Raw genomic sequence first — 56,049 nt, 5'->3', positions numbered from 1 at the left:
CCAAGGCCGCGCTGGCGAGCCAGCAGCTGCGCCTGAAATACACCAGGGTGGTGGCGCCAGACAGCGGCGTCATCTCCGCCCGCACCGCCACCGTCGGCGCGGTCTCCGGCGCCGGCACGGAACTGTTCCGCATGATCCGCCAGGGCCGCCTCGAATGGCGCGCCGAAGTGGTCGCGGCCGACCTGCGCAACCTCAAGCCCGGCGTCAGCGCCGTGGTCAAAGCCGCCAACGGCAGCGAAGTCCCCGGCAAGGTGCGCATGATCGCGCCCACCGTCGATCCGCAAACCCGCTCCGCGCTGGTCTACGTCGACCTGCCGCAAAGCGCCGCCAGCCAGGACGCGCCGTTCAAGGCCGGCATGTTCGCCAGCGGCCAGTTCCAGCTTGGCGCGTCGGACGCCATGACCGTGCCGCAGCAGGCCATCGTCGTGCGCGACGGCTTCAGCTTCGTGTTCAGCCTCAACGCCGACAAACACGTCAGCCAGATCAAGGTGCAGCCGGGCCGCCGCCTGGGTGACCGCATCGAAGTGCTGGGTGGCCTGAAGACCGACACCCAGATCGTCGTGCGCGGCGCCGGCTTCCTCAACGACGGCGACCTGGTCAATGTCGTCGCCAACTAAGGACAGTCCATGAACTTCTCCGCCCTCTCCATCAGGAATCCGATCCCGGCGATCATGCTGTTTGCACTGCTGTCGCTGGCCGGCTTCCTGGCCTACAAGGCCAATCCGGTGCAGGACTTCCCGGACATCGAACTGCCCATCGTGACCGTCACCGCCACACTGGACGGCAGCGCGCCGGCGCAGCTGGAAACCGAAGTCACGCGCAAGATCGAAGACTCAGTCGCGACGCTGCAAGGCATCAAGAACATCTACTCCACCGTGCTCGATGGCGTCTCCACCACCACCGTCGAATTCATCCTGGAGAAGAACATCTCCGACGCGGTGAACGACGTGCGCGACGCCGTCGCCCGCGTCAAGGCCGACATGCCGGCCGAACTGCGCGACCCGAGCGTGACCAAGGCCACCACCGCCGGCCGCGTGGTGCTGACCTTCACCGCCGCCGCCTCGCAGGCGCCCGGTGAAAAGCCGGACAGCCAGGAACTGAGCTGGTTCGTCGACAACAACGTCGCCAAGCGCCTGCTGGCGGTGCCCGGCGTCGGCGCGGTCAAGCGTGTCGGCGGCGTGTACCGCGAAATCCGCGTGGAGCTGGACGACGCCCGCATGGCCGCACTGCGCGTATCGGCGCTGGACGTCTCGCGCCAACTGCGCCTGGTGCAGAAGGAAGCGCCCGGCGGACGCGGCGACATCAGCGGCGCCGAACAATCGGTGCGCACCATCGCCACCGTGAAGACGGCCGCCGAACTGGCCGCCATCGACCTGCCGCTGACCGACGGCCGCCGCGTGCGCCTGGACCAGGTGGCCACCGTCACCGACACCGTCTCCGAACCGCGCGCCGTGGCGCTGCAGGACGGCGTGCCGGTGATCGGCTTTGAAATCTTCCGCACCAAGGGCGCCAGCGAAATGGCGGTCGCCAAAGGCGCGCGCACCGCCATCGAGGAACTGCAGAAGAACAACCCGAAAGTCGAACTGAAACAGGTCATCGACAACGCCCACCCGGTCGAGGAAAACTTCGACGGCTCGATGGAACTGCTGTACGAAGGCGCCATCCTTGCCGTGCTGGTGGTGTGGTGGTTCCTGCGCGACTGGCGCGCCACGCTGGTCGCCGCCGCCGCGCTGCCGCTATCGGTGATGCCGGCCTTCCTCGGCATCTACCTGTTTGGCTACACGCTCAACACCGTCACCCTGCTGTCGCTGGCCCTGGTGGTCGGCGTGCTGGTGGACGACGCCATCGTTGAAATCGAAAACATCGAACGCCACCTGCGCATGGGTAAAACGCCGATGGAAGCGGCGCTCGAAGCGGCCGACGAAATCGGCATGGCGGTCATCGCCACCACCTTCGCGCTGGTTGCCGTGTTCCTGCCGACCGCCTTCATGAGCGGCATTCCCGGCCTGTTCTTCAAGCAGTTCGGCTGGACCGCCGTCATCGCCGTGCTGGCGTCGCTGGTGGTCGCCCGCCTGCTGACGCCGATGATGGCCGCCTACATCCTCAAGCCCACCGTGCAGCGCGAGGAAAAAGACGGCTGGCTGATGTCGCGCTACATCCGCGTCATGCGCTGGTGCCTGAAGAACCGCCTGGTGACGGCGATTGCCGCCGCCGTGTTCTTCGTTTGTTCGATCATGCTGGTCGGCCTGCTGCCGACCGGCTTTGTGCCGGCCGCAGACCGCGCGCAGACGCAGATCAACCTGGAACTGCCGCCCGGCTCCACGCTGGCCGAAACCAGCGTGGTGGCCGAACGCGCGCGCCAGGCGGCGATGCAGGTCAAGGGCATCAAGTCCGTATTCAGCTCCATCGGCGGCGGTTCCAGCGGCGACGCCTTCGCGCCCGGCGCCGCCGCCGAAGCGCGCAGCGCCGTGCTGACGCTGACCACCGTGCACCGCACCGACCGCAAGGAGTCGATGGCCGATCTGGAAGCCCTCATCCGCCACAAGCTGGACGCCATTCCCGGCGCCCGCTTCAAGGTCGGCCCGCCGGACAACGGCGTCAAGATGCAGCTGGTGCTGCGCAGCGAAGACCCGGTCGCACTGAAAGAAGCGGCACAAAAAGCCGAACGCGAACTGCGCACGCTGAAAGGCGTGGGCAACGTGCGCTCGACCGCGTCGCTGGTGCGTCCGGAGATCATCGTCACGCCGGACTTCGCCAGGGCGGCGGACCTGGGCGTGACCGCCAACGCCATCGGCCAGACCGTGCGCGTGGCCACCGCCGGCGACTACGACACCGACCTGACCAAGATGAACCTGCCGGAGCGCCAGGTGCCGATCCGCGTCAAGCTGCCGGACGCCGTGCGCGCCGACCTGGACGCCATCGGCCGCCTCACCGTGCCGGGCAAGAACGGCCCGGTGCTGCTGGCCACCGTGGCCGACATCACGATGGAAAGCGGCCCGGCGCAGATCAATCGCCTGAACCGCAGCCGCAACGTCACGCTGGAAGTGGAGCTGGGCAAGCGCGCGCTGGGGGAAGTCAACGCCGAGGCCCGTGCACTGCCGTCGCTGAAAAACCTGCCGCCGTCGGTGAAGATCGCGGAATTGGGCGACACGCAGGAGATGGCGTCGCTGTTCGCCAGCTTCGGCCTGGCGATGCTGATCGGCGTGTTGTGCATCTACTGCGTGCTGGTGCTGCTGTTCAAGGACTTCATGCAGCCGGCGACGATTCTGGCAGCGCTGCCGCTGTCGATCGGCGGCGCCTTCGTGGCGCTGCTGGTGACGCGCAGCGCGCTGTCGATGCCGTCGATGATCGGCCTGATCATGCTGATGGGTATCGTAACCAAGAATTCAATCTTGTTGGTTGATTATGCTATTCTGGCGCGCCAGGAAGGCATGGGGCGTTTCGAAGCGCTGGTCGATGCCTGCCACAAACGTAGCCGTCCGATCCTGATGACCACCATTGCGATGGGCGCGGGCATGATGCCGCTGGCCCTGGGCTGGGGCGCCGACCCGAGCTTCCGTTCACCGATGGCGATCACCGTGATTGGCGGCCTGATGACATCAACGCTGTTAAGCCTGCTGGTGGTGCCGGCCGTATTCACCTATGTGGACGACTTTGAGCACTGGCTGCAACGCATGCTGCGCAAGCTGCGCCGCCAACCGGCGGCCGGGCAGGACGATCAAGGAGACATGCATGAAGTACGAAATCAAAGAATTGCCTGAAGTGCGAGTGGCCTACCTGCGCTACAAGGGACCGTTCGGTCCTGCGGTGGGCGAGTTCTGGAAAGAGGTGTTCACGCCGTGGCAGAAGGCTTTCGGGCTGGTGGGCAAGGTGACGTATGGCGTGGCGCAGGACGATCCGCGCACCACGCCGGCCGCCGAATGCCGCTACGACGCCTGTGTGGAAGTGTCGGCCGACTATCCGATCCAGCCGCCGGCCAAGGAGACGCACCTGCCGGCTGGCCGCTACGCGGTGGCGCCGTTCGAAGGCACCGGCGCCGATGTGCCGGCGGCCTGGGGCGAGTTCTTCGGCCAGTTGCAGGCCGAAGGCAAGGCCGCCGAAGGCGTCTGCTTCGAGCGCTATCCGGCCGATTATGCGATGGATCCTGCCACCGGCGTCTTCACCGCGGAACTCTGCATCCCGGTCAAGGCCTAGTCCATCCCCCGCCCAGCACGCGGTACAGGTCTACCGAGGCGACCAGGATGCGCGTTTTGAGTTGCAGACGGCCGACGTCGGCGCTGTAGAGCGTGCGCTGGGCGTCCAGCTCTTCGAGGTAGGACGCGTAGCCGTTGCGGTAGCGGTTGTGGGCGATGCGCAGCGTTTCGGCCGCGGTGGCGCGGCGGGCGTCGTTCTGGATCGCCTGCTCGCGCAGGCGCACGATGGCGCCCAGGCCGTTTTCGGTTTCCGAGAACGCTGCGCGCACCGCGCTCTCATACGCGTAGATGGTCTGGTCGCGCTGCGCGGCCACCGAGTCGGTCTGGCTTTGTACGCGTCCGCCGTCGAATACCGGCGCGGCCACCGCACCGGTCAGGTGCCACAGCGCTGTCGGCGCATTCAGAAAATCATGCCACTTCAGATTTTGCACACCCCCCACCGCCGTCAGTTTGAAGGACGGCAGCAGCTGGTCGCGCGTCGCCTGTAGATTGGCGTTGATGGCGATCAGGTTGTATTCGGCGCGGGCGATGTCGGGCCGGCGGCGCAGCAGTTCGGACGGCAGGCCTTCCGGCACCGGCGGCGGCTGCAAGTCCGCCAGTTCGGCGCCGCGCGCAACCGGGCCGGGATTGCCGCCCGTGAGTATCGACAGCGCATTTTCCTGCTCGAAGATCTGACGCTTCAGCTGCGGCACCTGCTCGGCGGTGGTCTGGTACTCGGCCTGCGCCTGCAGCCACTCCAGCCGCGAACTGTAGCCGACGTCGAACTGGCGCTTGGCCAGCTTGGCCGATTCCTCGCGCAGCTTCAGCGTGGCTTCGGTCAGCGCCAGTTGCGCATCCAGTCCGCGCAGATTCAGGTAGCCCGACGCCACGGTGGCGGCGATCGACAGCGCCACCGCGTCGGAGTTGGCTTGCTCCGCCTGATAGGTGGCGGTGGCGGCGTCGGTCAGCGCGGCCAGCCTGCCCCACGCGTCGATTTCATAGCTGGCCTGGAATTCGGCCTGGTAGACATTGGTCACATACGGCACGCCGTTCCACGCCAGCTGGCGCGTGCGGGTCGGCGCGCTGTCGACCGAGACGTTGGGCTTCTGGTTCGCCTCCGCCACGCCGGTCAGCGCACGGTACTGCGCCACGCGGGCGCGGGCGACGCGCAGGTCGCCATTGCTTTGCAGGGCCTTGTCGACCAGCGCCGTCAGGGCCGGATCGCCGAAACTTTGCCACCATTGCTGCGCCACCGGCGCGCTGGACTGGCCCTCGACGGCGGTACGCCATGCGGCTGGAATCTGCACCGTCGATGCCGGCGGCGGCGCGACCGTCGCGGCGCAACCGGCCAGCATCAGCGCGGCCGCCACCGCAGCGGGCCTGCGCTTGAACGCTGCGCGCCAGGTCATGGCTTGGCTCCGTTCGCGTCTGCGACAGGCGCCTCCTGCGTCCGCGTCTTCACTGACGTATCGATGCTGACGATCACCGACATGCCCGGCGCCAGCCGGCGCGCATTGGCCTGCCCCTGATCGATGCGAATCCGCACCGGGATGCGCTGCGCGATCTTGACGAAGTTGCCGGTCGCATTATCGGCCGGCAGCACGCTGAATTCCGAACCGGTGGCCGGCGAAATGCGCTCCACCACGCCGGTCAGCTGCTTGCCATCCAGCGCATCCACCTTGAACGTGGCCGGCTGTCCCACCTGCACGCCGTTCATCTGCGTCTCTTTCAGGTTGGCGATCACCCACAGCTGCTTGGGCACCAATCCCATCAACTGCGCGCCGGTGTTCACATAGGCGCCCTTGCGCACCGTGACCTGGCCCAGCTGGCCGTCTTCCGGCGCCGTGATGCGCGTGTTATCCAGATCCACCTTGGCCGCCTTCAGCGCCGCTTCCGCGTTCGCCACCGCTGCCTCCAGCGACTGCTTGCTCACGGCCACCGACAGCACCTGCTGCCTGGCGATTTCCAGCTGCGCGCGCGCCTGCGCCACGGCGGCGGAAGTCTGCGCATTGGCGGCCTTGGACGAATCCTGCTCGCGCAGGGACAGCGAGCCGTCCGCCGCCAGCGAATCGACGCGCTTCAGATCCGCCACCGACTTGGACAGCTGCGCCTGCGCATTGGCCAGGGTGGCCTCGTTCAGCAGCACGCTCGACTCGGCCGAGCGGCGCGACTGCGCCCAGTTCTCCAGCGCCGCCTTCTGCGCCGCCAGCTGCGCCTGCGCCTGTTCGTAACGCTGCTGGTAGATACGGTCGTCGATCAGCGCCAGCACCTCGCCCTGCTTCACGTACTGGAAGTCCTGCACCTTGACGTCGACCACGTAGCCCGGCAGCTGCGTGCCGATCAGCGTCACCTGTCCGCGCACCAGCGCGTTCTCGGTCGACACCACGGCGCTGCTGAACGGCGGCAGCCGCCACGCGTACAGCACCACCAGCACGCCGATCAGGGCCACCAGCGAGAACAGGATGGCCGAAATGATCTGCCCGCGCCGGTCGGGCGCCGGTGCGGCTGGCGCCGATGCGGCGACTGCCGCCGCTGCGGCAGCCGCGGCCATCGCCGCCATGCGGCTGTCGGAGTGGGATGCGTTGTCTGGAGTATCGTTATTAGCCATGTGATTCAGCGGGATCCGGAATTGTTGAGAGAGACGTTGGTGATGCCTGCTTGCGCATTGGGCACCGACTTGGGAGTGTGGGTCACGCACGCCGTCCACAGATAATGGGTCAGCAAACCGGCCATGGTGAACAGCGCCAGCACGGTGATGGCCAGGAACACGTCGTTATAGGCGAGCACATTGGCCTCGCGCGTGGCGGCCGCGCTGAGTGAAGCCAGGCCGCCCGACTGAATCCGCGCCGCCACCAGCGGATCGAGCTGGGTCAGATGTTCGACCAGAATGCTGGAATGGTACTTCTCGCGCCACACCTGGAAAGTGCCGGTGATCGCCGTGCCAAGCAGGCTGCCCAGGGTTTGCGTAATGCTGAACATGACCGAGAAACTGACCAGGTTATTCGGCGCCGCGATCACCGCGCCAAAACCGGAAATAAACGTCGGCCCGACAAACAGCGCGCCGCCAAAGCCCAGCAGGAACTGGCTGACATACAGATCCTGCGGCCGCGTAAGGTTGGTGGAATCCGAATCCAGGTAGGCGCCCAGCGCCATCACCGCCAGCGAAAACAGCAGCTGGCCGGGAATGCGCGACGGTGCGATATACAGCGCGCTGACCACCATGCCGGCCACCGCGCCGATCATCACGATCCACCACAAGGTCAGCATCTGGTCGTTGTTCAGTCCCAGCGCCTGCAGAAAGCCCACCGTGCCGCTGGCCTCCGACTGCACCACGCGGATCAGCAGCACCGAGGTGGCCAGGCGCGCGATGTTGGGATTGATCAGCCAGCGCGTGTTGAGCAGCGGCCGCGCGCGGTTATGCTCGATCGCCAGCGCGGCGACAATCAGCGCAATCGCGCCGGCCAGCGCATAGCCCACCCAGGGCGTGTCCAGCCACCACACGGTGCGGCCCAGCGCCAGCACCGCCGACAGCAGCGCCACGCCGGGCGCGAACAGGCCGAAGGTGACGAAGTCCATTTTCTCGAACACCTTGATGCGGTCGCCCGGCGGCAGCTTGAGCCACAGAACGCACGCCAGCGACACCAGCGCCAGTCCCAGTTCGAAGAAGTACAGGCCGCGCCATTCGCCGAACTCCATCAGCTCCGACGAAAACAGCCGCGCCATCGGAATGGCCAGTTGCGAAAAGCCGACGCCAAGCACCGCCCCCTTGAGCCGGTGCTTGGCGGGGAAGGCCTGCAAGGTGTAGTACAGGCCCAGGGTGGTCAGCGCCGCGCCGCTCATGCCGTGCGCGGCACGCACCGCGATGGCCGATCCCAGGCCGTGCACGAACAGGTGCGCCACCGTGACCACCGCATACAGCACCAGGAACAGTTCAGTGAACAGTCGCAGCCCGTACTGCTGGCGGAATTTGACCAGCAACAGGTTCATCGAAACGTTGGCCATCACATAGGCGGCCGGCAGCCACTGGATCTCGGTGGTGAACACGCCGAGCGATCCTTGCAGGTAGGGCAGATTGACCGACACCAGCGCATTCCCAAGGCCGCCGGTGATGGCGACGATGAAACCGACAATCAGGAAGGCGACGCGCGTCCAGAATGGATGGTCCGGATTGGACGGCGATCCGGGCAGGACGGGACGCTCGTGCGGTTGCCAGGTTTGGGGGGCGTAAACGTCCATGCGTCAGGTGTCCTGATTCTTTCTTTTGGGGGGAGGAGACGAAAAGCATTAATGGCGAGCATATCACTATGCCCGCCATTGTTAAATACTTCGATGGTGATAAGCGCTTTTACAGGGGCGCCGCGTCTGTTTCACGCTGGAAGGGGCGATGCCCGGCCAGCGCTTCCTTGAACGCCGCCAGCGCGCCGTCCAGCGCACTGGCCTCCACCTGCCATTGCGCCAGGTCCGGCGAACCGTCCTGCATGGCCGCCGGAATGCCGGCTGCCTTCAGCAAGGCTTTCCCCGCGCCGACCGCCAGGATAGGCTTGCAGTGGCGGTACTGCTGGCGCACGAAATCGCGCGCGTCGGAATCGTCGGCCAGCATGGCGGCGCTGGTGGCGCCGTCGGCGATGATCACCGCGTCGTACAGCACCGCCGGCGCGGCCTCGATCGAGATCTCGATATCCAGGCGGCTGCCGTCAACCGCCGTCAGCTGGCCCAGTTGCGGCGCCACCACACGCGGCGTGGCGCCGGCGGCCAGCAGGTCGGCGTAGATGGCTTTCACGCCGTCCGCCTCGACACCATGGCCGGCCAGGATCGCCACCTTGCGCGTCTTGACGCCAAGCGCGCCGGGACGCGCCAGCAGCGACAGCGGCGGCGATGGCTCGTACTGTGGCGGCGGCGCATCGGTCGCCAGCGGCATCGGCGGCGGCAGGTCCATGCCCAGGCCCTGCGCCACGCCTTCGGCCAGGATAGGATCGACATTGGCCAGCATCGACAGCAACCGCACGCGGATGGCCGGCACCGTCACCCGGCTCAATTCGAAGCGGTAGGCGTTGACGATGTGCGCCTGCTCGGCCGGCGTCTGGCTGATCCAGAACAGGCGCGCCTGCGAGTAGTGGTCGGCGAACAGTTCCGGCTTGCCGCGCACCTTGTCCTCCGGCGGCTGCGGCATCTGGCTGCGCGCCGTGGTGAAGCCGGCCATGCCGGCCTGGAACGGACAGCCGCCGCCCAGCGAATTCGGCTCGTACGCCACGCGGCCGCGATGCACGGCCTGGCGGTGCATGCCGTCGCGCTGGTTGTTGTGCACCGGCGCCAGCGGCGCGTTGATCGGAATTTCGTGGAAGTTGGCGCCGCCCAGGCGGCTGATCTGCGTATCCAGGTAGGAGTGGATGCGCCCCTGCAGCAGCGGGTCGTTGGAGAAGTCGATGCCCGGCACGATGTGCGCGGTGCAGAAGGCCACCTGCTCGGTCTCGGCGAAGAAGTTGTCCGGGTTGCGGTTCAGCGTCATCTTGCCGACCACCTGCACCGGCACCAGTTCTTCCGGCACCAGCTTGGTCGCGTCCAGCACGTCGAACGGGAAGGACTCGGCCTGTTGCTCGGTGAAGATCTGCAGGCCCAGTTCCCATTCCGGATAGGCGCCCGCCTCGATGGCTTCCCACAGGTCGCGGCGGTGGAAGTCCGGATCGGCGCCGATGATCTTGGCCGCTTCGTCCCACACCAGCGAGTGCGTGCCGCCCACCGGCTGCCAGTGGAATTTGCAGAACACCGACTCGCCCTGCGCGTTCACCAGGCGGAAGGTGTGGACGCCGAAGCCCTGCATGGTGCGGTAGCTGCGCGGAATGGCGCGGTCGGACAGATGCCACATCAGCATGTGCGTCGATTCCGGCATCAGCGTGACGAAGTCCCAGAAGGTGTCGTGCGCGCTGGCCGCCTGCGGAATCGCGTTGTGCGGTTCCGGCTTGACCGAGTGGATCAGGTCCGGGAACTTCATCGCGTCCTGGATGAAGAACACCGGGATGTTGTTACCGACCAGATCCCAGTTGCCTTCGTCGGTGTAGAACTTGACGGCGAAGCCGCGCACATCGCGCACGGTGTCGGCCGAACCGCGCTCGCCGGCCACGGTGGAGAAGCGCACGAACACCGGCGTGCGTTTGCCGGCCGCCGCGAACGGCGCGGCGCGCGTGATGTCGCTCAGGTCCTGGTAGCTTTCGAAGTAGCCGTGCGCCGCCGAACCGCGCGCGTGCACCACGCGTTCCGGGATGCGTTCGTGGTCGAAGTGGGTGATTTTTTCGCGCAGGATGAAGTCTTCCAGCGCGGTCGGGCCGCGCAGGCCGACCTTCAGCGAATTCTGGTTGTCGGCAATCGGCACGCCCTGGTTGGTGGTCAGGCGCTGTTCGCCGGCGTCGGCGCGCACGCGGTCCAGGTCACCGGCCGGGCACACGCCCACCGGCGGCACGCCGCTGCCGGTCTTGGCCGAGGCGGAGGTTTCGCCGACGGTGCTGCCGGTAGCGGCCGGATGCGGCACGGGACAGGTCTGGCCGGCTTGCGGCGTGCGCGCGGCTTCGCCGTGCTCACCGGCCTTGTTGGCGTTGAACGGCATGTCGGCCGCCAGTTGCTGGCCGCCGGCGACCTTGGCCAGCAAGACCTGTTCCTGTGGGCTGGCGCCGCCCAGGCTGTCGGGCGGCGCGGCGTTGGAGGGTCCCGCGACGGTGCTCAATACGGAACCGGCCCCCATCACGGAGGCCGGCGATTTCTTGTTGGTTGCCATGGATATCCTTTGAACGAGACGAACGGCGCCCGGCGCGGGGCGCTGGCGGTCGTCCCGACAGTGATACCGCCCGGGCAGTGGGGATTACTTGCTGTTGCGCGAGCCCAGCAGTTTCGAGATGCCGTAGCCGGCGGCGGCAGCCACCAGGACCGAGATCACCGGGCTGGCGCGCACGTGGTTGCGGCTCGATTCGGCGAAGTTTTTGTACGATTCCACCACTTGCTTGCCGCGTGCGGCCAGGGTGTCGGAGGTGCTTTCCACGGTGTCGGCTACCTTGTCGACGCCGGTATGGGCCTGAGTGGCCAGACGGTCGGTGGCTGGCGGCACCTTGTCGGCCACTTTGTCGATGGCGGCATGAGCGTCGGCGCGCAGGTCCTTGCCGATCTGGGTGACGCCGTCGCGGGTGCTGTTGATTTTGGTGTCGATGGTGTTATCCATGATGAGATCCTCTCGTTGTGTGTGCAGGTTGGGAACTTCAACGATAGGCCGATCAACCACGCTTGACCGTGCGGGAGCTAACAATGTGCAAAATGGTCCGCTATGTGAAGTCACACACTGACGGGGCCGCCCGTGCAGGCGCATGCTACAGGTGAGCCATACCTACTTTGGAGAGCGGCAATGTTCCCTATCTCATCCCTGACGCCGTCGTCGCTGACGGAGTTGCAGCCAGTCAATCGCGCGGCGGAAGCTGCGGCGGTGAATGGCGCCACCATCAATGCGGTAGGGTCGGCGCTGGATGCGCCGCCGGCGGCTTCCGTGACCATCGACTTGTCGCCGGTGGCGAGCTTCCTGTTATCGGTGACCAATTCCCAGCAGCAGCTGTCCCAGCTTCAGGGCAACACCACGCTGGACAATGCGGCGCGGGCCGATACCCTCAACACGGCGGTGCAGAATGTGGTGGATGCCTTCAATCTGCTGCCGACGGTGGATTTCGACCAGGGCCAGCCGCAGCAGGCGTCGCTGCTGAACAATCTGGTCAACAGTTTGACGCAGCAGACCAATGACAGCGTCAATACGCAGGCGCAGAACCTGGCGCAGCTGGGCGTGACCTTGCAGCCGCCGCTGTTGTCGGATCTGACCGGCGGCCTGTCGCTGGAGCCGGAGCAATTGCGGGCGGCCTTCAACGCCAATAACCAGCAGACCACGTCGACGCTGGAAAATACGCTGACCACGTTCCGCAATCTGGCGACGGACTTTGCCGAGCAGTTGAGCGCGGCGGGCAGTTCGCAGATTCCCGGCCTGGGCACCAATCCCTTCCAGAGCCTGACGCCGGCCGAAGCGGCCGCCAACGCGCGGCTGAACGTGGCGCGTACCGAGATTAATAACCTGTCGCAGAATCCGCTGTCTGAAACGGCGGCGGACCGGCTGGCGGCGCAACGCGCCCAGCTGGAGCAGGCTGCCACCACGCAGCAGCCGGAGACGCCGTCGCCTATCGTCAACCAGCTGGCGTCGCAGCAGGCGCAGGCGAACGTACAGCAAGCCAATCTGCAACAGGCGCTGGTCGATCAGCAGGCGCAGGCGACGCAGCAAGCCAATCAAACGCTGGCCCAACAGCAGCTGCAAACGAATCAGCAAGCCGCCACGCAACAGCTTCAGGCCAACCAGACGGCGGCGCAACTGGCGCAAGCTGACCAGGCGGCGGAGGCGCAGCGTTCGCAATTGCTGCAAGCCTCTACTCAGCAAGCCAATCTGACGCAGGCGCAGCAGACACAAGCCGCGCTGAACCAGCAAACACAGCTCGACCAGGCGCGCGCCGCCGAGCAGGCGCAAGTCCAACAAGCGGCAACGCAAGTGCAGAACGCTCAGCAGGCGCAGGCCGCAGAGGTCTCGGCGCTGCAACAGACCGTGGCCGCCAACCAGGCCGCCACCCAGCGCGCACAGGAAGAAGCAGCAGCCCGCGCACAGGCGAATCAGGCGCAACAAGTCGGCGCCACGCAAACGGCCGCTCAACAGGCCAATGCGACGCAGACCGCAGCCCAGCAGCTGCAACAGGCCGGCGCCGCGCAAAACGCTGCGCAGCAGACCAACGCAACGCAAACGGCAGCGCAACAAGCCAACGCCACGCAAAATGCTCAGCAAACGCAGCAGGCCGCCGATGCGCAGGCGGCGCAGCAGCCTACCGCTGCCGAACAGGCACAGGCCGCCGCGCAGGCGCAGACCGCGCGTCAGCAGGCCACGGCCACCGTGACCACCGCCACCGCCGCCGCGCAACAAGCGCAGCAACGGTCGGTCGCCGCACAGAACGCCGTGCAGAACATCCCGACGTTGCCGCCCAACGCCACCGCCGCCCAGCAGGCGCAAACCGCGCAGGCGGCCGCAGCCCAGGTGGCGATCGCCAACGCCGCCGCGCAATCGGCGGCAGCGCAAGCCCAGGCCGCACAGAACGCCGCCGACGCCATGGCGGCCCAGAACGCGGCAGCCGTCGCGGCCGCCGCACAAGCACGTCTGGCGCAGAACAATGCCAGCACCGCCGATGCGGCCACCACCGCAGCCGATGTCGCCGCCCAGCAGGCCGCCGCCGTGCAGGACACCGCCGCCAGCCTGGCCGCCGCCAACGCCGCTGCCGCCAGCGCCGCGCAACAGGCAGCCGCAGCCTCCACCGCCGCACAGCAAGCCGCGGCGGCACAGGCGGCGGCCGAGCAGACCAACGCCGTCCAGGTTGCAGCCGCCCAGAACGCCGTCAACACGCCGGCCGACCTGCGCTCGAATCCGGCCCTGGCCGCCGCCATCGCCGCCTACAACGTCAACGACATTGCCGGCACCACAGCCAACGCCGCCCGCGCCGCTACCGCCGCCATCCCGCGCGTGGGCGCCGTCAACGCCACCACCGCCACCCGCGCCATCGGCAACGCACCATAACCTCGCCCCGGCCGCGCACCGTAGCCACGCGCTGCGGCGCGCCGGACCGGCTGGCAGGCCCATTCTCCGCCCCGGCCAAATTTAATTTTGAACGCCCGCCGTTTACAGCCCCAACTCGCACGATAATATTCTCCGTTTTTGGCGATAATCATCGCAACACACCCATCAGGAGATCGCATGAAATTGAAGCACACCGCCGCCGCCCTGGCGCTGCTGACCGCCTTTAGCGTCCACGCCCAGGACACCGTCGTCAAAATCGGCCATAGCGGCCCGCTGTCCGGCTCGCAGGCCTTTTCCGGCAAGGACAATGAAAACGGCGCCCGCCTGGCGGTGGAAGAGCTCAACGCCAAACCGATCACCGTCGCCGGCAAAAAGCTGAAATTCGAACTGCTGTCCGAAGACGACCAGGGCGATCCGAAAGCCGGCATGGCCGCCGCCCAGAAACTGATCGACGCCGGCGTCCACTACATCGTCGGCCCGTACAACTCGGGCGTCGCCATTCCCGCCTCGCGCGCCTACAACGATGCCGGCGCCCTGATCGCCACCGTCGCCACCAATCCCAAGCTGACGCAGCAAGGCTACAAGGGCCTGTACCGCGTCAACGCCAGCGACACCCAGCTGGGTTCGAAAATGGCGCTATACGCCGCCAATGAAATGAAACTGAAAACCGTCGCCGTGATCGACGACCGTACCGCCTTCGGCCAGGGCGTGGCGGAAGAATTCAAGAAGCAGGCCAAAGCCGCCGGCATGACCGTGGCCGGCCACGAATTCACCAACGACAAGGCGTTCGACTTCACCGCCATCCTGACCAAGCTGAAAACCAAGAACGTGCAGGCGATCTTCTTCGGTGGCTACGCACCGCAGGCGGCGCCGATGGCGCGCCAGATGAAACAGCTGGGCATCAACGCCAGGCTGCTGGGCGGAGACACCATCTGCACCGCCGAAATGGGCAAGCTGGGCGGCGACGCCGTCGGCGACAATGTGCTGTGCTCGCAAGGCGGCGCCATCCTCGACAAGGCCTCGGCCGGTCCGGCCTTCAAGGCCAAGTTCAAGGCCCGCTTCAAGCAGGACGCCGACGTCTACGCCGCCGCCTACTACGACGCCGTCATGATGTACGCACAGGCCATGCAAAAGGCCAACACCGTCGACGTGCCGAAAGTGCAGGCCGTGATCAGCGCCGGCGCCTACCAGGGCGTGGCCGGCAGCTACGCCTTCGACGCCAAGGGCGACATGAAGCAGTCGCCGGTCACCATCTTCACCTTCAAGGGTGGTCAGCCGGTTGCGCTGACGAGCTATTAAGCAGCGTAATCAGACTGTCGAAGGCTTGCCGGGCGCCCTGGCAAGCCTGCTCGATCTGCGCCGGCGTCACCACCGCGCCGCGCAGGGCAGCGAGAAATTGCTGCCAGCGCGGGCCGGGCGATCCCTCCCCGCGCAGATACGCCAGGGGATGCGGCGCCAGCCGCTCCGCCAGGCGCTTGTACAGCACCGCGCCGCCCAGCTGCGATCCCTCGATGACATAGGCCACGCCCCAGCGCCAGGCGGCGTCCTGCCGCGCCGTCCAGGCCTCGGGCGCCAGCAGCGGCGAGGCCGGCAGACAGGCCAGGGAAGGATGCGCCAGGTCGCTGCGGATCAGCGCCAGATAGTCGCGCGGCGGCAAGGCCAGACCATCATCCAGCGCCGATTGGATCGGCGCCAGCCACGCCTCCAGCAGATGCAGATGATCGCGGTAGGCGCGCAGGTCCGGCGCCTCGGCGGCCAGCGGCGTGCGCGTGTCCAGTTCCGCGTGGCGTTCTGCGGTGGCGCTCCGCAAGGCGGTCAAAACATCCAAAACATTCCCCTGACTCAATACCGAATAACGATTTTACACAAACCCGACACGCGCACGGTACGCTGCAAGACATTCAATCCCACCATGGTCAGGTAAAATTTACCCAACTTTAATTGCCTCGCCCCATGAACCATAACCAATCGCAAAACTGCTCCGTGCTGCTGATCGACGACGAAGCGATGGCCGAAGACCTGATCGGCTACCACATGTCGCACCAGGCCGGCATACGCCTGCGCTACGACAACCGCGCGGAACTGGCGGTGCAGCTGTGCCGGGAAACCGAAGCCACCGTGGTGCTGGTCGATCTGCGCATGCCGGGCGCGGATGGTTTCGATGTGATCCGCATGCTGCGCGCCACGCCGGACACCGAACAGGTGCCGATCATCCTGCTGTCGTCCGAGGACGGCGCCGACATCAAGGCGCGCGCCTTTTCAATGGGCGCCAACGACTACCTGGTCAAGTGGCCGGAAGCGCGCGAACTGGAAGCGCGCATCCGCTATCACAGCGCGGCCTACCAGGCGCGCCTTGAGCGCGACGCCGCCTTCCTCGAACTGCGCCAGCGCGAGGAAGAACTGCGCGCCAGCCAGGCCGCCCTGCACCAGTCGCAGAAGATGGAAGCGATCGGCCAGCTGACCGGCGGCGTCGCCCACGATTTCAACAACGTCCTGCAAATCATCGGCGGCAACCTGCAACTGGTGAAGATGATCGGCGGCGTCAACCAGCAAGGGCTGGCGCGCATCGACAACGCCTTGAACGGCGTCGAGCGCGGCGCCCGGCTGGCGGCCCACCTGCTGGCGTTCGCGCGCCGCCAGCCGCTGCAGAACGCGGTGGTGGCGCTGGCGCCGCTGCTGGCCAATATGGACGACATGCTGCGCCGCCTGCTCGGCCCGCGCGCGGTGGTGGTCACCGACATCGCGCCGCAGCTGTGGAACACCGAGGTCGATGTCGGCCAATTGAACAACGTGATGCTCAACCTGGCCATCAACGCGCGCGACGCCATGCACGGCGAAGGCACGCTGACCATCCGCGCGCGCAACGAGCCGGCCGGCGCGCCGCTGCCGGACAACCACGGCGACAGCACCTGCGACTACGTGCTGATCGAAATCGCCGACACCGGCGCCGGCATGCCGCAGGAAGTGCTGCAACGCGCCTTCGAACCGTTCTTCACCACCAAGCCGACCGGTCAGGGCACGGGCCTGGGCCTGAGCATGGCCTACGGCTTCGTCAAGCAGTCCGGCGGCGAGATCGCGCTGCAAAGCACGGAGGGCGAAGGCACCTGCGTGCTGATCTACCTGCCGCGCAGCCTGGCCGCCGCCTCGACGGATGCGCCGGCGCCGCTGCAGCCGCTCAGCGGCGGCGTCGAAACCATCCTGGTGGTGGAAGACGAGGAAGACGTGCGCAGCTCCACCGTCGACCTGCTGGCGGCGCTGGGCTACGAAGTATTAAGCAGCGAGGATGCCGAACAGGCGGCGCGCCTGATCGAAGAAGGCGCCCGCATCGACCTGCTGTTCACGGACGTGATCATGCCGGGCCGCGTCAGCAGCATGGAGTTGAGCGAACTGGTACGACGCAAGCTGCCGCAGGCGCAGATCCTGTTCACCTCCGGCTATGCGGAAGGGGTGCTGTCGCACGACGGCAAGCTGCCGGCCGGCGTGCACCTGCTGCACAAGCCCTACACGGCGGAGACGCTGAGCGCGCGCATCCGCCACCTGCTGAGGCAGCGCAGCGTCAATGCGGTTTGACGTAGCGGTGTGACCCTGGCGGCGGCTCGTTGAGCACCGCCCAGAAGATGCCCAGGTCGGCGATGGCGCGCACGAATTCGCCGAAGTCGACCGGCTTGACCACGTAGGCGTTGACGCCCAGTTCATAGCTGCGGATCAGATCCTGCTCTTCGCGCGAGGAGGTCAGCATCACCACCGGCATGCTTTTCAGCGTGGCCGAGCCGCGTATTTCCGCCAGCACTTCCAGGCCGTCGACCTTCGGCAGTTTCAAGTCCAGCAGCACCACGGCGGGATTGCCCTGCTCGCGCGCCGCGAATGCGCCGCGCGCATGCAGGTAGTCCAGCGCTTCGGCGCCGTCGCGCACCACGATCACTTCGTTGGCCAGCTGGCTGCGCTCCAGCGCGATCAGGGTCAGTTCCAGGTCGTTGGGGTTGTCTTCCACCAGCAGGATGGGCTTTAACATAGGGCGTCTCAATCAGTATCAGGATCAGGTATGGCAAACGAAAATGTCGCGCCCTCCCCTGGCACGGATTGGGCCCAGACACGGCCGCCATGGCGCTCGATGATACGGCGCACATTGGCCAGGCCGATGCCGGTGCCCTGGAAATCTTCCATGCGGTGCAGGCGCTGGAATACGCCGAACAATTTGTGCGCGTACTCCATATTGAAGCCGACGCCATTGTCGGCCACATGAAACACGGTCTCGCCAGGCAGCTTTTCGGCGCTGATGCGGATCACCGCCGGCTCGCTGTTGGCGGTGAATTTGACCGCGTTCGACAGCAGATTATACAAGGCCAGCTGCAAAAAAGCGGGATCGGCGATGACCTGTGGCAGCGGCGCCAGCTGCCAGTCGATACGCTGCGCGCCCGCCTCCGGCGCCAGTTTCTCGATGCAGCCGCGCACCATCTCGTCCATGCGGATGCGCACCGGCCGCAGCGCGGCGCGGCCCATCTGCGAAAAACTCAGCAGGTCGTCGACCAGCTTGCCGGCCAGGCGCGCCGCGTCCTTGATGTTGGCCAGGAAGCGCAGGCGCCGCTCCGGATTGTCGTTGCCGGCGGTTTCCATCAGCAGGTCGGAAAAGCCGACGATGTGGCGCAGCGGCGCGCGCAGGTCGTGCGACACCGAATACGAAAACGCCTCCAGCTCCTTGTTGGCGCGGCCCAGCTCCTCGGCCAGGTCGGCCATCTGTTCGGCGCGTTCCAGCGCGATGCCCAGCAGCGCAGTACGGAACTCCAGCGTCAGTTCGATTTCGCCGTCGCGCCACGGCGCGCTGCGGCCGTGCACCGTCTCGCGCCACGCGGCAAAGCTGGTGCGCGGCGACAGCTGGCCGTTGGTGGACTGCTTGCCGTCCGGACGGCCGGCCCAGTCGATCTGCACCACGTGCTCGGGCCGGAACCACAGCAGGTAGTGCTGGTGGATGCGCGAGATCTGCATCGCCAGCAGGCCGCTGGCGCAGTCGGTGTAGTCCTCGGCCGGCGCATGCTGCGCCGACAGGTGGGCGCTGTGGAACACCTCCTCATGCACGCCGGCGCCCAGCCAGTCGGCCAGTTCGCGGATCTGGTCGTCGGACGGCGTGTCGCCGAAGGAAATCAGGCGGTCGTCGATGACGATGGCGACGCCGCCGGCGCGCGCGAAGTGCAGCAGCTCGGGCAGCACGCTGCGCAGGTTTTCGATGAAGTCCGCGCCCTGCGTCAGGCCGCCGAGGATGCGCACCATCGAGCGCCGCACCTCCAGCCGGAATTGCAGTTCGTCGGCGTCGCTGCGGTTCTTGATGTGCAGCGCCAGGATCTGCCCCACCTGCTCGCACACGGTGCGCTGGTGGAAGCTGAGGCGGCGCGCTTCGGCGTGGTGGCAGGAGATCAGTCCCCACAGCTTGCCGCGCACCACCAGCGACACCGACATCGACGCCATCGTGCCCATGTTGCGCATGTATTGCAGGTGCACCGGCGACACGCTGCGCAGCGCCGCGAACGACAGGTCGTTGGCCTGGCCGCTGCGCGGATTCCGCGGCGGCACCAGGCCGGCCGGGACGTAGTTGGCGTCCTGGATGATGCGCACCCGGTTGGCCACATACAGCTCGCGCGCCTGGCGCGGAATGTCGCTGGCCGGGAAGCGCTGGCCCAGGTAGCTGTCGTAGCCGTCGGCCAGGCATTCGGCCAGCACGTTGCCGTGGCCTTCGTCGTCGAACGAGTACACCAGCACCCGGCCAAAGCCGGTCAGCGCGCGGATCTCGGCGGCAGCCAGCCTGCTCAGCTCCTCGATGGAATCGGCGTCGCTGATCTTGTTGAGGAATTCGCCAAGCAGCGGATACAGCTGCTGCATATCGGCGCCATGGCTGCTGCTGGCCGGCTCGAATTCCAGGATCTGCAGGCCGTCCCACGCATGTCCCAGCACGTCGAACGGCTCGCCGCCCTGGCTGATGGTGGACAGGTAGGCCGGGCGTTCGCGCAGCCGGCCCGCTTCCAGCTGCGGCGCCAGCACCTCGGCGCCGCGCTCGCCGATCACGTCGGCCAGCGCCCGGCCGATCGCCAGCCGCGGTTCCATGCCGGTGAACTGCGCCAGGTTGTCGCTGACCTGCACCACCGTCAACTGGCCGTCCAGCGCCAGCAGAAAACCGTGCGGCTGCACCGCGCCCGGCGTGCGGATCGGTTCACGATCGCAGCTGGCGATATCGAGGTCGGTGCGGTCCTGGGGCATGGCTTGGGCAGAAAAATCCTAAGTTATCAGGCCTGCATCATATCAAGTTCCGCCGCCGGCTGCCGCACAGATCAGGACAGCGGCAATTCCCAGTAGCCGACATCGATCCAGCGGTCGAACTTGCGCCCGACTTCCCTGAAATGGGCGACCTTGACGAAGCCCAGGCTTTCGTGCAGCGCCACGCTGGCCGGATTGGGCTGGGCGATGCCGCCGATCGCCATGTGGATCTCGCGCCGGCGCAGTTCCGCCAGCAGTTCGCGGTACAAGGCGCTGCCGATGCCCCGGCCGCCCTGCCCCTGCTCGACGTAGACGCTGGTCTCGGCCGAGAAGCGGTAGGCGCTGCGCACGCGCCACTTGGTGGCGTAGGCGTAGCCGATGATGCGGCCCTGCGCCTCGTGCACCAGCCATGGCAGCGTGGCGGTGACGTCGCCGATGCGCTGCGCCATCTCCTGCGCCGTCACCGCGCGCTCCTCGAAGCTGATGGTGGTGGTGGCGATGTAATGGTTGTAGATGGCGGCGATGGCGCTGGCGTCATCCGGCGTGGCGGCGCGTATCATCAGTTGTCCTGCGCCGTCTTCAGCGTGGCGAACACCGGCGACGACACCGGGCCGAGGTCCGGCAGCGGCATGGTGGCGATGGCCCTGGCCTCGTCGTCCGGCAGGCCGATGCCGTGCAGGATGATGGCCAGCATGGCCTCGACGTGATGCAGGCCGCCGCCGTCGCCCTGCGCCAGCATGGTCTCGATGCCGTAGAACACCGAGCCGAGTATCATGTCGCGCACCACCGGCGCGCTGCCGGCGCGCAGGCGGCCGCTTGCCAGGCCCAGTTCCAGGTCGCGCAGCAGGTAGCGGTCCATGCGGCGGCCGCGCACCGCGTGCGCCGGGCCGATGCGCGTGAGGAAGGCGCCCCACACCGGATAGCGCAGCGCGAAATGCACGTACAGCCGGGTGCCGACGCAGAAGCGCGCGGCCGGATCGGCGTAGCGCAGCACCTGCGGATCGACCATGCCCAGCACCTCTTCGTTCAGCTCTTCGGTCACCGCCGCCAGCAGTTCGTGGGTGGTCTTGAAGTAGTTGTAGAAGGTGCCGCGCGCGACGCCCGCGGCGGCGATAAAGTCGTCGACCACCGGCGCGTCCGGACCGAGGCGCGCGAACACGCCGATGGCGCTGCGGATCAGCAGCGCCCTGGTACGCTCGCGCCGCTCGATGCCGACGCGCTTCTGGTGGGTTTTTTCGGGAGTAGCGGCGATTTCATTCATGCGTCAAGTATAAATCATCACCGCCGGCGGTCCCGGATATCATCCAGCAGCGGCACGATGGCCAGCAACAGCAGCGCCAACGCCAGCGGCACGGTGGTGACAAAGCCGAGGTATTTGAAGCCGAAGGCGCCGGCCACGCCGCCGGCCAGGAACATCGCCAGCAGCGAGCCGAGCAGCGCCAGCCGCTGGTGGTCGGCTGTCACGCGGCCGGCGCCGGCGTCGCGGTTCCAGTAAAACAGCTTGCCCAGTTCGATGCCGATGTCGGTCACCAGCCCGGTCACATGGGTGGTGCGGATTTCCGCGCGCGAGGCCTTGGTGACGATGGCGTTCTGCAGTCCCATCACAAAGCACAGCAGCGCCACGGTGGCGGCGATGTGGCCGTGCGCCGCCAGCCGCGCGCCCAGCAGCCCGAAAGCCAGCAGCAGCGCCGCCTCCAGCAGCAACGGCAGCGCATAGCGGCTGTGCGCCGAACGACGCCGGCCCCAGTTGATGAGGATCGCCGAGGTGGCGGCGCCGAGGAAGAAGGCCGACAGCGACGCCAGCCCCGCCAGCAGCAGCGCCGTGTCGCCCAGCGCCAGGTTGTCAGCCAGCGCCGACACCACGCCCGACATGTGCGAGGTGTATTCGCCCACCGCGAAAAAACCGCCGGCGTTGACGGCGCCGGCCACGAAGGCCAGCGAACGGCCAAGGCGGCGGTTGCTGATGTCGGTGCGCTGCGGACTGGCGTAGGTGCGCAGGTAGTGCATGGGCATGGCGGACCTCCTCAGAAATCCTGGTTGGCGGGGTAGTGGCTGTAGAAGTCGTTATCCCACTTGAAATGGGTGGTCGACACCGTGATGGTGACGTCCAGCGCCTCGACGAAATGCCACCAGCCGACCGGCAGGAACAGGATCTCGCCCGGCTCCAGCACGCAGTCGATGACGGCCACGCCGGCCATCAGCGGAAAGCGCTGCAGGTCGATGTGGCGGCCGTCGACCGGCGAGAAGCAGTGGCGCTGGTTGTACATGCGCGGCGTGTCGCACGGCGCCACCAGGCGCACCCGCTTGCGGCCGGCCACCTGGATCATGAAGTTGTTGGTCAGGTCGTGGTGGAACGGCGTCACCGTGCCGGCCGGGCCAAACCAGAAAAAGCCGCTGCTGCCGGCTTGCAGGTACGCGTCCAGCGGCGGCAGGTCGCGCATCAGCTCCTGCAGGGCGGCGCGATTGTGGCCGTCGTTATTCGCGGTCATGTAGAAGTCGTTGGTGACGCCGGCATCGCGCACCAGCGCCACGTACTCGCCGAACGGCATGCGTCGCTTGTGCGACTGGCTGTTCATCTCGTAGTCCGGATCGGCGTTGCGGCCGAACTGCACCTCGACCTCGCGCTCGCCCAGCTGCGCGGCCAGGTAGTCGAATGTCCACCTGGTGGGCGCCGGGCTGTCGTCCAGCATGCCGGTGATGATCACCGGCTGGTTGCGGCGATAGTACTGGTGCAGGAAATCGTCGCCCGCCAGGCGCGCGCGGCGCGGCACCTCGGCCGGCGCCAGCTGGTTCAGGCGCGACTGGATGCCCAGCACCCAGTCGCGCTTGGCCAGCCGGTTGTGCAGGCGCGCGACGCCGCGCAGATAGGGACTGCGCAGCGCCGCCTCCACTTCCGCCCGCGCCGCCGGTTCGGCGATGCCGGACTGGACCATGATGCCGGCCAGCTGCGCCGGATGGCCGCCGAGAATCAGGTTCTCGGCGATCCAGCCGCGCCACGAATCATTGACTTCTGTCTGCGACACCGCATCCCACCTGTAGCTTGATGATCAAGCCACCAGTGTACAAGAACAGTGCGGATTGGTAAGTGATCAATACGTGGCTTCAGGCAACACCGCGCGCGCCACGCCGTCGCGGACGTCGATCAGGCGCGGGAAAAGTTTGCCAAAAGTCATCTTGTAGCAGGCCTGGCCATCCTTCCAGGCGGTCGGCAGGACCAGCAGCATCTGGAACGCGGTCGGCTCTTCGTCCAGGACAGCGAAGATCGACGGCGTGCCGGCCAGCACGATGGCTTGCAGCGGTTCGCCGGTGTCGATTTCGAGGTGGTGGCCGCGCACCGAGATTTCGTGGATGTCGCCGAGGATGGTTTGCAGGATGGCGGTGCCGACCACGCTGTCATTCTCGCGATTGACCACCAGGTTCAGGCGCAGCGAGGGACGGCCGGTGGCGGCACTGTGGACTTCATAAACGGCGGCAAATAATTGACTCATGGCATTCCTAAAATGAAGACGTGAAACACGGTCTGCACTCTAGGCCTGCCGCGGCGAATTTACCTTCCGAATACCTTCAGGTTCGTAAGCCGCTGTTTTTCAACAACTTTTACCGCTTGGGCAAAACCCAGCCAGGACGGATGTAATGGCAGGTGTAGCCGTTCGGCAGGCGCTCCAGGTAGTCCTGGTGCTCCGGCTCGGCCTCCCAGAACGGCCCTGCCGGCGCCAGTTCGGTCACCACTTTGCCCGGCCACAGGCCGGAAGCGTCGACGTCGGCGATGGTGTCTTCCGCCGTTGCCTTTTGTGCATCACCAGCATAAAAGATGGCGGAACGATAACTCGTACCGATGTCGTTGCCCTGGCGGTTGCGGGTGCTCGGATCATGAATCTGGAAGAAGAATTCCAGGATCTTGCGGTAGCTCAACACCGACGGGTCGAAGGTGATTTCAATCGCCTCGGCGTGGCTGCCGTGGTTGCGGTAGGTGGCGTTCGGCACATCGCCGCCGCTGTAACCGACGCGCGTGCTGGTGACGCCCGGAATCTTGCGGATCAGGTCTTGCATGCCCCAGAAGCATCCTCCGGCCAGAATGGCCTTTTCCGTGCTGGTCGTCGTCATAATTCGATTCCTTTCGATTAACGTTCTACCTCAAAATGGAGACAGCCCCACATTTCTTCAAGCAAGAAATCAAATTCCAACTATAATTGACAGCAGGAAAGCCAGATTCTGTGCTGCGTGACCTATCCCTGTCGCGTCTTCCCTTCCCCCGGCCTGGACCCAGCCGAACGCAACGTTTCTTTTTCGTTCACTATCATGGACCAGACCACACCCCAACGTATCTTAGTCGTCGACGACAACAGCGAAGCAGCCGACATCTCGGCTGAACTATTGGAACTGCACGGCTACCGTACCGCCGTCGCCTACAGCGGCATGACCGGCCTTGAGGCGGTACGCACCTTCGAACCCCACGCCATCCTGCTCGATCTGGGCATGCCCGGCATGGACGGCTACCAGGTGGCGGCCGCGCTGCGCGCCGTCCCGGATTTCGACCACGTCGCGCTGATTGCGTTCACCGCCTGGGGCGACGTCGTCACCCGCCAGCGGGTGATCGCCACCGGCTTTGACGAGCACGTGATCAAGCCGGCCAACCTGGACCGCATCCTCTCCGCCCTGCGCACCGCGCTCACCAAGCGCGAACGGCAGTCGGCGGTCAACGCCGCCTGACTACTTGAGCAGCACGCGGCCGAAGCCGGTATCGGTGCGTTCGCCCGTGTGCTTGCTGTCGTAGGCGAAGCGGCAGCTTTGCAGATACGCCACCGCCTCGTCGGCCAGCGCCGGCGGCTGTCCATCCGGCTCGGCCACGATGCGCACCGGCGCGCCCTCGGCGTTCACCAGGAAGCGCAGCAGGATGCCGTCCGCCCCGCTCGGATGCGGATCGGCTTCGCGGAACGCGCCAAACCGCGCCGACGGCTGGCAGCTGCCCGTCACCAGCAGCGGCCGCTCGGCCGGCGCGCCGCTTAACTTCCACACATATTGCAACGGAAACACCTGGCCAGCGCGCGCCGCCTCCAGATTGGGGCGGAACACGCATTGGGCGATGCCGGCCAATGCCGCCTCGTCCAGGATGCGCCAGCCGCTGCCCCGGGTGACGGCGGGACGCAGCACCTTGCCGTCCTGGCCGATTTCAAACTGCAGCGTGGTCTTGCCTTCGATTTCATAGCGGCGCGCCTCGGCCGGCCACTGCGGCTGCGCGCAGCTGGCCGCGCTGACAAGGTCCTTGAAGGGGGCGCCACGCGGCGCGGATTGCCCGGAGCGGCCGACAAAATTGATCGCCGCTAACACCGCGATGACTGCGGCAATGCCAGAAATTTTCATATTCATGCCGCGATCATAGCGTGCTTATCCGCCAACAGCACAGTTCGCCCCACCTGCGGGGAGCACAGACCAAGGGTTGCGCAACCAGTATTGACGCCCCGGTCCGGCCTTCCTAGACTAGGTTAAATTACGATCGTAATTAATAACCAAGAAAGTGAACTCATGAACTACACGCACAACTCCGCCCCCACCCAATTCATCGAAGCCGACGGTGTCCGCTACGCCTACCGCCGCTTCGGCGCCACCAGCGGCACGCCGGTGCTGTTTCTTTCGCACTTCCGCGCCGGCATGGACAACTGGGACCCGCTCGTGGTCGACGGCATCGCGCAGCATCATCCCGTGATCCTGTTCAACAATGCCGGCGTGGCCAGCTCGGGCGGCAAGCCGGCCGACACCGTTGCCGGCATGGCCCGGCACGTCGTCACCTTCCTGCTGGCGCTGGGGCTGGACAAGGTCGACATCCTGGGCTTCTCGCTGGGCGGCTTCGTGGCGCAGCAGGTGGCCACCGATCGCCCCGGCATGGTGCGGCGCCTGATCCTGGCTGGCACCGGCCCGCAGGGCGGCGAAGGCATGGCGGAATACATGCCGGAAGTGACGCGCCACGCGATCCAGGAAGTGCCGACGGCAGACAATTTCCTCTATCTGTTCTTCGAGCCGACCGCCAGCAGCCAGGCCGCCGGCCGCGCCTTCTGGGAACGCCGCCATCAGCGCCAGGATGCCGACACGCCATCGTCGATGGAAGCGATGGCCGCGCAGGCCGCCGCCATCGGCGCCTGGGGCGCGGTGCCGGCGACCAACCGCTACGCGCAGCTGAAGGCGATCAGCCAGCCGGTCCTGATCGCCAACGGCCACAACGACGTGATGGTGCCGAGCATTAACTCCTTCATCATGCAGCAGACCATGCCCAACGCCACCCTGATCCTGTATCCGGATTCCGGCCACGGCGCCATCTTCCAGCACAACGCGGAATTCGTCGCCCACGCCCACCTGTTCCTCGCCAAATAAGCGGCCGCCATCATGTCCTCCATCCTGTTCGAAGAATTCCGCACGCCCAAGCTGACGCTTCCCAACCGCATCGTCATGGCGCCGATGACGCGCCGTGCCAGCCCCGGCGGCGTTCCCGACGCCAATGTGGCGCGCTACTACCAGCGCCGCGCCGAAGGCGGCGTCGGCCTGATCGTCACCGAAGGCACGACTATCAACCGTCCGGCGGCGTCGGATAACGAAGCCATCCCGAATTTCCACGCACCGGCCAGCCTGGCCGGCTGGAAGCAGGTGGTCGACGCGGTGCACGCCGCCGGCGGCAAGATCGCGCCGCAGCTGTGGCACCACGGCCTGGCGCGGCGCGCCGGCAGCGGCCCGCAGCCCGAGGCGCCGTCGGAAGGGCCGTCGGCCAGCGACGCCGACCAGCACGCCATGGGCGAGGCGGACATCGCTTTCACCGTTGCCGCCTTCGCCATGGCCGCCGCCAACGCGCAGCAGCTGGGCTTTGACGCGGTGGAGCTGCACGGCGCCCACGGCTACCTGATCGACCAGTTCCTGTGGGAGCGCACCAACCGCCGCAGCGACGCCTACGGCGGCGACCTGGCCGCGCGTACCCGCTTTGCAAGCGAAGTCGTGCGCGCCGTGCGCAAGGCGGTGGGGCCGGAGTTCCCGGTGATCTTCCGCTTTTCGCAATGGAAGTCGCAGGATTACGAGGCGCGCCTGGCCAACACGCCGGCCGAACTGGAACAGCTGCTGACGCCATTGGCCGATGCCGGCGTCGACATCTTCCATGCCTCGACGCGGCGCTACTGGGAACCGGAGTTTGCCGGTTCGACGCTGAATCTCGCCGGCTGGGCGCGCAAGCTGACCGGCCTGCCGGCGATCTCGGTCGGCTCGGTCGGCCTGAGCGGCGCCGACTTCATGGCGCAGCTGCGCGGCACCTCGCAAGGCGCCGGCACCGACAGCCTTGACAAGCTGCTGCACCGCATGGAGGAAGGCGAGTTCGACCTGATCGCCATCGGCCGCGCCCTGCTGTCCGATCCGCAGTGGGCAGCCAAGGTACGCGATGGCCGCCTGCAGGAACTGCATCCCTTCGACCGTGCGGCCATGCAAACGCTGGTTTAAGCGGGAATCAGCAGCAGCTTGCCGATGCTGGCGCGGCCGGCCATCGCGATGTGCGCCTGCGCCGCATCGGCCAGCGGGTATTCCGCGCCGATGCGCACTTTCAGCACGCCGTCCTTTACCCAGTCGAACAGCTGCGCCGCGCGTTCGCGCAGCAGTGCCGGCGTGGCGATGTGGTCGCGGTAGACGCCGTAGCCAAGCTTGATGCTCTTCGGCAGGCTCATGATGTTCAGATGCTCCGGGCCACCCAGCACCGGGCCATACCAGCAGAAGGTACCGCAGCGGCGGAGGGAATCGAGCGATCCCTGGAACGTCGCCGGGCCGGAGCCGTCGTACACCACATGCACGCCTTCGCCGCCGGTGAGGCGCAGCACTTCCTGCGCGAAGTCGCCGTCGGCATCGACAATCACCTCGTCGGCGCCGGCTTCCTTGGCCGCCGCCACCTTGCCGGCAGACGACACGCGCCCGATCACGCGGCCGCCGCGATGCTTGATGATCTGCGTCAGCAACAGCCCCACGCCACCGGCCGCCGCATGCACCAGCGCGACGTCGCCCGGCTGCACCGGATAGAAGTCGGTGGCGAAGTGGCTGGCGGTCAGGCCCTGCATCATGATCGCCGCGGCGGTGCGGTCGTCGGTGCTGTCCGGAATGGGGACCAGCGCGTCGGCCGGAACCACCGCCATCTCGGCGTAGCTGCCCGGCGCATATACCCAGGCCACGCGGTCGCCCGGCGCGAAACCGCTGACGCCCTCGCCCACCTCGACCACGCGACCGGCGCCTTCCACGCCCATGCCGCGCGGGAAAGGCAGGTCGTTCCACGCCAGGCCCTGGCGCACGCCGACATCCATGAAGTTCACCCCGGCCACGCTAACCCGCACCAGCACCTGGCCGGGCGCCACGGCCGGCGCCGGACGTTCGATATATTCCAGCACCTCCGGACCGCCCAGGCGGTTATACACAACTGCTTTCATCGTTCACCTTTCATATTTGGACTAATCAGTCCAGAAAAGTGAAAGTGTAGCACGACGAAATCGTCGTGCTACTTTTTTGCTTAGGACTTGAAGAAGGCCAGCAGGTCGGCGTTGATCACGTCGGCGTGGGTGGTCGGCATGCCGTGCGGGAAGCCTGGGTAGGAGATCAGTTTGCCGTGTTTCAGCAGCTTGACCGATTTCGCGCCGCTGTTGCCGAACGGTACGATCTGGTCGTCTTCACCGTGCAGCACCAGCACCGGGATGTCCAGCGCGCGCAGGTCGTCGCTGAAGTCCACCTGGGCGAACTGGAAGATGCAATCGTAAGCAGCCTTGACGCCGCCCATCATGCCCTGGCGCCACCAGTTCTGGCGGATCGCTTCCGACACTTTCGCGCCCGGACGGTTGAAGCCGTAGAACGGCACGGTCAGGTCCATGTAGAACTGCGGACGCTTGAAGGCGGTGCCCTGGCGGATGTCGTCGAACACTTTCAGCGGCACGCCGTCCGGATTGGCGGCCGACTGCACCATGATCGGTGGCACGGCGCTGACCAGCACCGCCTTGGTGACCAGGCCCTTGCCGTGCTGGCGCACGTAGCGGGCCACTTCACCGCCGCCGGTCGAGTGACCGACGTGGATGGCTTTCTTGATTTTCAGCGCGGCGACCACGGCGGCCACGTCGGCGCTGTAGGTGTCCATATCGTTGCCGGTGTCGGTCTGGGTCGAACGGCCGTGACCGCGACGGTCGTGGGCGATGACGCGGTAGCCGTGCTGCAGGAAGAACATCATCTGCGCGTCCCAGTCATCGGAAGTCAGCGGCCAACCGTGGTGGAACCAGACCACCGGACCGTCTTTCGGACCCCAGTCCTTGTAGAAAATCTGCGTACCGTCTTTGACTGTAACGAAACCGCTGTCCATATTGAAAGCTCCTTGGTGTTGTGAGGTGGAAGATGCGCCAGCTGCAAGCGCAGGCATGCCCGCGGCGGCGGCGGCTACTGCGCCCAGGCCGCCGACGATGGCCGAACGGCGGGAAGCGCTGACGTCGGATGTGGTCTTGTCGGAATTCACTTGATACTCCCTGTTGGTTTGTGATCGATGATGGCTCGCCCAACCCACATTGAAACCCAAATCAGCGCCCTTGGTAACCCGCCTAAAGGTAGGCAATCTTGTACCTCTAGCTACGCAATTGCGCGTATCGCGGCCACCAGCTTGTCCAGGTCGGCGGTGCGGGTGAACAGGCCGGGCGTGACGCGGATGCAGGCGCCGCCCACCGGCCCCTTGCGCGCCACCGTGAAGATCCGGTATTGCTCCACCAGCCGGTTCACCAGCGCCGTGTTCTGCTCGAACGTGGTGTGACCGCGCAGGCGGAACGAGGTGACGGCGCCGTAGCTGCCGGCGTCGTCCGGCGTCAGGATCTGCACGCCGTCGTGGCCGCGCAGCTGGCGCACCCAGTAGTCGCGCAGTGCGCGCAGGCGGCGGCCGCGGTTGGCGACGCCGATCTCGTCGTGCAGCTTGAGGGCGGCCGGCACCGTCATCAGGGCAGCGGCGTTGAAGGTGCCCGAATGCACCCGCGAGCGGGTGTCTGTGACGGCATAATCCTCGTCGCCGCGTTCGACGCCGATGTCCGCCAGCCGCTCCTTGCGGATGTACAGGAAGCCCGTACCTAAAGGGGCACCGACCCACTTGTGCAGATTGGCGCCGATGAAATCCGCGCCCAGATCCGGCAGCTTGTAGTCCAGCTGCCCCCACGACTGCGCCACGTCCAGGATCACATCGACGCCGCGCGACTTGGCGAGCTGGATGATCTCCTTCACCGGCAGCACAAAGCCAGTGCGGTGGTTGATGTGGGTGAGCAGCAGCAGGCGCGTGCGCGGATTCTGGCGCAGCGCCTTTTCGTAGACGTCGATGGCGGCCTGGCGGTTGACCGGTTCCGGTATCCGCACCAGCGCCACCTTGGCGCCGCTGCGCCCGGCCAGGTCGTTCATGGCGTACTGCATGGCGTCGTAATCGAGGTCGGCGTACATGAGGGTGTCGCCGCGCTTGAGCAGGCGGTAATTGCAGATCAGGTTTTGCAGCGATTCGGTGGCGCCGCGCGTGATGGCCAGTTCTTCCGCCGCCACGCCGGTGTGCGCCGCCAGCAGGGCGCGCAGCTGCTCCATGCCGGCGCGGTCGAACTCGCGCCGCAGGTGAAAGGAGTTGTAGCGGTTCAGGTAATCGATATTGCGCTTGAAGTCTTCCAGCACCGGCCGCGCCATGATGCCGTAGTAGGCGTTTTCCAGATTGGTGATGTCACTAGCGATATCGTAGCTCTGGGCGATGGCGTCCCAGTCCGCCTCCGACGATGGCGCCGCATATGTCACGCCCGACGCCGCCAGCGCCGTGGCGCCCAACAGCCTGCGCCGGCTCGCTTGAAATCGATCCATCCCCGCCTCCAGAAGTTGATATCGCGTTCCAGTATAGATTGAAGTGGTCGCCAAACGCCGTTTGCGTGATCGGTGCATAATGCGTGACGGAAACTCATTCAAGGAGCGTTGCATGACGGTAGTCACACGCCGCCGGGCGCTGGCCACGATCGGCGCCCTGCCCTTGCTATCCGTGGCCGCGGCGCCGCGCCAGCCGCTGCGCCTGACCACCGTGAACCTGATGCCGTGGGCCGGCATTGATGCGCACGGCCAGCCGTTCGGCGCACTGATCGACCTGACCGCCCAGATGGCGCAGTTGAGCGGCTTGCCGATCACGCCCATTCCGGTGCCGTACGGCCGCGCGCCTTACATGTTGCGCAGCGGCGGCTCGGACCTGATGCTGTCGATCGACATCAGCCCAACGGGCGGCACGGCGATCGAGCACGTGGGCACGGTCGAGATCATGATCGTGGGCCGCGACAAGTTCCGCTACGAACGCCTGAACGACCTGCATGGCAAAACCGTCGGCCACCTGCGCCACGCCACCTACAGTCCCGAGCTGGAAGCCGACCAATCGATCCGCAAGCACGCCTTCGACAGCTACGAGCAAGGCGTGCGCATGCTGCTGGCCGGGCGCTTCGACGCCATGATAGGCGTGGGCGACAGCATCGAATACGCGCTGTCCAGATCCGGTGGCGCCGTCAGCCAGCGCTACGTGCTGGCGCGCGGCAGGATCGGCCTGTACGCCGATGCCTCGGTCGGCGCGGGCGCGACGGCGGCGCTGCAAAACGCCTGCAAGCAGCTGCGCCAGAAGCACGTGATGGATACGCTGCTGAAACGGCCGTCTCAGCGCCGGTAAAACTGCCTGACCAATTCGGTGAAATTCTTCACCGTGACCGACTTGTCGCGCGGCCGCGTAATCAGCGCGATCGCCGTGCCCAGATCCTTGTTGCTGATGTCCTGGTAGGTGACGCCCTCCGAGCGGAACTGCCCGATCGATTCCGGAATGATGGCCACGCCGAAGCCGGCCGCCACCATGTTTACGCCGGACGAAATCTGCGGCGACTCCATTTCAATCTTCGGCGAAAAGCCCACCGCGCGGCAGGCGCTGATGATGGCGTCGTACAGCTCGGGATTGATGGCGCGCGGGTACAGGATGAAGGGGTCGGCGGCCAGCTGCTTCAGGTCGACGCTGCGGCGGCGGCCCATGGCATGGCCGCTCGGCAGCACCGCGATCATCTTTTCCTGCACCAGCGGCGTGACGGTCAGGTCGCCGCAATCGAGCGGCAGGCGGATCATGGCGCAATCGACCTCGGCGTCGGCCATCTTGCCCAGCAGCGCGGCGCTGTTGCTTTCCTCGGTGCGGATCTTCACGCCGGGATAGCGCTCGCGGAAGCTGCGCAGCAGGCGCGCCACGGTCGGATGGAACACGGTGGAACCGGCAAAGCCAATGGTCAGCTGGCCGCTCTCGCCGCGCGCCGCCATCTTCACGTGTTCCAGCGCGTCGTTGGCGTCTTCCAGCACGCGCTGCGCGCGCTCCTTGAAGATGGCGCCAGCCTCGGTCAGCTCCACCCGGCGCGGATGGCGGATGAACAGCTTGGTGCCGATCTCCCGTTCCAGCTTGATGATCTGCTGGCTCAGCGGCGGCTGCGCAATCCCCAGCCGCTCCGCCGCCACGGTGAAGTGCAGATGCTCGGCCACGGCCAGGAAGTAGCGTAGCTGGCGAAATTCCATGCTGGTCCTTTCATTTCAAAATACGCGATGGAAACGCGTATCGATATCTTTTTCGTCTTGAAGAGACTACCACGAAATATTGGATTCGCGGCCGGCAGTCTCTTAAGCTGTACAGCATGATGCTCAAATCGCTCCTCGCCCACGCCACCGACAAGGCCAACCTGCTGGAAGGGATGCGCGCGGCCTCGGCCTCCGCCATCATGCTGCTGTTGGGCTGCGCGCTGCACGCGCCGGATTTCGCCTGGGCCGCGATTGGCGCCTTCTGGACCTCGCTGGCCACCGCGTCGGACACGGCGCGCAACCGGCTGGCGTCGATGCTGTCCTTCGCCGGGCTGTCGACGCTGGCCGGCGGCCTGACGACGTACGCGGCCAGCTTCGGCATCGCCAGCGGCGCGCTGGCGATTTTGGTTGCGGTGACGGCGGCCGGCCTGACGCGCATCTGGGGCGCCAAGGCGTATCAGGTGGCGATCCTGGCCGCCACCGCCTGCGTGGTGATGGTGGACCGGCCATGGCACGGCGGCGCCGGCGGCATGGCCTATCTGGGCGTGTACCTGTTCGGCTGCCTGTTCGCCACGGCGCTGAGCATGTTGATCTGGCAGATCCGCCCGTTCGAACGCGAACAGCACAGCACCACCTGGCAGCAGGCGCTGGTGCGAACGCTGCACGAGGCGGCGAAGACGCTGCGCGATCACGCCTCGCTGTCGAGCGACGGCGCACATTTCGCGCTGCGCCTCGGCATCGCCACCACCGTGGCCTACCTGACCGTGCACCTGCTGCACCTGCCGTACGGCTACTGGGCCACCATGGCGGTGCTGCTGGTGTTGCAACCGTCCGCCGCCGGCACCTGGCCGCGCAGCGTGGAACGCGCGCTGGGCACCGTGGTGGGCACCATCATCGCCGTCGCCATCAGCGGACTGGCGCAGTCGCCGCTGGCGATTGCCGTGGCGGTATTCCCGCTGATCGGTTTGACGATGGCCTTGCGGCCGCTGGGCTACGGCGTCTTCGTCGCCTTCCTGACGCCATCCTTCGTGCTGGTGGCTGACTACGCGATGCCGGTCATCGACGAATACAACTACGTGCTGGCGCGGCTGGAAAACAACCTGCTGGGCAGCGCCATCGCCGTGGCGGCGACGCTGATCCTGTGGCCACTGACGGAGCGCCTGCGTAGAAAGCAGGTCAACTGATTACGCCGCTTTCGGTTGGGCCTCGTCCGGGCCAGGGATATTCAACTGATGCGTTGCAGCCCACGCCGAAGCCAGATTGCTATAGTCTATAAACGTCAACTCGTGCGGCTGGCACCGCACCTTCATGCACAACGCTGGCAGCTCCGCCTTGAATTGCTCATACCGGTCCGCGATGTAGGCGCCGCCCGGCAACGGCGAGGCTCCCTTCAATTCGCTATGCAGCCAGTCGCGCACGCATTTGATCACCATCCGCTCGGAATTATTGTGCGAGCGGATATCCTGGCCGGCAATGTCCGATATATATTTTTGATACCGATACTGTTCCTTGTCCAGGATCAGCAAGCTCTTGTCCTTCACGCGCCGTGGGCCATAGGACATCGCACCGATGAACAAACCAAGTTCAAGCGGCATATTAAAACGCGGCAGGTTGTTCACCATATCCAGTTCGGTGCGCGAGATGTCGTGTATGCCAAACCTGGCTTCCTCGATCAATTTCTTGATCTTCTCAAACCGGTAGTCATGGCCGTTGGCGGACTCAAGCGCGCAGCGTGGACGAAAGCCGCAATCGTAGATAGCAAAAACGATGGCGTTGCGCAGGCTGCTAAATTCGGCATCAAACGGGCAATTGATGAAGACGTCGTTGTGTGCCATTAAGGTCTCTTGTTGTCATTTTTGTTCATGATGGACATTACCGCCAGGCGTGCCTCTGCGCGGCTGAAGGAACCGGTGGCAGGTGCAGGCTTCACTACCCGCGTGGCGGTTGATGCTGATTGCATCCTCGCTTGTTGGCTGGCTGAAAATTGACCGATGCGGGCCGATCGTCCCGCGCCTTTTTCATTTACCTTGGTCATGTCACACCTCCAATCCTCTGCAAGAGTCCTATGCTGCGCCGCTGGCAAAGCGAGAGGTTTGAGGCAGATCAATCGGATCAGTCGACGTCACGACCACTCAACGCATAGTGTTGACGATGCGCTTGGCGTCGCGTGCCGGCACCTGGCCGAATTCGCGGGTGTATTCGCGGCTGAACTGGGTGGGGCTTTGATAGCCGACCTCGTGCGCGGCGGCGGTGACGCTGTAGCCGGCCGCCACCAGCAAGCTGCGCGCGCTGAGCAGGCGAATCTGCTTCTGGTATTGCAGCGGACTGAGTGCCGTTACCGACTTGAAATGGCGGTGGAAGGCCGATACGCTCATCGCCGCGCTGTCGGCCAGATCGTCCACGCGCAGCGGCAACGCATAGTCGCGCCGGATCTGCTGGATGGTCTGGTTGACGCGCGCCAGGGCGGAATCCGGCAGGGCGATATCGCGCAGCATCCATCCCATCGGGCCTTGCAACACGCGGTAGAGAATCTCGCGCTCGTAGACCGGCGCCAGCGCGGGGATGTCGTCCGGTTGCCGCATCAGGCGCAGCATGCGCAGCCACGCATCCAGCAACTCCGGCGTGACCGCTGCGACTGAAAACGCCGACTCCTCCTTGTTGAGCCGCTTTGCAGTATCAGGCAGGTCGCCCAGCAGGTTCGCAATCCTTCCGGCTTCCAGCGTCAGGCTGACGGCAAGATAGGGCTCGCCGCTGGCTGCAGCGTGGACCGCGCCAGCCGCAGGCAATCCCACCGACATGACGAAATACGTCGCCGGATCGAAATGCAGCGTCCTGCCGCCCACCGTCATCGACTTTCCGCCTTGTAGTATCAGATTAATCATCGGATCGTAGACAGCGGCCAGCTGATGCTCCGGAATCGCGCCCTGCACCATCGCGACACGCGGAATGCCGGTCTCGGTGCGCCGGTTCTCGGCATGCGCCGCCAGCATGCGCAGTTCTTTTAACTGTTTCTCCATGCATGCATTAAACCCCGGCTCCAGGCCTCGTCGCAACACAAAAGCAGAAATAGGCAGGATTGCGCCATGAAACGACGCGCCCGTACCGGCATGGATGACTACCATGGAGGCTCTTTCAACGCACATCGGAGTCACACATGAACAGGGTCATCATCACTGGCGGCAGCCGCGGCATCGGCGCCAGCACCGCACTGGAATGCGCGCGGCGCGGACTGGGCGTCATCCTCACCTACAACAACCAGGCGGCCAAGGCGGACGAGGTGGTCCGCCAGATCATCGCCATCGGCGGCAGGGCCGCCGCGCTGCAACTCGACGTCGGCGACACGCACAGCTTCGCCGGCTTTCGCAGCGACGTCGAACGCACCCTGGGCAACGATCAACTCAGCGGCCTGGTGAACAACGCCGGCTATGGCTTGTTCAACCCGATTGCCAATGTCACCGAAGCCGAATTCGATGGTCTGATGAACGTGCACCTGAAAGGCCCGTTCTTCCTCACACAAGAGCTGCTGCCGCTGATGACGCCGGGCGCCAGCATCGTCAACCTGACCAGCGCCACAACGCGCGTGGCGACGGCCGGCGTGGCGCCCTACGCCGCTTTCAAGGGTGGCCTGGAAGTGCTGACGCGCTACATGGCCAAGGAATTCGGCGAACAACGCATCCGCGTCAATGCCGTCTCGCCCGGCGCGATCCGCACCGAACTCGGCGGAGGATTGAATGATGAATTCGAAACCCTGCTGGCCGGCCAGACCGCGCTCGGCCGCGTCGGCGAACCGGAGGAAGTGGCGCGCGTGATCGCCACGCTGCTGACCGAAGACGGCGGCTGGATCAACGCTCAAACCATCGAAGTAGCCGGCGGCTACCGCATCTGACCATGGCCACCGAAGCAATGGAAATCACCACCTTTTACCTGATCGACGGTGTGACGATGAAAGACTTCATCGCCGCCAACGCCGACGTAGACGAGTGGCTGCAACGCCAAACAGGCTTCATCCTGCGCCGCATGTGCCAGGGCACGGATGGCCTGGTGACCGATATGCTGCTGTGGCAGTCCGCCAAGGATGGCGAACGCGCCGCCCGAGGCGTCGTCACCGAACTGGCCGGCTCGCCGGTGCACGCGGCGATCGACCAGGCCACGGTGAACTGGTCGGTGAACACCTGCCGGCATCGGCTACCGCTCAGCGCATGATGAAACCACCATCCACGGAAATCGACTGCCCGGTGACGAAGCTGGCGGCGTCGCTGCACAGGAACAGCACCACGTTGGCGATTTCCTCGGCGCGGCCGTAGCGGCCCATCGGCACGCTTTTCAGCAGGCCTTCCAGCGCCTCGCCCTGGCCGGCGGCGATCATCTGGTCGGACATCGCGGTCCAGATCAAGCCAGGGCAGACGGCGTTGATGCGGACGCCGCGCGCCGCGTACTCCAGCGCCGCGCTTTTGGTCAAACCGAGCACGCCATGCTTGGCCGCGTGATAGGTGCCACGCTCGGCGCCGCCCACCAGACCACCCAGCGACGAACAGTTGACGATGGCGCCGCTGCCCTGCTTGCGCATCTGCTGCAACTCGAACTTCATGCTGCTCCACACGCCGCGCAGATTGATCGACATGACGCGGTCGTAGTCGTCGCGCGGCGCGTCGGCGGTGTCGGCCAGCACGTTCTGCACGCCGGCGTTGTTGTAGGCAAAGTCCAGCCTGCCGAAGGTGGCTACAGTCTGCGCGACCATGGCTTCCACCTGCGCATCATCCGCGACGTCGCAACGGATGGCCAGCGTCTGGCCGCCCAGCGCGGCCACTTCCGCAGTGGCGGCGGCCAGCGTGTCTTCGTGCCAGTCGGCCAGCACCACCGAGGCGCCGGCCCGCGCAAACGCCTTCGCGGCGGCCAGGCCGAGACCGGACGCAGCGCCCGTAACCAGCGCAACCTGGTTTTCAAAAGAGAATTTCATGAGGGACTTCCTTCAGCAGAATTGAGTGAGAACAGCACAGGAAGCAATGTACCGAAGCGGCATTCATGCGAATAGATGGTAATCTTCGCAAACTGATATGCACCGGATTCATATATGGCCCGTATAGACCTCAACAATCTGTCTGCCTTCCTCGCCGTTGCGCGCGAACGCAGCTTTACGCGCGCGGCGGCGCAACTGGGCGTATCACAATCCGCGTTGAGTCACACGATACGGGGGCTGGAGGAGAAACTCGGCATACGCCTGCTGACGCGCACCACGCGCGGCGTGTCGCCCACCGAGGCCGGCGAGCGGCTGCTGGCCAACATCGGCCCCTACTATGAAGGCATCCATGCGGAGCTGGAAGCGCTGACGGCGCTGCGCGACAAACCGTCCGGCACCGTGCGCATCAGCGCGCACGACCATGCGGCCAGCACCATCCTGTGGCCGAAGCTGGCCAAGCTGCTGCCGGAGTACCCTGAACTGAAGGTGGAAATCTCGATCAGCTACGGCATGATCGACATTGTTGCCGAACGCTGCGATGCCGGCGTGCGCCTGGGCGACCGCGTGGCCAAGGACATGATCGCCGTGCGCATCGCGCCGGACATGCGCATGATCGTGGTCGGCGCGCCCGCCTACTTCGCCGCAAAAGGCAAACCGCTGGTGCCGCAAGACCTCACCAGCCACAACTGCGCCAACCTGCGCCTGCCGACCTACGGCGGCCTGTATGCCTGGGAGTTCGAGAAGGATGGGCAGCCTATGCAGGTGCAAGTCAGCGGCCAGATGATTTTCAACACCACGCCGCAGATGCTGACGGCGGCGCTGGACGGCAGCGGCCTCGCCTACGTGCCGGAAGACATGGTGCAACAACACTTGGCGGACGGCACGCTGGAGCAGGTGCTGGACGACTGGTGCCAGCCCTTCCCCGGCTATCACCTCTACTACCCGAGCCGCCGGCAGGCCTCGCCGGCTTTCTCATTGGTAGTGGATGCGCTGCGCTACCAGCCGCAGATTCGTTAAAATTTTTGAACCATTTCAAAGTTATCAGGAATATACGGCTTGCGTGCCCAGGCCCGCTTCCCATAACCACATCCGGATAACTGACATGAAAAAACTGCTCCTGAAAGCGCTTACCGTCGCCGGCCTTGCCGCCGCCGCCAATGCCTACGCCGTCACCGACGCCGCCAACGACTTCCTCTCCGTCTACACCGGCAGCCAGAACGCCGCGTTCGACGTGCTGTCAGCCGATGTCGGCTACAACGCCGGCACCAACGAATTCATCTTCCGTACCACCTCGGCGGGTCCGATTGCCGGCGTCGCCGGCGCCGCGTATGTGTTCGGGCTGGATGTGGGCGGCTCCAGCAACGCGCCCTTCGCCTCCGTCGGCCTGCCTGGCGTGACGTTCAACACCACCGTCATCCTGCGTTCGGATGGCACCGGCAGCATCGGCGCCAACGCCGTCAGCACGCACATCGTCGGCAACGAAATCTTCTCCACCGTGTCGGCCTCGCTGCTGCCGTCCAACGGACTGGCGTTCAAGAACTACACCTGGACCGTGTGGTCGATCGACAGCCGCGTAACCGGCCTCGGCCGCTTGGCCGACTTCGCCCCGGATACCAACATCACCGTCAGCTCCGTGCCGGAAGCCAATACCTACGCCATGCTGGCCGCCGGCCTGGGCATGCTTGGCATGGTTGCCCGTCGACGTACGCGCAAGGCTTAACGGCGGCGTGGTCCCATACGGCTGATCGAGAAATTCTGCAGCAGCGCCGGATCATCGGGGTGGCGTGACGACTCGTCTTCGATGATGCGGCGCGCCTCCTTCAGCGCGGCACGCATCAGGAAACCGTCCAGCGTCGTGCCGGACAGCGCGGCTGCCTTGCTGAGCGTTTCCGTTGCGGCTGGCGGGACTTTGACGGAAATCCTGCCCGTCTTGGTCATGGTGGCCATCACGTATCGCCCTTGCTGGCGCGGCGCCGCTCGGCTTCGCGCAGGATGCGCAGCACGTTGCCGCTCCACATTTTCTGCAAGTCGTCATCGGAATAGCCGGCCGCCTTCAGCCGCCCGGTGATGCGCGGCAGTGCGCCGATGTGGTCCAGACCGGTGATGCCGCCGCCACCGTCGAAGTCGGCGCCGAAGCAGACGTGCTCAACCCCGGCCACCTTGATCACGTGCAGCAGCGCGGCCATGTATTGCTCGAAGTTGCTTGTCCACAACGGCGTGGTGGCGTCCAGCGCATGCCAGCGGGCGATCAGGTCCGCCTGCTCCGCCGGCGTCAGCTCGGAGATGTGCTCGACCTTGTCGAACAGCGCCGAACGCTCCTCGCCCATTTGCACCGGTCCGAGGTAGATGGTGGTGAAGCACATTGCACCGCCGGCGGCGGCGAGCTTGCGCAGGCGGCCGTCGTCCAGGTTGCGCGGGTGGTCGAACATCGCGCGCGATCCCGAGTGCGACAGCAGGATCGGCGTGGTGGACTGTTCCAGCAATTGATCGAACACCGCATCGGAGGCGTGGCTGGCGTCGATCACCATGCCCAGCCGGTTCATCTCCGCCACCCATTCGCGGCCGAGCGGACTCAGGCCGTTCCAGCGCGGCTTGTCGGTGGCCGAGTCGGCGAACTGGTTGTTCTGGGTATGCACCACCCCCACCAGCCGGACGCCCTGGCGCTGGAAATCCGCCAGCAGCTTGATGCTTTCGCCCAGCGGATAACTGTTCTCGATGCTCTTGTAGGCGACCAGCTTGCCCTGGCGCGTCAGCGCCTCCGCATCGTCCGCGCTGCGGGCGGCGCCGATGCGGCTGGCGTAACGCGTCATGGTCTGGTCGATCTGCGTCGAGCGTGCCTGCGCCCAGCGCAGGGCGTCGGCATAACCGGCCGGCGTCAGCGGCCCCTGCGGCGTGAAAATGGCGAAGAAGCCGCCGTCCAGATTGCCGTCCTCCATGCGCGGCAAATCCAGCTGCGCGATGTCGGTGACCATGTCGTGGCGATCGCCGAAGTTCCAGCCCTGGCGGCCGAAATACACCGGCGTGTCGAGGTGCGTATCCAGCGTCAGCAGCTTGCGATGGGTTGCGTCGACAGTTGCATCGCTTTGCGGCGAGCTCTGGCAGCCGGCCAGCGCCAGCAGCGCGGCCAGCAAGGATAGCGGGCGCTTCATTTCGCCTCCTTGACCGGCGTGAAGTTCAAGTCCCTGTAATCCCAGCTGAAGTCGGCAATCGGCGATACCGCCTGCATGCTGATGCGCGCGACCTTGCCGTCCGGGCCCAGCGCGAAGGTAACATAGGCCGGCTCGATGGTCTTGTCGGTCAGGCGGGTGACGAAGGTATCGTACTGCCAGTGCTCCAGCTTGCCCGACATGCGCGGCGCGGTCTTGAAGTCAATCGTCAGGCCACTTGGCGTGTTGGCGATTTCGATCTTGCCGTACCACGGATCGGCGTAGGTGCCGGCCAGCGCGGCCGGCGCCACCGACGGCCCCACCTTGGCCGGCGTGGCCTGCGCCGCCTTCAGCACCTGCAAGCCCTCCGCCACCTGCTGGTCGCGGTAATGGCGGAACTTGGCCGGCCAGTCGTTGGCCGGCAGGCCCAGGTAGTGATCGATCAACTCATACATCAGGCCGCGCACGATCTCGCCGTCCTCGCTGTTGATGGTGATGGCAAAGCCCACCTTCTGCTCAGGCAGCACCACCACCGCGGTCTTGAAGCCCAGCACCGCGCCGCCATGCCAGATGATGCGGTGGCCGCGATAGTCGACGATGTCCCAGCCGAGGCCGTAGTTGGAAAAGCGCGATTCCAGCGGCTTGAGTTCGGCCGGCATGGTGCCGGCAGGCATGGTCATGGTCGGCTTCCACAACTGCGCCCGCGCCGCCGCGCTGAACACGCGCTGGCCGCCCGGCGCCTGTCCTTCGCCCAACAGCACTTGCAGCCATTTGGCCAGGTCGTTGGCGCTGCTGGCGATGCCGCCGGCCGGCGCCGCGTTGCGGCCGAGATCGTCGCGCTCGTCCAATCGCTCCTGATCGCCGGCGCCGCGCAGGCCACCGTTCATGCGTGCGTGTGGATAGGCACGATCGGCGGTGGCGAAGTTGCGTTCGTTGTCGGTGGTGGAGACCGTCATGCCGGCCGGCAGCAGCACGTGGTCGCGCACATAGTCTTCCCACGTTTGGCCGCTGACCGCTTCGATCAGCTGGCCCGCCACCACGTAGGGAATATTCGAATAGGCAAACTCGCTGCGGAAGCTGCTCGACGGCTTCAGGTAGCGCAGCCGCTTCACCGTTTCCGCGCGCGACAGGTTGCTGCGCGGAACGAACAGCAGATCGCCGGCGCCGTAGCCCAGGCCGCCGCGATGCACCAGCAGGTCGCGTACCGTCATCTCGCGCGTCACCCAGGCGTCATACATCTGGAAGCCGGGCAGCAGGTCGACCACGTGATCGTCCCAGCCGATCTTGCCGGCGTCCACCAGCGTGGCCAGTGCGGCGGTGGTGAAGGCCTTGGTGGTCGAGCCGATCGGGAACAGCGTGTCGGCATCGACCGCCGCCGGGGCGCCCAGCTGGCGCACGCCGTAACCGCGCGCCAGCGTGGTCTTGCCCTGCTCCACGATGGCGATGGCCATGCCAGGCACGCCGATCTGCTGGCGCAGACGCTCGACGCGGGCATCGAATGCGGAAGGCGGTGACGCCCAGGCCGGCGCACCCAGCGCCAGCAATAACAACAGCGAAAGCTTGTTCATGTGTTCTCCGGATCAGGCACGTTGCAATTATCCACCAGGCGCTCGAACGCCTCCCCGCCACGCATGGGATCGGCCACCGGCAGTCCCAGGCGCGCGGACAGCGTGGCGATCTCCGCCTGCGCAGCAGCCTCATCGAGGCTGGACGTGTTCAGCGCCACGCCCACGCAGCGGATGGCCGGATTGGTCACCCGTCCCAGCGCCACGGTCTGCGCAATCACCGCTTCAATCGACGGCAGCGGCGCCGACGGATAGCCGAGTATGTGGCGGCGCGATGGATCATGACACACCACGAACATATCAGGCTGGCTGCCATGCAGCAGCCCCAGCGACACGCCCGCATAGGCCGGATGAAACAGCGAACCCTGGCCTTCGATCACATCCAGATGCCCGTCCGCCGCCGCCGGGCTGAGCAACTCGGCCGCGCCGGCCACGAAATCCGACACCACCGCGTCAATCGGCATCCCCGAGCCGGCGATCAGGATGCCGGTCTGGCCGCTGGCGCGAAACTCGGCGTCGACACCGCGCGCGCGCAGCGCCTTGGTCAGCGCCAGCGCCGTGTACTTCTTGCCCAGCGCACAGTCGGTGCCGACCGTCAGCAGCCGGCGGCCGCTGCGCTTGACGCCGCTGGCGACCGGGATATTCGGCGGCGGCGTGCGCAGGTCGACCAGACGCCGGCCGAAGCGGGCGGCGGCGTCGCGCAACGGCGCCACCTGCGCCAGCTTGATGTGCATGCCGGAGACGATGTCCAGTCCCGCCTCCAGTGCCTCGACCAGCGCCGGCACCCAGCTGTCGGGAATCAGCCCGCCCGGCGCGGCGACGCCGATCACCAGCGCATCGGCGCCCTGGCTGCGCGCCTCGCGTGCGCTCAGGCGCGGCAGGCCGGTGGTCACGGTCGCGGCCGGCAAGGCCAGCTCGCCGACGCAGCGCTCGCCGGCCCAGTCGCGCAGGCCGAACGCGGTTTTCGCGTAGCCCGGTTCCACGGTGTCGGCCAGGAACAGCAGGTAGCGTCCCAAATTCGTCTCAGTGCCGGAATGAATCATGCGTTTAGTACTCCTTGGTCAAGGTCAGGCCGATGGTGCGCGGCGTGATGAGGCCCGTGCTGATCGCGCCGTTCGGATACATATTGAAGCCGTTCGCCTTCACCGCCGAGGTCGACGTAATGGCGCGGCTGTTGCCGAGGTTTTTGCCGTACACCTCCAGCGTCCACGAACCCAGCTCGACGCCGGCGTGGGCATCAACCACGTTGTACGACGGCACCTCGCGCTGGCGGCCGTTGGCGGTGCGGAAGTCGTTGTCGAACGAGGCCGACTGTTCGGCCACATGGCGCCACGACATGCCGGCATAGGCTGGCGTGGTGTCGTTGACGGTCCAGCGGTAGTCGGCCAGCAGGCCCATGCTGTACTTCGGCGAGAACGGCAGGCGGTCGCCGGAAATGCCGCCGACCAGCGGACTGGTGCTGCCATCCAGCTTGGCATTGTTGTAGGCGCCATTGGCCGTCAGGCGCAGGTTGCGCACCGGCCGCAGGGTGGCGCTGAACTCGACGCCGTTGGCCTTGGCGCCAACGCCGTTGGTGTTCACGCCAAAACCGTTGACCACCGCCAGCAGCTGGATGTTCTTCCAATCCACGTGGAAGGCGGTGACGTCGAACGACAGCTTGCCGTCCTGGCTCAGCGACTTGAAGCCGACTTCATAGCTCAGCACCGAGTCCGAGCCGTAGGTGGTCGGCGTGCCGGCCGGTGGATTCGGCGGCAGCACGTTCGGGCCGCCGGGACGGAAGCCTTTGGCGGCGCGCACATACACGGCGGTGCGGTCGTCGAACTTGTACTTCGGCGCTACCGACCAGGTGGCCACATGTTCCGACGATTCCGCGCGGTCGTCGGAGGCGCCGCCGGCCAGCGCGCCGTCGGCGATCTGGCGCGCGTCCTGCTGGTTGTGGCTGTAGCGACCGCCGATGTCGAGATCGACGTGGTCGGTGAAATGGACGGTGGTGTTGGCGAAGGCGGCGTACTCGCGGTACTTGGAATTCAGGCTCAGTTGGGCCAGCAGCGGCAGGCCGGTCAGCGGTGTCAGCGTGCCGGGTGCGACCGCCGTATAGCCCTGCAAAATCTCGCCTTTCTCGTCGGTGTAGTAGACGCCGGCCAGCCAGTCGAACATGCCAGGCTGGGTGGAATTCAGGCGCAGTTCCTGCGTGACCTTTTTCAGATTGGTCTGCTGGCCGAGATACAGCTCGTTGGCGGGACCGAAGGCGCCCTGCACCAGTGCGCTCAGATTGACGGTATCGTCCTCGCGGAAGTCCTGCTTCTGCGTGCTGTAGCTGGTGGACGAGGTCAGGTTGGCCGGCCCCAGGTTCCAGTTGACGGTGGCGTTGTACACCCGGTAGTTGACGTTGCGGTACTGCGGAATGAATTGCGACTGCGTCGGCCGGCCGTACAGCATGGCCAGCGTGGACGGATCGGCTTCCACCGTGGACGGCGCAGCGGCCTTGATGTTTTGCGCCACCGCCGTCAGCCGCACGGACAAGTCCTTGCTGGGCGTGTACATCAGCGAAGCGCGGCCGCCGTAGTTGCGCGAGCCGTTGATGTCGTTGGCGTGATCGGAACCGGCGGTGCCGATCGAATCGATAAAGCCCGGCTGCTTGTCGTAGGAGCCGGAGACGCGGAACGCCAGCGTGTCGCTGATCGGCGTGTTGACCACCAGGTTGCTGCGATAGGCCGTTCCGCCGCCATCCACCGCCGCCGCACCGACGCGGGCGCGCAGCTGGAAGCGCTCCGTATCCGGCGTGTTGGTGACGAACTTGACCAGGCCGCCGAGCGAGCTGGCGCCGTACAGCGCGCCTTGCGGTCCGCGCAGCACCTCCACCCGTGCCATGTCGAAGGTATCGAAGTCGCCGGCCAGCACGGCGCCGTTGACCAGGCCGCTGCTGGAGCCGAACGCGGTTTCATCCATGTAGACCGCCACTGTGGACGACACACCGCCGGTGTCCAGCCCGCGCAGCACCAGGCGGCCGGCGCCGGGCGTGCTTTGCACCAGTTGCAGGCTAGGGATCAGCTTGACGTAGTCGGCAAAGCTGTTGGCCTGTTCTTTCTCCAGCGTGTCACCGCTGATGACGGAGATCGACTGCGGCACATCGATGGTGGTTTGCGTGCGCTTCTGCGCGGTCACCACCACTTGCTGGACCGCGTCTGGCGCGGCGTCATTTTCAGCGGCAAACGCAGTGGATACGGCCAAGGCGGTTGACGTCAGTAACAACTTACTTTTCAACATTGCTCTCTCCCGATAGCTTTAGATGGATGGAATTGCTCTATTTATTCATTGCTGTGTTTAAAAGCCGTAACATCAGTGCCGACAGCGCGGCCAGCGCCGCCAGCAGTGCGAAGAAAACGCCATGGTCGAAGCGGCTCCACAGGCTGCCGACTGCGCCAGCGCTCAAGCTGCCGCTGAAAATAATCAGGAACCAGGCGCCGACCGTGGTGGTGGAACGCCCCGCCGGCGCCAATCGCGCAAACAGTCCCAGGCCGGTCGGCAGGATGAACAGCTCTCCCGCCGTGAAGGCCGCAAAGAACAGCACCAGCCAAGGCCACGCGGTCGGTGCGCCATCGCCCAGCCACACCAGGCCGGCCAGCAGCAGATACGCGCCCGACAAAATCAGCGCGCCGAGCGCCATGCGCAAGGCCGGCGCCTGGCTCACACCGGCATCGGCGCGACGCCGCCAGTACGCCAACAGCGGCGGCGTCATCAACATGACGAACAGCGGATTGAGCGACTGGAACCACGTCATCGGAATCACCAGGCTGCCGGCGTGGCGGTCAACGCCGCTGTCGGACCACAGCGCCACCGTATTGCCCACCTGTTCGTAGGCAGAACGGAACACCGTGACGGCGACGCCGACGCCAAGCAGCATCAGCACCGTGCGACGGTCGAACGCAGCGGCCACGCCAGGCTGCGCGACCTGCTCCTCCTTGCGTTCCGGCGGCAGATGCTTGCCGCCCGCCAGATAGATCAGCAAACCGGCCAGCATGCCGATACCGGCCAGCGCGAAACCGTAGTGCCAGCCGTACAGCTCGCCCACCGTGCCGCAGGCAATCGGCGCCAGAAAGCCGCCGATGTTGATGCCGACGTAGTAGACGTTGTAGGCCCAGCCACGACGCGGATCATCGCGGCGGTACAGGTCGCCCACCTGCGTCGGCAGCGTTGGCAGGAACAGGCCGTTGCCCAGCGCGATGGTGGCCAGCGCCACATAGAACAGCGGCTCGAACGTCATCATGAAATGGCCGGCCGCCATGACCGACGCGCCAATGATGATGGCGCGCCGCTTGCCCAGGAAGCGGTCCACCATGGCGCCGCCGATGATGGGCGTGAAGTAGGCGCAGGCCGTGTAAGCGCCGTAGATCAGCGACGCCTGCGCCTGGCCCAGCATCAGTTGCCGGGTCATGAAATAGACCAGCAGCGCGCGCATGCCGTAGTAGGAAAACTGTTCCCACATATTGGTCAGGAACAGCACGGTCAAGCCGCGCGGATGACCGAACCAGGTGGGCGCAGTCTGGCTCATGCAGACTCCCGGGCGCCACTGCCCCACACTTCCGGGCCGGACCAGACGTTGCCGTCGGTGTAGGCGACGCCAGGCTTGCGGTCGTTGGTGAGGAAGGTCGGGCCGTCGAGGTCGACGATGTCGCAGCATTGGCCGAGCACGAAGCTGGGCGCCATCGCCAGGCTGGAACCGCCCATGTTGCCGACCATGACGCCCAGCCCCAGCCGCCGCGCCTCGGCCGCGATCAGCAAGCCTTCGGTCAGGCCGCCGCATTTGTCGAGCTTGATGTTGACCACGTGGTAGCGCCCCACCGCCTGCGGTAGCTCATCCAGCGTCAGAATGCTTTCATCGGCGGCCAGCGGAATCGGCGAACGGAAATCGGCCAGCGCCGCATCGCCGCCACGCGGCAGCGGCTGCTCCAGCAGCGACACCTGCTGCGCCACCAGACCGCCGACCAGCCGGTCCATCTGGTCGATGGAGAAACCCTGGTTGCCGTCCACACCCAGCCATACATCAGGCCGCGCCGCACGGATCGCCGCCACGCGCGCCAGGTCCAGATCGGTTTCGCCGGTCAGCTTGATCTTGATTGCACGTGCCTGCGCCCAGCGCTGCGCCTCGGCCGCCATCAGCTCCGGATCGTTGGCGCCCAGCGTGAAGGTGGTGCGCAGCGCGCGCGGCGCCGGCTGCCCGGCCAGGCGCCACACTGGCGTGCCGGCACGTGCCGCTTCCAGTTCCCACAACGCGCAATCGGCCGCGTTGCGGGCGCCACCCGGCGGCATCTGCGCACGCAGCGCATCGCGGCTGGGGCCGGACTCGATCAGCTCGCGGAAGCGGGCCAGTTCGGCCAGCATGTTGGCGGCGTCGTCCTTCAGGTAATAGACGCCGTCGCCTTCGCCGCGGCCCTGCTGTGCGCCGTCGCGCAGCGTGACCACCACCGCATTGAAGCGCTCAAACAGGTAGCCGGAAATGCGGAACGGCTGCGCCAGTTGTAGCTGTTCGGCCGCTACCGCCATCGTCAGACGGGCCATCAGTAATTCACCGTCATGGCGATCAGGCCGAAACGCAGCGCCGTGTAGAAGATCAGCACGGTTGAGGCGAACACCAGCAGGCTCCACAGCTTGCGCATCCAGCCGCGACCATCGATCATGGTCAGTTGCAGATTGCGTGCGCCGGCCAGCATGCCACCCACCAGGATCAGCACGCCCAGCACCTGCAATATCCACAGATAAGGATCGGACACCGCGCTCGCATATTTCAGGCTGGAGAACATGGCGCTGAACAGCCCGACCCAGCCCAGCAGCAGCGCCAGAATCAGGCCGCTTGCGATGCGGGTGGCGACAACGGCGCGGCGTGCCGGCGTTGCAGCAGGTTTGGCCGCGCCATGCGTGCGACGGCTCAGCCAGCTTGCCGGCCAGGCCAGCAGCGTCAGCAACAACACCGCCACGGCGGCGCCCAGCGTCGGATTCAGCCAGGCGCTGGACTTCCCTGCCGGCACGCGGTCGAACACCATGAACGGCGACATGAAGTCCATGCTCCAGCGCACCACCTGGCCATCCTTGACGGTGGCCGCCAGGCGGTCGTGGCCATCGCTGTCGCGCCAGACGAACGGCGCGATTTCCACCCACTTGCGCGGCTGGCCGTCGCGGCCGACCAGGCCCGGCACCAGCAGGCCGCCGTGTTCATCGAGGCCCACTTTCATCTGGCTCAACATGCCCACCACGGAAAAGAAATTCGATTCCGAGCGGCGGCTGCTTTGCCAGGTGCCGGTCATCAGGCGGGCGTGCTCGGCGGCGGTTTTGTCATCCACCTTGCCATCGGCCGGGCTGGCATCGGCAAAGTAGCGGTCGGCGAAATCGTGGAACAGCGCGGTACGCAAGGTGCCGGCGGCGCCATCCTTGCCGGTGCTGTTGAAGGATGCGTAAAAGCCGACGCCATCCTTCATGAACAGATGCAGCGAGGTGTGGAAGGCTTCCAGGTCGCCCAGGTGGGCAATCACTTCGCGGCCGTTGATATTGGTTTCAAAGAAGCCCAGCTCCATGCGGTTCAGCGGACCGACCAGCGACAGCGGATTGACCTTGTCCAGCGGGCTGTTGTGCATGGTGGCTGCGGTGGCGGCCGACAGGATGCGCTGCTGGTCCAGCTCGCCCTGCTGCAAGTGGGCGATCATGAAACGTCCCATGTCGGTGCCGCTGGCGGACAGCGCGCCGGCCGGCGCCGGGCCCACCACTTCAAACGCGCGCGGCGGCTCGCCCGGCTTGCCGTAGCCCACCGACATCAGCGGCGCCAGCGCCGGCTGCAGCGGCTGGCGGAAACTGGCGTGCGCCATGCCGAGCGGCTGGAACACATGGCGCTCCACGTAATCATCGAACGGCTCGCCGGAAATGCGCTGGACCACGTAGCCGGCCAGCGAGGTGGCGTAATTCGAATAGGCCGGCGTGGTGCCTGCCCGGAAGATGCGCTCCGGCACCCAGGCTTTCATCAGCACATCCAGCTGCGGCGCCTTGGCCGGCGCGTAGTTGATGATGTCCTTGGCCGCCTCTTCAAAGCCGGCGGTGTGGGTCATCATCTGGCGCAGCGTGATCGGCTGACCGTCGAGTGGCGGGATCTTGAAATCCAGATAGCGGTTGACGTCGGTGTCGAGGTCCAGCTTGCCCTGCTCCACCAGCTGCATCACAGCGGTCCAGGTCACCAGCTTGGAGACCGAGCCGGGACGGAACAGCGTGCGGTCCGGATCGACCGGCAGGCGCTTCTCCGCATTGGCGTAGCCGAAGCCGCGCGCGGTCAGGATCTTGCCATCCTTGACCACCACCACCACGGCGCCGGGAATGCCGCCGGTGTTCAGCGCATAAGGCATGTAGCCGTCGAGCCAGGCGTCGAGATCCTGTTTATCCAGCGTGCGCACGCCGCCCGGCTGCGGTGTCAGCGAAGCGGGCAACGCTGCGGCCGGTTTCGGTGTCGGCGCCAGCGGCAACAGCGAGGAATTGTTGGAAACCGGCTGCCCAGCCGGTTGGGCAAACAACGCGGGACTACCGGCCAGGCACAGTGCACCCAGCAGTATCAACTTGCGAAATTCCATGGACCATCTCTCCCAATGTGTGGATTTGCTATTGCTGCAACGTCTGTATAAAATGACTTGGCCTAAATGAATTAAAATTCTCTAATCAGGACAATATCATCCTGTTTGGAGAATTTGTCAACGCATGGAATTTAAAAAAATGTCATCAGACATCCCGACACTGGGCGCATTGATGCGCAGTTTGCGCAGCCGCAAGGGCTGGACGCTGAAGGAAATGAGTGAACACAGCGGTATTCCGGTCTCGACGCTATCGAAAGTCGAACACGACCGTTTGACGCTTTCTTACGACAAGTTGTACCAACTCGGACAGAAACTGGGCATGCGCATGTCCGAACTGTTCGCGGAAGAAAGTGAAGAAGACAAGACGACCGCAATCACCGCGCGCCGCAGCCTGGGCGACCTGCAACATGCGGTGCGCATCGAAACGCAGAATTACGATTACTACTACCTGTGCGCCGAGCTGCGCCGCAAGCGCATGATCCCGGTGATCGCCAAGGTCCGCGCCAAGACCGCCAAGCAGTTCGGCGACCTGTCGCACCACTCCGGCGAAGAGTTCACCTACGTCATCAAGGGCAGCGTGGTCATCAACACCGAGTTCTACGACCCGGTGGTGCTGACGGAAGGCCAGTCGATCTACTTCGACTCCAGCATGGGCCACGCCTACCTGACCACCGAAGGCTGCGAAGAAGCGACGGTACTGACCGTCATGTCCAGCGCGGATGAAGAGGAAATGCAAACGCTGCACACGCAGCACGCGAACGTCTAGCTCACTGAAGGTGATTGAACATGGTTGATGTATCTATCGAAAGCCCCGAGCAGATCGAGGCGCGCCTGAACAAAGTCATCCGCCTGGCGCGGATGGAGATCTACCCGGCGCCGTACACCTTTACGGAATTTCCGCTGGAGGCATTTCCGCAGCAGGCCAGCAAGGATGCCCTGGCGCTCGTCCGCGACAACGACAAGTGGAGCCAGCTGGTGCCGACCGGGCCTGGGGATGAAGCCTTCATGCTGGTCCGCTTCCACTTCCCGCAAGGTGTGGACAACAGCGGCTTTGTCGGCTGGCTGGCGAGCCGCTTCAAACACCGCTTCGGCAGCGGCGTGTTCGTGGTGTGCGGCCAGAATAATGCCGACGGCGGTATCTACGACTACTGGGGAGTGCCTTTAAGCGTCGCAGACGCCGTGACTGCTGACTTGAAAGAGCTGATGGCTGGCTAGAGCCGCAAGGACATGAACGAAGCAAACGCCTCGTAAGGCATCGCGCTGGCGAACGGAATCTTGCTCAGATAGGACCGTGCCAGCCGTATTTGATCGTCCCGCTTCCATGAGCTGTGGACCATCACGCAAAAAGCTTCGCTGTGGTTCAAGGCCTCAAGCGGAAAGGCCTCCAGAAGAAACGTCGCAGCATCTTCATACGAACCTCCAACATCAATCTCGCACATGACGATTGTGCCATCGACACGAAGCTGATGCTGGCCGATCCAGAACTGAAAACCAAAATCATGTTCGACATCAAAGCCCATCCTTCGCGGACAGATAATCGCTTGGACCTAGAAGCACGCGCCTTAAATAGCGCAGCCGGTTGGATTTTAGTTAGCTTGGCGAATTCGAGAAACGAGCAGTGAAACTCGCTTTCTCAAATCTAAAATGTCGAGTTCGGCAGGTGCGCCGCATATAGCGCGAGCGACCTTAATCTTATCTGCCGTAACCACTTTTTCCTTATTCCCAACATTTTCAATAAAATCCAGCCGGTGGTCAAAACGGTCCGCACCAAGCACTCTTTCGAACGAAGGGTACAATCGTAAAAGTTCTCGACCCATTACAGCTGGGGAAATGTAATTCTCAATTTCACGACCAGCCGTAACCCAAGCAATGTGTCCCGTTTTCTCGAACTCTGCAATTACTCTTTTTTTAGCGTCATTAATCCTAGAATTCGAATTCTTTTTATCGCTATCAATGACAATGGCGATGTTTTGATTCAATCGACGCAAAGCGATAAACTCACCAACCTCACTATCATCCGCGCTTAAATGACTTAACAAACGCCCTCCATAAAACATGATTGAATAATGTATTCCTTCTTGTAGTTCCTTATCAATGGAAGATATCCAATGATTTAAGTAAATTCTATCGGTTGGCCCCTCTACCCAAACAATAAAATTTGTTTGTAATAGATCAGATGCTCGGTAGCCAAGGTCATGACAAAGTTTAAATCGCTGAGATGGATCCGACGCTAGCTCAATGTTTGTTACCATATGCTTATGGGTTACATGAAAGACGGCTGATCCAGGTTGATCAATTATGCTAGCCGAATGCGTAGCGATAAAATATTGATTACTGGTGCGCTCTGTAAGGTATTTGAGTAGCTTCTTTTGAAGTAACGGATGCAAATGTACCTCTGGCTCCTCCACACAGACTATGCTTTCTTCGATGAGAGTACAAAACGCCGCAATCATGACCACCTCATGTATCCCTGTCCCAAGGGAAGATAATGGCAAAACACGATCATCCTTATGAACTAAAATTTCCTGCCGGTTGAATGGCACTTCAATCTGCACATTATCGTCGCTGGTTACATCCTTCAAAAATCCATTGATATCTTTAAATCGCGTATAAAGCGCCCTATCTGCAGGTCCGGGATTCTGAAGTTCAGAAAGTTTTTCAATTAAACCCTTTCCGCTATAATCTTCGAATTTATCACCCTTATCGCCAATTCTACGCATTGCAGGAATAAGGTAAGCGTTCGGGAAAATTAAAGGAATCGACCCCATTATCCAGAGCAACACTTGAGGGATCCAATGTTCGTTCACAGTTCCACCCGATCTGTGAGGATAAATTGCTTGCCATATACGAACCCAGTCATTTATTGACATCAAGTCGACCAAACCAGAAGATTTCGCAAAACTGGGACCACCACCCGATTGCCCAAATTTCAACCAGATAACCTTATCGTCAGAAATATTATCAAGAATTTTATTGATGATCGGCTGCGTCCAAACCAATGACATATTAGGTAATCGTTTAGCGCAAGATTCGCGTACATCGGCCATCAGTACGGCCACTTCAACTTCCACCTCACTTTCATTCCGGCCAACATGCACTTCCCACGGAGAAAATGCCAATGCCGAGCTCGTACTGACCAGTTTGTTGAAATGGGTCGAGATGAAATTAAGAAATATAGACTTGCCGGTATTGTTAGCCCCGATGAAAAAATTACATGCTTTAAATGGCGCTGCTGCTTGCGCAACAGCACCAATCCCACGATAGTTCTTTAACCTCAATCCATGCAGAAAGATCGGCATATACAATTATCCAGTGTTGATTTCAGGGTAGGCCTGCATTGAGCAGCAGAGTTTTGTAGCGATATCGGCAGCACTCTCGTTATAGTAGACTTGCAATTGACGGATATCGGAATGACCTACCATACGCGCTAAGTCCAGCACGTGCAGCTTTTTGGCCAACCTAGTGATAGCCTCATGCCTCGTATCGTGAAAGGTCATCCCCTCGATTCCTGCTTTTTCCCGCGCTTTGCGGAACATCGCATCGAGCGTTGCAGAAGTCACACCGAAGCCTTCGGGCACCATCCCCCATATTTCCAGCGCGCGGGCTGACAGCGGTACGTCGCGCGGCAGGCCGTTCTTGGTCATATGCAGCCTGGCCACCCGGCCGGAAACGTCGTCAGCCTTCAGGGCGCAGATCTCGCCTGCTCGCATCGCGGTCTCGATAGCGAAAAGGAAGGCCAGGGCGATGCGTTGCTGCTTGGTCGTCGGCGGCAGGTCGACGATATCGTGCCGCCAGTTCAGGGCAACACAGATCGCTTCGATTTCCGTTTGCGAGATAAGCCGATTGCGCGCCGGCGGCGCCTTAGGCCTGGCCACATCGGTTGTTGGGCTTTCGGTGATCCACTTCCACTCCTTACGTGCCACGGAGAACACATTCGAGAGCAGATTCATTCCCGCGTCACCGATCCAGGCGCAACCTGCTTGAGCCGCTGATCGCGCCATGCAGCCACGTGTGTGGTGCTGATGTCCGCCATTTTGACCTTGCCGAGGTCGGTCTCGGCCATGGCGGCCAGGCGCAGCGCCTCCCAGCGGTAACCGCGTTTGTTCTTTGACACCTCAAGCTCGTACTTTTCGAAGGCGTCGGCGCAGGTCTTGGTGAGGCCAAGCTTGCCCTTCGGCGTAGCCACTCGCTGCTCAGCCTCCCAGGCTAACGCCGCCGCTTTGGTATCGAAGGTGCCGGATACGCGCCTTCCGTCCACCTGTACGCGGTGGATCCATTTCGCACCGAGTTTTTTTGGAACCGCCATTTATGCCATTTCCTATGCCAGTTTCTGCCACTTGGTATGAGGATAATGCCGTAAAACGCCGGTAATTGCAAAATTGACAGGCATAAAAAAACCGCCTTCCCTCTATGAAAACAGGGTAAGGCGGTTTTTGCCGGAACTTGCCGGGATGTCTCTTGGTGCGCTTGCCGGAATCACATTCACCTATGAAAATATAAGATTTTTCGAAAAAGTACCGTCAAAAGTACCGTCAAATCGGAAAGTGTCACCTGTTTTGTTCCCAAAACCGCTGTGACGGCAGTAGGTGGGCAAGCCCCAGCTACCGATCGTACGAAGGGCGTACAGTCGATGGACACCCTCCAGACGGCCGACGCATTAGATCGGCTGAGAATTTAGCCGATCACCGGCACCCCATAGCTGCCGCGCGCGGCGATACGCATGCCATGCAGGGCTCAATTTTGAGCCCTGCATATGCCATCGCGCAAATCGCCCGGATCCTCGGGTGGCACACCACACCCGCCTACCCCTGCTTGCCGGCGAGTGCTTGCTGTATGGACTGCGGGATTTCGCGGCACCCGCATGCCTTCGCGTGAGCCAGGTGCCACTCGACCCGCTGCTGCATGGTTGGATTTTTCGGCATGCGATTTTGCTCATGCCAGGCTTTATTGGTTTTCCCCATCGCGGGTACCGCCTTTCCTTCGGAATGTTGTCGCACCTGATTCAGCATCGACCGCGCGCCCACCAAGTTCTTTCCGAAACGGGAAAAAACACCGCTGGGCTGGCGCTGGTCAGCTGCGCAGCTGAGGCCGGGCGATGTGTCCAACTTTGGACGCATCTCGACAGCATGGCGTCGGTGCGCGCGCCGGCGACATCAAGTATGGGCCCATACGCTGACTGAGCGCTGACGCCTGATGCCGCGGTGAAGGGTTTGATTTCAAATCCGAGCCTTGCTCGCGTTTCAAACGCGACCAACCGGCGACCACGCGCCGCCCGGTTGTCAGCATACTGGCGGCAGCACTGCGCCGGCACCGCACCGGCCGCGCGTGGTCGCCTCGAAGAGGGGAAGGCCTGGCGTCGAGACGCAGCCCCGGATGGCGGACTGGATGGCAAAGGGCCAGTTCCGTTCTGACGCCCTATGCTGCAGGAAGGCTCCAAATTGAGCCCTCCGCGAGTCGGCGGACTCTTGCGCGCGATGCAGGAAGGCTCCAAATTGAGCCCTCCGCGAGTCGGCGGACTCTTGCGCGCGACCTGGGCGCTGCGGCAGCGGCGGGCGGCGATGCCGGCGATTGGTCTGCGCAGGTAGGGGGTATCAAAAGTTCATGGGCCGGCAAGGCCTAGACCGCACGGTACCTCACGCGCAGAAAATTTCCCTCGTGAGCGCGTTTGTTAAAGGCTTTAACAGCCGCCCCTCACATGCCGCTATAGCGGGAAGCCCGCCGAAGAGGTCGACGTCGCTGTTAAAGATCGCGCTGCTTGTTAAAGCTGACCCGGTGCGCAAGATCGCTCGCCGGCCACCCTGGCGCGGGAGCGAGGTGCACTTTCCGCACTTCGGCCAAATCCGCTTGTGCGGACGAAATTCGCATGCACACCGTCGGCGCCACTGCGGCGACAGCTGCCAGTTGAAGACGATCCCGTGCCCATCAGCTTGGGCGACTTCGGACGAAATTCGTACGAAGTCGCAGGCATCAACTACTTTCGCCGTCGATATCGGCGCCGGGACCATCAGCGCAATGTCCGTTTTCCGGACTTTGTACGGGAACCAGGTTGTGCCGACGAATTTCGTCGCCACACGCTGCCTGCTCTGCCTGAGTCCGCTTGGCTGAAAACTTAGCCGAGTGCGCGCCACGCGGGTGTACATACCGGCGAATCTCGTATGTAGGTG

The 56,049-nt window shown here is 64.6% G+C and carries 52 protein-coding genes (1 of these 52 cut by a window edge); 17 read left to right on the top strand and 35 right to left on the bottom strand.

The features are described 5' to 3' along the window. The 3 genes in view from GJ698_RS03170 to GJ698_RS03160 are tightly spaced (at most 9 nt apart) and all read left to right on the top strand, a layout consistent with a single transcriptional unit that may run on beyond the window. Positions 1-617, top strand: the 3' portion of a protein-coding gene (locus tag GJ698_RS03170; RefSeq protein WP_154356112.1) for an efflux RND transporter periplasmic adaptor subunit. The gene continues 493 nt to the left of window position 1, outside the view; only the last 617 of its 1,110 coding nucleotides appear in the window; its start codon lies beyond the left edge, outside the window; it ends in the stop codon at positions 615-617. 9 nt (positions 618-626) lie between these two features. Further along, positions 627-3,761 carry an efflux RND transporter permease subunit gene (locus tag GJ698_RS03165; protein ID WP_154356111.1) on the top strand — a complete coding sequence of 1,045 codons (3,135 nt, stop codon included), beginning with the start codon at positions 627-629 and terminating at the stop codon, positions 3,759-3,761. Further along, on the top strand, positions 3,733-4,194 hold the full coding sequence (locus tag GJ698_RS03160; RefSeq protein WP_154356110.1) for an AraC family transcriptional regulator: 462 nt from the start codon (positions 3,733-3,735) through the stop codon (positions 4,192-4,194). The genes GJ698_RS03165 and GJ698_RS03160 overlap by 29 nt, the downstream gene beginning before the upstream one ends. On the opposite strand, the gene GJ698_RS03155 is transcribed toward GJ698_RS03160, so the two are convergent. The 5 genes from GJ698_RS03155 to GJ698_RS03135 all read right to left on the bottom strand — a co-directional run bounded on the left by GJ698_RS03155 (position 4,184) and on the right by GJ698_RS03135 (position 11,376). Then, positions 4,184-5,581 carry an efflux transporter outer membrane subunit gene (locus GJ698_RS03155; RefSeq protein ID WP_154356109.1) on the bottom strand — a complete coding sequence of 466 codons (1,398 nt, stop codon included), beginning with the start codon at positions 5,579-5,581 and terminating at the stop codon, positions 4,184-4,186. The two genes, GJ698_RS03160 and GJ698_RS03155, sit on opposite strands and share 11 nt — an antisense overlap. Continuing rightward, positions 5,578-6,780, bottom strand: a complete 1,203-nt coding sequence (locus GJ698_RS03150) for an HlyD family secretion protein (RefSeq protein ID WP_154356108.1) — start codon at positions 6,778-6,780, stop codon at positions 5,578-5,580. The genes GJ698_RS03155 and GJ698_RS03150 overlap by 4 nt, the downstream gene beginning before the upstream one ends. 5 nt (positions 6,781-6,785) lie before the next feature. Continuing rightward, positions 6,786-8,408, bottom strand: a complete 1,623-nt coding sequence (locus GJ698_RS03145; protein ID WP_154356107.1) for an MFS transporter — start codon at positions 8,406-8,408, stop codon at positions 6,786-6,788. A gap of 109 nt (positions 8,409-8,517) precedes the next feature. Then, positions 8,518-10,938 carry a catalase gene (locus GJ698_RS03140; protein ID WP_154356106.1) on the bottom strand — a complete coding sequence of 807 codons (2,421 nt, stop codon included), beginning with the start codon at positions 10,936-10,938 and terminating at the stop codon, positions 8,518-8,520. A gap of 84 nt (positions 10,939-11,022) precedes the next feature. Further along, on the bottom strand, positions 11,023-11,376 hold the full coding sequence (locus GJ698_RS03135; RefSeq protein ID WP_154356105.1) for a hypothetical protein: 354 nt from the start codon (positions 11,374-11,376) through the stop codon (positions 11,023-11,025). A gap of 180 nt (positions 11,377-11,556) precedes the next feature. Between GJ698_RS03135 and GJ698_RS03130 the strand changes: the two genes are divergently transcribed. Continuing rightward, positions 11,557-13,797, top strand: coding sequence for a hypothetical protein (locus GJ698_RS03130; RefSeq protein WP_154356104.1), 2,241 nt, complete (start codon positions 11,557-11,559; stop codon positions 13,795-13,797). Between the two features lie 177 nt (positions 13,798-13,974). Further along, the gene (locus GJ698_RS03125; protein WP_154356103.1) at positions 13,975-15,096 is read left to right on the top strand and encodes a branched-chain amino acid ABC transporter substrate-binding protein; all 1,122 of its coding nucleotides are present in this window, start codon (positions 13,975-13,977) and stop codon (positions 15,094-15,096) included. Here the strand turns inward: GJ698_RS03125 and GJ698_RS03120 are convergent. Next, positions 15,059-15,625 (bottom strand): biliverdin-producing heme oxygenase, encoded by a 567-nt coding sequence (locus GJ698_RS03120; RefSeq protein ID WP_229259803.1) that lies wholly within the window; start codon positions 15,623-15,625, stop codon positions 15,059-15,061. The genes GJ698_RS03125 and GJ698_RS03120 overlap by 38 nt on opposite strands. Positions 15,626-15,750: 125 nt before the next feature. On the opposite strand from GJ698_RS03120, the gene GJ698_RS03115 reads away from it, so the two are divergent. Beyond that, positions 15,751-17,367 (top strand): response regulator, encoded by a 1,617-nt coding sequence (locus GJ698_RS03115; RefSeq protein WP_154356101.1) that lies wholly within the window; start codon positions 15,751-15,753, stop codon positions 17,365-17,367. On the opposite strand, the gene GJ698_RS03110 is transcribed toward GJ698_RS03115, so the two are convergent. The 8 genes from GJ698_RS03110 to msrA form a co-directional block, all read right to left on the bottom strand. Continuing rightward, positions 17,354-17,809, bottom strand: a complete 456-nt coding sequence (locus GJ698_RS03110) for a response regulator (protein WP_154356100.1) — start codon at positions 17,807-17,809, stop codon at positions 17,354-17,356. The two genes, GJ698_RS03115 and GJ698_RS03110, sit on opposite strands and share 14 nt — an antisense overlap. 8 nt (positions 17,810-17,817) lie before the next feature. Next, a complete protein-coding gene (locus GJ698_RS03105) occupies positions 17,818-20,043 on the bottom strand; it encodes an ATP-binding protein (RefSeq protein ID WP_154356099.1) in 2,226 nt (741 codons plus the stop codon). A gap of 71 nt (positions 20,044-20,114) precedes the next feature. Beyond that, entirely contained in the window at positions 20,115-20,600 is a 486-nt protein-coding gene (locus tag GJ698_RS03100; RefSeq protein ID WP_154356098.1) for an arsinothricin resistance N-acetyltransferase ArsN1 family B, read from the bottom strand. Further along, complete coding sequence (locus GJ698_RS03095; protein WP_154356097.1) at positions 20,600-21,301, bottom strand: TetR/AcrR family transcriptional regulator; 702 nt, start codon at positions 21,299-21,301, stop codon at positions 20,600-20,602. The genes GJ698_RS03100 and GJ698_RS03095 overlap by 1 nt, the downstream gene beginning before the upstream one ends. Before the next feature lie 17 nt (positions 21,302-21,318). Then, complete coding sequence (locus GJ698_RS03090) at positions 21,319-22,053, bottom strand: YoaK family protein (RefSeq protein WP_154356096.1); 735 nt, start codon at positions 22,051-22,053, stop codon at positions 21,319-21,321. A gap of 11 nt (positions 22,054-22,064) precedes the next feature. Further along, positions 22,065-23,063 carry a cupin-like domain-containing protein gene (locus GJ698_RS03085; RefSeq protein ID WP_371865108.1) on the bottom strand — a complete coding sequence of 333 codons (999 nt, stop codon included), beginning with the start codon at positions 23,061-23,063 and terminating at the stop codon, positions 22,065-22,067. A gap of 66 nt (positions 23,064-23,129) precedes the next feature. Continuing rightward, positions 23,130-23,528: a DUF1842 domain-containing protein gene (locus GJ698_RS03080; RefSeq protein WP_154356095.1), complete on the bottom strand. Its 399-nt coding sequence runs from the start codon at positions 23,526-23,528 to the stop codon at positions 23,130-23,132. 109 nt (positions 23,529-23,637) lie between these two features. Beyond that, a complete protein-coding gene (gene msrA / locus GJ698_RS03075; protein WP_154356094.1) occupies positions 23,638-24,144 on the bottom strand; it encodes a peptide-methionine (S)-S-oxide reductase MsrA in 507 nt (168 codons plus the stop codon). A gap of 195 nt (positions 24,145-24,339) precedes the next feature. Here msrA and GJ698_RS03070 point away from each other — a divergent pair, with 195 nt between their 5' ends. Further along, positions 24,340-24,750, top strand: coding sequence for a response regulator (locus GJ698_RS03070; protein WP_154356093.1), 411 nt, complete (start codon positions 24,340-24,342; stop codon positions 24,748-24,750). Here the strand turns inward: GJ698_RS03070 and GJ698_RS03065 are convergent, their stop codons facing one another. Next, on the bottom strand, positions 24,751-25,407 hold the full coding sequence (locus GJ698_RS03065; protein WP_154356092.1) for an energy transducer TonB: 657 nt from the start codon (positions 25,405-25,407) through the stop codon (positions 24,751-24,753). It lies immediately after the preceding gene. A gap of 156 nt (positions 25,408-25,563) precedes the next feature. On the opposite strand from GJ698_RS03065, the gene GJ698_RS03060 reads away from it, so the two are divergent. Then, the gene (locus GJ698_RS03060; RefSeq protein WP_154356091.1) at positions 25,564-26,406 is read left to right on the top strand and encodes an alpha/beta fold hydrolase; all 843 of its coding nucleotides are present in this window, start codon (positions 25,564-25,566) and stop codon (positions 26,404-26,406) included. Between the two features lie 12 nt (positions 26,407-26,418). Then, the gene (locus GJ698_RS03055; RefSeq protein ID WP_154356090.1) at positions 26,419-27,510 is read left to right on the top strand and encodes an NADH:flavin oxidoreductase; all 1,092 of its coding nucleotides are present in this window, start codon (positions 26,419-26,421) and stop codon (positions 27,508-27,510) included. Here GJ698_RS03055 and GJ698_RS03050 read toward each other — a convergent pair. The 3 genes from GJ698_RS03050 to GJ698_RS03040 all read right to left on the bottom strand — a co-directional run bounded on the left by GJ698_RS03050 (position 27,507) and on the right by GJ698_RS03040 (position 30,897). After that, positions 27,507-28,478: a quinone oxidoreductase family protein gene (locus GJ698_RS03050; RefSeq protein ID WP_154356089.1), complete on the bottom strand. Its 972-nt coding sequence runs from the start codon at positions 28,476-28,478 to the stop codon at positions 27,507-27,509. The genes GJ698_RS03055 and GJ698_RS03050 overlap by 4 nt on opposite strands. Positions 28,479-28,558: 80 nt before the next feature. Continuing rightward, positions 28,559-29,392, bottom strand: a complete 834-nt coding sequence (locus GJ698_RS03045) for an alpha/beta fold hydrolase (RefSeq protein WP_208023769.1) — start codon at positions 29,390-29,392, stop codon at positions 28,559-28,561. Positions 29,393-29,652: 260 nt separating this feature from the next. After that, complete coding sequence (locus GJ698_RS03040) at positions 29,653-30,897, bottom strand: aminotransferase class V-fold PLP-dependent enzyme (RefSeq protein WP_154356088.1); 1,245 nt, start codon at positions 30,895-30,897, stop codon at positions 29,653-29,655. 112 nt (positions 30,898-31,009) lie between these two features. On the opposite strand from GJ698_RS03040, the gene GJ698_RS03035 reads away from it, so the two are divergent. After that, positions 31,010-31,735 carry a substrate-binding periplasmic protein gene (locus GJ698_RS03035; RefSeq protein WP_166454795.1) on the top strand — a complete coding sequence of 242 codons (726 nt, stop codon included), beginning with the start codon at positions 31,010-31,012 and terminating at the stop codon, positions 31,733-31,735. Here GJ698_RS03035 and GJ698_RS03030 read toward each other — a convergent pair. Further along, positions 31,723-32,610, bottom strand: coding sequence for a LysR family transcriptional regulator (locus tag GJ698_RS03030; RefSeq protein ID WP_154356086.1), 888 nt, complete (start codon positions 32,608-32,610; stop codon positions 31,723-31,725). The genes GJ698_RS03035 and GJ698_RS03030 overlap by 13 nt on opposite strands. A gap of 116 nt (positions 32,611-32,726) precedes the next feature. Between GJ698_RS03030 and GJ698_RS03025 the strand changes: the two genes are divergently transcribed. Then, the gene (locus tag GJ698_RS03025) at positions 32,727-33,794 is read left to right on the top strand and encodes an FUSC family protein (protein WP_154356085.1); all 1,068 of its coding nucleotides are present in this window, start codon (positions 32,727-32,729) and stop codon (positions 33,792-33,794) included. On the opposite strand, the gene GJ698_RS03020 is transcribed toward GJ698_RS03025, so the two are convergent. The 3 genes from GJ698_RS03020 to GJ698_RS03010 all read right to left on the bottom strand — a co-directional run bounded on the left by GJ698_RS03020 (position 33,795) and on the right by GJ698_RS03010 (position 35,627). Continuing rightward, positions 33,795-34,445 (bottom strand): hypothetical protein, encoded by a 651-nt coding sequence (locus GJ698_RS03020; RefSeq protein ID WP_154356084.1) that lies wholly within the window; start codon positions 34,443-34,445, stop codon positions 33,795-33,797. Next, positions 34,445-34,645 carry a hypothetical protein gene (locus GJ698_RS03015; RefSeq protein ID WP_154356083.1) on the bottom strand — a complete coding sequence of 67 codons (201 nt, stop codon included), beginning with the start codon at positions 34,643-34,645 and terminating at the stop codon, positions 34,445-34,447. The genes GJ698_RS03020 and GJ698_RS03015 overlap by 1 nt, the downstream gene beginning before the upstream one ends. 97 nt (positions 34,646-34,742) lie before the next feature. Further along, positions 34,743-35,627 (bottom strand): AraC family transcriptional regulator, encoded by an 885-nt coding sequence (locus GJ698_RS03010; RefSeq protein WP_154356082.1) that lies wholly within the window; start codon positions 35,625-35,627, stop codon positions 34,743-34,745. 137 nt (positions 35,628-35,764) lie between these two features. Between GJ698_RS03010 and GJ698_RS03005 the strand changes: the two genes are divergently transcribed. After that, entirely contained in the window at positions 35,765-36,496 is a 732-nt protein-coding gene (locus tag GJ698_RS03005) for an SDR family NAD(P)-dependent oxidoreductase (RefSeq protein ID WP_154356081.1), read from the top strand. Between the two features lie 2 nt (positions 36,497-36,498). Then, a complete protein-coding gene (locus tag GJ698_RS03000) occupies positions 36,499-36,813 on the top strand; it encodes a hypothetical protein (RefSeq protein ID WP_154356080.1) in 315 nt (104 codons plus the stop codon). Here the strand turns inward: GJ698_RS03000 and GJ698_RS02995 are convergent. After that, positions 36,803-37,567 (bottom strand): glucose 1-dehydrogenase, encoded by a 765-nt coding sequence (locus GJ698_RS02995; protein ID WP_154356079.1) that lies wholly within the window; start codon positions 37,565-37,567, stop codon positions 36,803-36,805. The genes GJ698_RS03000 and GJ698_RS02995 overlap by 11 nt on opposite strands. Positions 37,568-37,681: 114 nt before the next feature. Here GJ698_RS02995 and GJ698_RS02990 point away from each other — a divergent pair, with 114 nt between their 5' ends. After that, complete coding sequence (locus GJ698_RS02990; RefSeq protein WP_154356078.1) at positions 37,682-38,584, top strand: LysR family transcriptional regulator; 903 nt, start codon at positions 37,682-37,684, stop codon at positions 38,582-38,584. Between the two features lie 85 nt (positions 38,585-38,669). Continuing rightward, a complete protein-coding gene (locus GJ698_RS02985) occupies positions 38,670-39,287 on the top strand; it encodes a PEP-CTERM sorting domain-containing protein (protein ID WP_166454794.1) in 618 nt (205 codons plus the stop codon). On the opposite strand, the gene GJ698_RS02980 is transcribed toward GJ698_RS02985, so the two are convergent. The 8 genes from GJ698_RS02980 to GJ698_RS02945 all read right to left on the bottom strand — a co-directional run bounded on the left by GJ698_RS02980 (position 39,284) and on the right by GJ698_RS02945 (position 49,885). Then, a complete protein-coding gene (locus GJ698_RS02980; protein WP_154356076.1) occupies positions 39,284-39,514 on the bottom strand; it encodes a type II toxin-antitoxin system TacA family antitoxin in 231 nt (76 codons plus the stop codon). The two genes, GJ698_RS02985 and GJ698_RS02980, sit on opposite strands and share 4 nt — an antisense overlap. Further along, positions 39,514-40,716, bottom strand: coding sequence for a dipeptidase (locus GJ698_RS02975; protein ID WP_154356075.1), 1,203 nt, complete (start codon positions 40,714-40,716; stop codon positions 39,514-39,516). Before GJ698_RS02975 ends, GJ698_RS02980 begins: the two co-directional genes overlap by 1 nt. Next, positions 40,713-42,281, bottom strand: a complete 1,569-nt coding sequence (locus GJ698_RS02970) for a serine hydrolase (protein WP_154356074.1) — start codon at positions 42,279-42,281, stop codon at positions 40,713-40,715. Before GJ698_RS02970 ends, GJ698_RS02975 begins: the two co-directional genes overlap by 4 nt. Next, a complete protein-coding gene (locus tag GJ698_RS02965) occupies positions 42,278-43,294 on the bottom strand; it encodes an N-acetyltransferase DgcN family protein (protein ID WP_229259802.1) in 1,017 nt (338 codons plus the stop codon). Before GJ698_RS02965 ends, GJ698_RS02970 begins: the two co-directional genes overlap by 4 nt. Before the next feature lie 31 nt (positions 43,295-43,325). Continuing rightward, positions 43,326-45,509 carry a TonB-dependent receptor gene (locus GJ698_RS02960; protein WP_208023761.1) on the bottom strand — a complete coding sequence of 728 codons (2,184 nt, stop codon included), beginning with the start codon at positions 45,507-45,509 and terminating at the stop codon, positions 43,326-43,328. A 73-nt stretch (positions 45,510-45,582) separates the two neighbouring features. Continuing rightward, entirely contained in the window at positions 45,583-46,830 is a 1,248-nt protein-coding gene (locus GJ698_RS02955; protein ID WP_154356071.1) for a peptide MFS transporter, read from the bottom strand. Beyond that, positions 46,827-47,837 carry a dipeptide epimerase gene (locus tag GJ698_RS02950; protein WP_154356070.1) on the bottom strand — a complete coding sequence of 337 codons (1,011 nt, stop codon included), beginning with the start codon at positions 47,835-47,837 and terminating at the stop codon, positions 46,827-46,829. The genes GJ698_RS02955 and GJ698_RS02950 overlap by 4 nt, the downstream gene beginning before the upstream one ends. Then, entirely contained in the window at positions 47,837-49,885 is a 2,049-nt protein-coding gene (locus tag GJ698_RS02945) for a serine hydrolase domain-containing protein (protein ID WP_154356069.1), read from the bottom strand. Before GJ698_RS02945 ends, GJ698_RS02950 begins: the two co-directional genes overlap by 1 nt. 139 nt (positions 49,886-50,024) lie before the next feature. Here GJ698_RS02945 and GJ698_RS02940 point away from each other — a divergent pair, with 139 nt between their 5' ends. Both GJ698_RS02940 and GJ698_RS02935 read left to right on the top strand, forming a co-directional pair. Further along, on the top strand, positions 50,025-50,651 hold the full coding sequence (locus GJ698_RS02940) for a helix-turn-helix domain-containing protein (protein ID WP_154356068.1): 627 nt from the start codon (positions 50,025-50,027) through the stop codon (positions 50,649-50,651). Between the two features lie 20 nt (positions 50,652-50,671). Continuing rightward, positions 50,672-51,100: a DUF6196 family protein gene (locus GJ698_RS02935; protein WP_154356067.1), complete on the top strand. Its 429-nt coding sequence runs from the start codon at positions 50,672-50,674 to the stop codon at positions 51,098-51,100. Here GJ698_RS02935 and GJ698_RS02930 read toward each other — a convergent pair. The 4 genes from GJ698_RS02930 to GJ698_RS30765 form a co-directional block, all read right to left on the bottom strand. After that, positions 51,097-51,405 carry a hypothetical protein gene (locus tag GJ698_RS02930; protein WP_154356066.1) on the bottom strand — a complete coding sequence of 103 codons (309 nt, stop codon included), beginning with the start codon at positions 51,403-51,405 and terminating at the stop codon, positions 51,097-51,099. The two genes, GJ698_RS02935 and GJ698_RS02930, sit on opposite strands and share 4 nt — an antisense overlap. A gap of 66 nt (positions 51,406-51,471) precedes the next feature. Next, a complete protein-coding gene (locus GJ698_RS02925) occupies positions 51,472-53,184 on the bottom strand; it encodes an AAA family ATPase (protein ID WP_154356065.1) in 1,713 nt (570 codons plus the stop codon). Between the two features lie 6 nt (positions 53,185-53,190). Further along, positions 53,191-53,835: a site-specific integrase gene (locus GJ698_RS30770; protein WP_229259801.1), complete on the bottom strand. Its 645-nt coding sequence runs from the start codon at positions 53,833-53,835 to the stop codon at positions 53,191-53,193. Continuing rightward, entirely contained in the window at positions 53,832-54,191 is a 360-nt protein-coding gene (locus GJ698_RS30765; RefSeq protein ID WP_229259800.1) for a hypothetical protein, read from the bottom strand. The genes GJ698_RS30770 and GJ698_RS30765 overlap by 4 nt, the downstream gene beginning before the upstream one ends. Positions 54,192-56,049: the final 1,858 nt, after the last annotated feature.

It is taken from the genome of Duganella aquatilis (genome assembly GCF_009674565.1).
GTDB classification, from domain to species: Bacteria; Pseudomonadota; Gammaproteobacteria; order Burkholderiales; family Burkholderiaceae_D; genus Rugamonas; species Rugamonas aquatilis.
The sequence above is the reverse complement of the archived record's forward strand: the minus strand, read 5'-3'. Positions and strand labels throughout refer to the sequence as shown.

Excerpts from the sequence above, each read along its gene's own strand:
- GJ698_RS02950 (WP_154356070.1), bottom strand. The coding sequence starts at position 47,837 with ATGGCCCGTCTGACGATGGCGGTAGCGGCCGAACAGCTACAACTGGCG.
- GJ698_RS03140 (WP_154356106.1), bottom strand. The coding sequence starts at position 10,938 with ATGGCAACCAACAAGAAATCGCCGGCCTCCGTGATGGGGGCCGGTTCC.
- GJ698_RS03025 (WP_154356085.1), top strand. The coding sequence starts at position 32,727 with ATGATGCTCAAATCGCTCCTCGCCCACGCCACCGACAAGGCCAACCTG.
- GJ698_RS02940 (WP_154356068.1), top strand. The coding sequence starts at position 50,025 with ATGTCATCAGACATCCCGACACTGGGCGCATTGATGCGCAGTTTGCGC.
- GJ698_RS30770 (WP_229259801.1), bottom strand. The coding sequence starts at position 53,835 with ATGAATCTGCTCTCGAATGTGTTCTCCGTGGCACGTAAGGAGTGGAAG.
- GJ698_RS03035 (WP_166454795.1), top strand. The coding sequence starts at position 31,010 with ATGACGGTAGTCACACGCCGCCGGGCGCTGGCCACGATCGGCGCCCTG.
- GJ698_RS03110 (WP_154356100.1), bottom strand. The coding sequence starts at position 17,809 with ATGTTAAAGCCCATCCTGCTGGTGGAAGACAACCCCAACGACCTGGAA.
- GJ698_RS03125 (WP_154356103.1), top strand. The coding sequence starts at position 13,975 with ATGAAATTGAAGCACACCGCCGCCGCCCTGGCGCTGCTGACCGCCTTT.
- GJ698_RS03135 (WP_154356105.1), bottom strand. The coding sequence starts at position 11,376 with ATGGATAACACCATCGACACCAAAATCAACAGCACCCGCGACGGCGTC.
- GJ698_RS03045 (WP_208023769.1), bottom strand. The coding sequence starts at position 29,392 with ATGGACAGCGGTTTCGTTACAGTCAAAGACGGTACGCAGATTTTCTAC.
- GJ698_RS03070 (WP_154356093.1), top strand. The coding sequence starts at position 24,340 with ATGGACCAGACCACACCCCAACGTATCTTAGTCGTCGACGACAACAGC.
- GJ698_RS03010 (WP_154356082.1), bottom strand. The coding sequence starts at position 35,627 with ATGGAGAAACAGTTAAAAGAACTGCGCATGCTGGCGGCGCATGCCGAG.
- GJ698_RS03150 (WP_154356108.1), bottom strand. The coding sequence starts at position 6,780 with ATGGCTAATAACGATACTCCAGACAACGCATCCCACTCCGACAGCCGC.
- GJ698_RS03030 (WP_154356086.1), bottom strand. The coding sequence starts at position 32,610 with ATGGAATTTCGCCAGCTACGCTACTTCCTGGCCGTGGCCGAGCATCTG.
- GJ698_RS03055 (WP_154356090.1), top strand. The coding sequence starts at position 26,419 with ATGTCCTCCATCCTGTTCGAAGAATTCCGCACGCCCAAGCTGACGCTT.
- GJ698_RS03145 (WP_154356107.1), bottom strand. The coding sequence starts at position 8,408 with ATGGACGTTTACGCCCCCCAAACCTGGCAACCGCACGAGCGTCCCGTC.
- GJ698_RS03115 (WP_154356101.1), top strand. The coding sequence starts at position 15,751 with ATGAACCATAACCAATCGCAAAACTGCTCCGTGCTGCTGATCGACGAC.
- GJ698_RS03130 (WP_154356104.1), top strand. The coding sequence starts at position 11,557 with ATGTTCCCTATCTCATCCCTGACGCCGTCGTCGCTGACGGAGTTGCAG.
- GJ698_RS03015 (WP_154356083.1), bottom strand. The coding sequence starts at position 34,645 with ATGACCAAGGTAAATGAAAAAGGCGCGGGACGATCGGCCCGCATCGGT.
- GJ698_RS03090 (WP_154356096.1), bottom strand. The coding sequence starts at position 22,053 with ATGCCCATGCACTACCTGCGCACCTACGCCAGTCCGCAGCGCACCGAC.
- GJ698_RS03155 (WP_154356109.1), bottom strand. The coding sequence starts at position 5,581 with ATGACCTGGCGCGCAGCGTTCAAGCGCAGGCCCGCTGCGGTGGCGGCC.
- GJ698_RS03095 (WP_154356097.1), bottom strand. The coding sequence starts at position 21,301 with ATGAATGAAATCGCCGCTACTCCCGAAAAAACCCACCAGAAGCGCGTC.
- msrA (WP_154356094.1), bottom strand. The coding sequence starts at position 24,144 with ATGACGACGACCAGCACGGAAAAGGCCATTCTGGCCGGAGGATGCTTC.
- GJ698_RS03165 (WP_154356111.1), top strand. The coding sequence starts at position 627 with ATGAACTTCTCCGCCCTCTCCATCAGGAATCCGATCCCGGCGATCATG.
- GJ698_RS03000 (WP_154356080.1), top strand. The coding sequence starts at position 36,499 with ATGGCCACCGAAGCAATGGAAATCACCACCTTTTACCTGATCGACGGT.
- GJ698_RS03040 (WP_154356088.1), bottom strand. The coding sequence starts at position 30,897 with ATGGATCGATTTCAAGCGAGCCGGCGCAGGCTGTTGGGCGCCACGGCG.
- GJ698_RS02925 (WP_154356065.1), bottom strand. The coding sequence starts at position 53,184 with ATGCCGATCTTTCTGCATGGATTGAGGTTAAAGAACTATCGTGGGATT.
- GJ698_RS03080 (WP_154356095.1), bottom strand. The coding sequence starts at position 23,528 with ATGAGTCAATTATTTGCCGCCGTTTATGAAGTCCACAGTGCCGCCACC.
- GJ698_RS03100 (WP_154356098.1), bottom strand. The coding sequence starts at position 20,600 with ATGATACGCGCCGCCACGCCGGATGACGCCAGCGCCATCGCCGCCATC.
- GJ698_RS03065 (WP_154356092.1), bottom strand. The coding sequence starts at position 25,407 with ATGAATATGAAAATTTCTGGCATTGCCGCAGTCATCGCGGTGTTAGCG.
- GJ698_RS02990 (WP_154356078.1), top strand. The coding sequence starts at position 37,682 with ATGGCCCGTATAGACCTCAACAATCTGTCTGCCTTCCTCGCCGTTGCG.
- GJ698_RS03160 (WP_154356110.1), top strand. The coding sequence starts at position 3,733 with ATGAAGTACGAAATCAAAGAATTGCCTGAAGTGCGAGTGGCCTACCTG.
- GJ698_RS03005 (WP_154356081.1), top strand. The coding sequence starts at position 35,765 with ATGAACAGGGTCATCATCACTGGCGGCAGCCGCGGCATCGGCGCCAGC.
- GJ698_RS02945 (WP_154356069.1), bottom strand. The coding sequence starts at position 49,885 with ATGGAATTTCGCAAGTTGATACTGCTGGGTGCACTGTGCCTGGCCGGT.
- GJ698_RS02980 (WP_154356076.1), bottom strand. The coding sequence starts at position 39,514 with ATGGCCACCATGACCAAGACGGGCAGGATTTCCGTCAAAGTCCCGCCA.
- GJ698_RS30765 (WP_229259800.1), bottom strand. The coding sequence starts at position 54,191 with ATGGCGGTTCCAAAAAAACTCGGTGCGAAATGGATCCACCGCGTACAG.
- GJ698_RS02975 (WP_154356075.1), bottom strand. The coding sequence starts at position 40,716 with ATGAAGCGCCCGCTATCCTTGCTGGCCGCGCTGCTGGCGCTGGCCGGC.
- GJ698_RS03020 (WP_154356084.1), bottom strand. The coding sequence starts at position 34,445 with ATGGCACACAACGACGTCTTCATCAATTGCCCGTTTGATGCCGAATTT.
- GJ698_RS02985 (WP_166454794.1), top strand. The coding sequence starts at position 38,670 with ATGAAAAAACTGCTCCTGAAAGCGCTTACCGTCGCCGGCCTTGCCGCC.
- GJ698_RS03050 (WP_154356089.1), bottom strand. The coding sequence starts at position 28,478 with ATGAAAGCAGTTGTGTATAACCGCCTGGGCGGTCCGGAGGTGCTGGAA.
- GJ698_RS02995 (WP_154356079.1), bottom strand. The coding sequence starts at position 37,567 with ATGAAATTCTCTTTTGAAAACCAGGTTGCGCTGGTTACGGGCGCTGCG.
- GJ698_RS02930 (WP_154356066.1), bottom strand. The coding sequence starts at position 51,405 with ATGGGCTTTGATGTCGAACATGATTTTGGTTTTCAGTTCTGGATCGGC.
- GJ698_RS02955 (WP_154356071.1), bottom strand. The coding sequence starts at position 46,830 with ATGAGCCAGACTGCGCCCACCTGGTTCGGTCATCCGCGCGGCTTGACC.
- GJ698_RS02970 (WP_154356074.1), bottom strand. The coding sequence starts at position 42,281 with ATGAACAAGCTTTCGCTGTTGTTATTGCTGGCGCTGGGTGCGCCGGCC.
- GJ698_RS03105 (WP_154356099.1), bottom strand. The coding sequence starts at position 20,043 with ATGCCCCAGGACCGCACCGACCTCGATATCGCCAGCTGCGATCGTGAA.
- GJ698_RS03060 (WP_154356091.1), top strand. The coding sequence starts at position 25,564 with ATGAACTACACGCACAACTCCGCCCCCACCCAATTCATCGAAGCCGAC.
- GJ698_RS02935 (WP_154356067.1), top strand. The coding sequence starts at position 50,672 with ATGGTTGATGTATCTATCGAAAGCCCCGAGCAGATCGAGGCGCGCCTG.